This window comes from Okeania sp. SIO2C9, assembly GCF_010672455.1.
Classification (GTDB): domain Bacteria; phylum Cyanobacteriota; class Cyanobacteriia; order Cyanobacteriales; family Microcoleaceae; genus Okeania.
In genome coordinates this window covers 1-57,671 of sequence record NZ_JAAHGO010000038.1, presented here as the reverse complement: position 1 = coordinate 57,671, position 57,671 = coordinate 1, and the positions used below count along the sequence as shown (strand labels likewise).

The window sequence follows — 57,671 nt, the reverse complement described above, 5'->3', positions numbered from 1 at the left end:
TTCCGAAAAGCAATTCGGAAGTGGTTTCTAACAGGAACATAAGCCAAAAGTTGAAACTCTTGATTGGCTAAGATATGGTGTTTTTCTGACTCAGTTAATTGAGAAGATTGAAGCGGTCTAGACTTAAGAATAGTATCTTTTTTAGTTTTGAGGATAATTGGGGCAGCCGGAATATTTGCTTCCTTGGCCTCGAATAACTTTTTCGTAGTTTTCTCGCCTAAATATCCAGCCTCACCACTTTTTTGATCCACTTGAAACCGATGAAGTGCTGCTGTAGTTAATGGGCCAAATATGCCATCTACTGGAGGGTTAAGCATATTTAGGTCCACAAGTATGGCCTGAATCTCGCGAGTCAGGTTTTCATCATCAGCGAGGGTTTTAACATCGTACTTAAGGTCTGTTCTCAGAAAGTCTTGGAGTTCCATGCTAAATTAATGATAACTAGGAAATAGCTAATCAGCAGCATAGTATACTCTGACTCTAGACTCAACTTGGAGATGGGACACTTTTGAGAAGCAGTTGGGTAGTCGGGAGCCAATAGTGGACATTTAATGGTGGCTCTGCGACTGCTAGAGTCACTATCATTCTTGTATCGCTCTCAAACAGAAGAATACATATTAACAGAACAAAGTCAACAATATCAAATCATCCCCAAAGCTCTGATGAGCTTATATAAGTATCCATTTGAGTTGTATTTAAAAGGAGAAGTAGAAACAGGAATCAGCAGTTGGATTAATCGTTCATCTCGAAGATGGGATACAGAAAACTCCTTACTCAGTGATTTATTGGATGGAGTATTAGTCATCCCCCTGCTACTAGAACTCAAGAAGCAAAACTTACTACATGAATCAAAGAAATTATTCAACACATTAAAAGATTCAGTCCAACAAGAATTATCTACACTATTCATCAATTTAGGATGGGCAGAAGAAAAAACAGAAGGGCTATATTTAACAGATATAGGTAGATTTATGAGTGACAGAGCCTTAAACGTAGGAACAACAGCATCTTATGCTCCTATGCTGTCACAGATGAAAGAATTGCTATTTGGAAATCCTCAGAAAGTATTTGAAAGAGACAATACAAAAAACGAAAGACATCTAGATAGAACATTAAATGTAGTAGCAAGTGGCTTTCAACACGAAAAGTTTTTTGCCGACACAGATGAAATAATTATATCTATATTTAACCAACAGCCAATAGAAGAGCAACCAAGCTATATAGTAGATATGGGTTGTGGGGATGGAACTTTACTTAAACGAATATATAAAATCATCAAACAATTTTGTGCTAGGGGAAAAGTCTTAACAGAATATCCTATCATCATGGTAGGAGCAGACTACAATCAAGAAGCATTAGATGTCACAGATAAAAATTTAGCAGAGATTCCCCATCTAGTGATTCCAGGAGATATAGGAGCACCAGAAAAATTATTAGAGCAACTAAAAGCACAAGGAATAGAGCCAGAAAAAGTATTACATATTCGTTCATTTCTAGACCATGACCGACCATTTATAGCTCCCCAAGACAGAGAAAAAGCAGAAGCACGGTCTCACTTAGATTATCAAGTAGTAGATGTAGATACTGAAGGCAAACTAATACCCCCTCACATAGCAGTACAAAGTTTAGTAGAACATCTAGAAAGATGGTCATCAATAGTAACTAGACATGGATTATTGCTTTTAGAAGTACACAGTTTAACACCAGGAATAGTTAAAAAATATTTAGATGAAAGTGAATCTCTACATTTTGATGCTTATCATGCTTTCTCAATGCAACATTTAGTAGAAGCAGATGTGTTCTTAATGGCAGCAGCAGAGGTAGGTTTATTTCCTAAGACCCAATTTTTCCGAAAATATCCTAGAGTATTTCCATTTACCCGGATCACGTTAAATAATTTTGAAAAGAGAAGCTACACAATTAGGCATCCACAACTAGAAGATATTTCAGCCTTAATGAATCTCGAGAAGCAATGCTGGGAGCCACATTTGCAATGTTCAAAGAGTTTAATAGAGCAACGAATTAAAGACTCACCCAAAAACCACTTAGTATTAGAAGTAGATAAAGAAGTAGTAGGGGTAATTTACACACAAAGGATAGAAAATATAGAAAGCCTCAAATCATCAAAATTTAAGAATTTAGGCTCTCTGAGGACACCAGATGGAGAAGTGCTGCAATTTTTGAATCTGAATATCCATCCTCAGATACAAGGAAGAGGATGGGCAGACGAGTTCCGAAAATTCACACTGCAATGGGCAGCCTTAAAGGGAGGTATAGAGGGGGTAGCGGGAGTAACTCGTTGCAAAGAATATCACAATCATTCTCAGATGTCAATGAGAGAATATATAGAAAAATGCAATGATACAGGAGAAGTATTAGACCCCATACTGAGGTTCCATGTAGAAGGAGGTGCATCAATAGTAGGTATTGTACCCAACTATAGGCCAGAGGATTTAGATAATCAAGGGAGTGGTGTACTGATTAAATATGAACTAAGCGAGCAATTAGAAGAGAAGAAAACAGAAGTAGAGTTCCCTATTCAAAAGGTGGAAGCAGAAAAAGTGAAGGATGTTTTAGTATTGATAGAGAACTCAATTAAAAAACTGCTTGGTAAAAAACGGAGTTCAGCTTTTTCATACAACCGACCAATCAGAGAGATGGGTTTAGACTCTTTAGATTTACTAGAACTCAGAAGCTTACTAGAAAAGGGTTTAGGCATAAAATTGGATTCAACAATATTCTTCGACTATAGCACAGCAGTAGCTCTAGGGGGATATTTTAATCAGCAATTGAATTTCCCTTCAACACCAGCTCAACAATTAGTAGTCAAAACAGATGAAAGCTCCCAGAAACTCAAGATTAATAGCCAAACTATTCCACAGGTAGAGCAGGCAGCTAATAGCAGCCAGGTGCTGCCTGAGTCAGGAGTAGCAATTATTGGTATGGCTTGCAGATTTCCTGGAGGAGTCAATAACCCGGAAGATTTTTGGCAGTTATTATCTGAGGGCAGAGACGCGATCGCACAAGTACCAAAAACTAGGTGGGATGTAGACAATTATTGTGTAGAGCTTAACGGAGCAGAGCTAAATGGAAGTCGGTTTGGTGGTTTTTTAGACCAGGTAGAGTATTTTGATGCCCCATTGTTTCATATGTCTCCACGAGAAGCGAGCGGTACAGATCCTCAGCATCGTATCTTACTGGAAGAAAGTTGGCAAGCGTTGGAAAGAGCAGGAATAGCTCCAGATTCATTAGTAGGTACACAGACAGGAGTGTTTGTAGGTATGATTTCTCATGACTATGAACTACTCATGGTCAAACAAAATCAACCGAATAAGTTGGGAGCTTATTTTAGCACAGGTAACTCATCATCAGTAGCAGCAGGTCGTCTAGCTTATTTTTTAGGAGTACAAGGGCCGACTCTGTGTGTGGACACTGCTTGTTCAAGTTCCTTAGTAGCACTACATCTAGCAACTCAAAGTTTGTTGAAGGGGGAATGTAATCTGGCTTTAGCTGCAGGAGTAAATCTGATGCTATCTCCAGAATTGAGTCTGACTTATTCCCAGGCAGGTATGCTTTCTCCCGATGGACGTTGCAAAACTTTTGACGCAGCAGCAAATGGTTATGTCCGGAGTGAGGGATGTGGGGTAGTGGTACTAAAGCCTCTGAGTTTAGCGATAGAAGATGGAGATAAAATTCTAGCGATTGTGAGGGGCAGTGCTATCAACCAGGATGGATCAAGTAATGGGTTGACCGCTCCTAATAGGCAAGCTCAGTCGGATTTGCTGAGAAAGGCTTTAGATGAAGCTGGAGTATCACCTGATGATGTGCAATATATAGAAGCACATGGCACTGGAACAGCTTTAGGAGACCCAGTGGAGTTGAAAGCCTTAGAAGCAGTGTATGGAGAAGGGCGAGAGTTAAATAATCCATTGATAGTGAGTTCAGTCAAGACAAATATTGGGCATACCGAAGCTGCTGCAGGTATGGCTGGATTAATGAAAGTAATTTTGTCAATGCAACATCAAAGGATTCCCCGTCACTTACATTTTCAGCAACTGAATCCAGAAATTAGACTGGATAAGATGCCCTTAGTGATTCCGACTGAGAACAGAGAATGGAGAATAGAGGAGGCTGTTAAGCCTCGGTTAGCAGGAGTGAGTTCATTTGGATTTAGTGGTACAAATGCTCATGTGATTGTGCAAGAAGCTCCAGTTGAAGTGAAAAACAATGAGACTCTGTATCGACCACAGGCACAAGGGAAAGCTGGGCTAGAAAGTCAAAATTCAAAAGTAGAACGGCCGATTCACATTCTTACCCTTTCAGCCAACTCAGAATCAGCTTTGCTAAAACTGAGGAGAAAGTATGCTAATTTCCTAGAGGAGAACTCTGGTTTGGCTTTGTCAGATGTGAGCTTTAGTGCCAATATAGGTAGAGCGCAGCTAAAGCATCGTTTGGCTGTGGTGGGAGAGTCTGTGGTAAAAATCGCAGAACAGTTACATGATTTTGAGTCTGGAATAGAGGGAATTGGTGGTCAAACCAAAGAAGAGGCGGTGAAAGTAGCCTTTCTGTTTACGGGGCAGGGTTCTCAATATCTAGGAATGGGGCGTCAGCTTTATGAGACACAACCCTTATTTCGCCAGGAGTTGGAAAGATGTGATACTTTGTTGAGAGGAAAATTAGAGCGATCGCTACTAGACGTGATTTTTGGAGATAGTGAGTCGTTATTGGCTGAGACTGCTTATACTCAACCTGCTCTGTTTGCCATAGAATATGCTTTGGCTAAGTTATGGGAATCCTGGGGAATAAAGCCAGATGTAGTCATGGGTCATAGTGTGGGTGAATATGTAGCAGCAACAGTAGCAGGAGTGTTTAGTCTAGAAGAGGGTCTAAAATTAATAGCGATGCGGGGACGGTTAATGCAGCAGTTACCTCCTGGTGGAGAGATGGTGTCAGTAATGGCCTCAGAATCTCAGGTGACAGAAGTCATAGGGGACTACAGTTCACAAGTGACAATAGCAGCTATAAATGGACCGGAAAGTATAGTAATTTCTGGTGAGAGTGAAGCCATAGTAACTATTTGCGGTAAGTTAGAGACCATAGGAGTAAAGACTAAGCGTTTAAAGGTTTCCCATGCTTTTCATTCCCCATTGATGGAACCGATATTAACAGAATTTGAAGTAGTAGCCAAAGAAGTAACCTATAATCAACCTAAAATACCACTTGTATCAAATTTAACTGGTCAAAAAGTGGGTGTGGAAATCACTAAAGCTGAATATTGGGTAAGTCATGTCCGACAACCAGTTAGGTTTGCCGATAGTATGAAAATTCTGTATGAGCAAGGATATGAAATGTTCTTGGAAATCGGACCAAAACCAATATTATTGGGCATGGGAAGGCAATGTTTGCCTGGGGATGTGGGTTTATGGTTGCCTTCTTTGCGTCCGCCAAAAGAAGATTTGCAGCAGATGTTTGAGAGTTTGGGGCAGTTATATGTGAAAGGGATCAAGATAGATTGGTTAGGGTTTCACAAAGATTATCCTGATCAGAAAGTAGTGTTGCCAACTTATCCATTCCAGAGGCAACGGTATTGGTTGGATATTCAAAATAATGGACTAAAACAAGTAGAAACTAAATCAATCAAAAACGATTATGCTCCAACAATTGATTCTTGGAGTGAAGAGAAAAGAACAAATTTAGAGCAAAACACCTTACTAATTCAGGAAAAAAATGAATTTATGCAAATGAAAATACCAACAGAAACATACAAACGCCGAGAGAAAATTGTAGCAGAAATTTGTCAAATTATAGCCAAGGAGTTAGGTTTTGAAGAATCATCACAAATAGATATTCATAATCAACTGTTGGAGTTGGGAGCTGATTCCCTGACTTTAATGGCAGCAGGAAGGAAGATAGAAAAAAACTATGGAATAAATATTACTATTCGCCAATTTTTTGAAGAATTAACAACGGTAGCTAATTTAGCCGAGTATATAGATAAAAATTTACCGCCAGAGTCCGATGAAAAAGAGACTGCTGAGAAGCGATCACCCATACCGCAATCAGTAAAAATTCCTTTGATACAACCACTTCCATCTCAGGAAAACTTAGCACCTGTAAAATCTGAAATGCCAAGAGCAACAACTGCTATTGAAAGAATTATGGAGCAGCAACTCCAGGTTATGTCTAAGCAGTTAGAAGTTTTGCAAGGCAACCAATATGTATTGAACAGTGAACAACAGGTATTAGATGATTATATTAACAAAAATCCACAACAAAAAGTCAATCAGATATTTAATAGAGAAAATTTTACTCCTACAGTAGAAGCAAAATCAAAATCTGTCCAATCATCTGGTAAACTTACACAAGAAAGTTCAACTGTTAGTTTTGATAAATTACCACCAAGGGATTATTTACGAACCCCAGTAGAAATTGAGCAGCAACTCAATTCAATTTTGCCAGAATTAATAGTTCAGGCAGATTTAGATAGTTACGGGGAAATACCAACTGAGTTAGAAAATTTAAGTGTAGATTATATAGTGCAGGCACTACAAGAAATTGGCTGGTCTTACCAACCAGGAGAAAGCTTTTCTACAGAATCAGCAGCCCAAAACTTAGGTGTAGTTAGTGACCAGCAGCGATTGTTCAAGCGTCTGTTAGAGATACTAGCAGAAGTAGGAATCTTGCGGTCAACCCCAAAGCAGTGGCAAATGGTGCAAACTCTAGAGGGAGCTAACCCAGAAGAGAAAAGTCAGAAGTTGTTGAGTCAATATCCCAATGCTCAAGCTGAACTTACCCTGCTTCATCGCTGCGCTTCTCAACTGAGCAGGGTACTGCAAGGGAAATTAAATCCAATACAACTGCTTTTTCCAGAAGGAGACTTAACTACCGCAACCAAACTCTATCAAGAATCTCCTCCTGCTCAGGTGATGAATAATATTATTCAAAAAGCGATCGCTACAGGTATAGAGCAGTTACCAGCAAATCATGGAGTAAGATTTTTGGAGATAGGCGCAGGTACTGGAGGAACTACAAGTTATATTTTGCCTCATCTCAATCCTAGCCAAACCGAATATGTATTTACGGATATAGGAGGATTTTTCAATGTCAGAGCTAAAGAAAAATTCAGAGATTATTCTTATGTGCTTTATCAAACTTTAGATATTGAGAAGAACCCAGCTAATCAAGGATTTGAGTCTCACAGTTACGATGTGATTATTGCTGCTAATGTGCTTCATGCTACTACTTCTATGAGTGAGACTTTATCCCATGTGCGACAACTATTAGCACCAGGGGGAATGTTAGTTTTGTGGGAAAAGACAACTCCTCAGAGATGGTTGGATTTAATCTTTGGGCTATTAGAAGGATGGCAAAAATTCAGCGATTTAGACTTACGCCCTAATTATCCCTTACTAAGTAAATCCAAGTGGGAGCAATTCCTAAGTAAAAATGGTTTTGCTGAAGTTGTCATTATTCCTGAGATTGAGGGAACATCAACAGCTTTATCTAAAGAAGCAGTGATTATTGCTCAAGCAGACTCGAAAAATAAGACAAAAGAAAGAATATATCCGACAACTTCTCCCAGCAAAGTATCTTTGAGCGAACAGCAAAAGAGTTACTTAGAGAAATTTATTTCTACTTATACTAGGAAAACTCAAAAATCTAAGCAAAGAGCCTTAGATTGTCGCTCAGTTATGGCCGATAAAAGATCGGCAGTAGGGTTTCGTATTGAACTCAAAGAGATGAAATATCCTATTATTGGAGAGTCTTCTAAAGGGTCTAGGATGTGGGATATTGATGGTAATGAATACATAGATATTTGCATGGGGTTTGGCGTACATCTGTTTGGTCATCAACCACAGTTTATTATTGAAGCTCTACAAAATCAGTTAAAGCAAGGAATTCAAATTGATCCACAAGCTAAACTGGCAGGGGAAGTAGCACAATTAATTCACGAACTAACAGGTATGGAACGAGTTGCATTCTGTAATTCTGGCACAGAATCAGTGATGACTGCATTGCGTTTAGCAAGACTAGCTACCGGTCGTGACAAAATTGTGATTTTTGATGATTCTTATCACGGTCAATTTGATGGTGTTTTAGCTATGGCAGCAGCCAATGAGGAGATAAAATCTAGCCCTGTGCTGCCAGGGATACTGCAACGTATGGTTGATGACGTTATAGTTCTTACTTACGGTACAGCTAAATCTCTAGAAATTATTAAAACTTATGCCCATGAATTAGCTGCTGTTATAGTTGAACCCGTGCAAACTCGCCGAATAGATTTACAGCCAAAAGAATTTTTGCAACAACTGAGACAATTTACTAAAAAAGCTAATATTCCCCTAATTTTTGATGAAGTAGTGACTGGTTTTCGTGTTCATCAGAAGGGTTCCCAAGGTTGGTTTGGCATTGATGCAGACATTGTTACCTACGGTAAGTGTGTGGGTGGTGGAACACCAATTGGAATAATTGCTGGTAAAGCAGTTTATATGAATGGCATTGATGGTGGTTATTGGAACTATGGAGATGACTCTTATCCTCAAAAACTACAGACATTTTTCGCTGGCACTTTTAACAAAAATCCCTTGAGTATGTCTGCGGCGCGAGCAGTTATGCAACATTTAAAGACTCAAGGATTAGCATTACAAGAAAATCTAAATCAACGTACTTCAAAGTTAATAACATCACTAAATGCTTATTTTGAACAAGAAGATGTACCAATTAAAATGGTGAATTTTGGCTCTGTATTTAGGTTTGTTCCATCTGGTAATTATAGCTATAAATCTCAACCAATAGGATTGGATCTACTGTTCTATAAACTAATTGAAAAGGGTGTTTATATGTGGGAAGGAAGAAATGGACCAGCTTGTTTTATTTCCACAGCTCATACAGATGAAGATATTGATTATATTATTTATGCTGTAAAAGAAAGCATATCAGAAATGCGTGATGGTGGTTTTTTCCAAAAAAAGAATCAGCAAATTTCCCAAATTAATGTCAAACAAACTGAGCGAGTGAGAGGTGCATTATGAAGAATTTAGTTGAGTTTTTACAAGATATTCATCATCAAGGTTGGCAACTTTGGAGTGAAAATGGACAACTATTCTATGATGCTCCCAAAGACAAGTTAACAGACTCAATATTAGCGACATTAAAGCAACATAAAACAGAGATTTTACAGTTGCTCCCCCAAATTGAATTTCAGGAAACTCCAAGGTTGCAGCCAGTAATTGTTCCTCTGACTGAAGCTCAAAAACAATTTTGGTTTTTAGACCAGGTTGATGAGAATAGTAAACAAGCTTATATTGACCAAGTGTGTCTACAGTTGGAGGGAATATTTAATATCAATGCAATGGAGCAAGCAATCAAAAAGATTGTAGAACGTCATGAAGCTCTAAGGACAAGAATATCTTCTGAGGGAGATTTTCAGGAAGTTTTACCGGAGGTAAAAATCGAGGTTCCCTTGATTAATTTCTCAGACTTGTCAGTTAGCGATCGCGAGGCTCAAGTTACAGAATGGCTGGAGGGAGAAATTCAAAAACCATTTAATCTTGAGGAAGCTCCTCTATGGCGAGTTTATATTCTGAAATTAGAAGAGAAACTGCATCGGCTAGTTTTAAGAATTCATCATATTATTAATGATGGTTTGTCCATAGAAATAATTCTCCAGGAAATAGCAGCTTTTTACTCAGCCCAATGTGAAGAGAAAGTCTGCCAATTAGAAAAACCGATGCAATTTAGAGAATATATAGAGTGGCAAAATCAAATTAGCCAGACAGAGGAAATGGCTGGTAGCGAACTATACTGGTTAAATAAATTTTCTGGTTCAATTCCAGTTCTGGATTTGCCTAGGGATCGCCAACGTCCACCAATAATGACTTATAGGGGTAGTAGACAAACTCTCAAGTTAGATGGTAAGTTGCTTGAACAAATAAAAAAAGTTAGTAAGCAGAAAGGTTGTACCCTGTTTATGTCCCTTCTGGCAATCTATAAAATTTTCTTAAGTAAACTTACAGGCGATATAGATATAGTAGTAGGTACTCCAGCAAGAGGGCGTGGTTTGGCAGGAAGTGAAAATATGATAGGTTACTGCAATAATGTGTTGCCCATTAGGAGTAATATTGATGAGTCTCTGACTTTTTCAGAATTTTTAATCAAAATCAGGGGAATTTTACTAGAGGATTATCAAAATCAAGACTATCCATTTCCGCAATTATTGAGTAAACTTAATCTTGAGAGAGACCTAAGTAGACCGATTTTAGTATCAACATTATTTAACCTAGACCGCATGAGAAGTAGGCCAAATCTATATGGATTGAAAACTAAGTTGATACCAATTCCTAAAAAGTTTGTTCCCTACGATATGGTTCTGGATATTACAGAAACAGAAGATGAATTGTTGTTCAATTTAGATTATAATCAGGCTTTATTTGAAGATGCGACGATTAAGCGTTGGTTAGGTCATGTCCAAACATTGTTAGAAGAGATTGCAACTAATCCAGAACAAAGAGTAGCTCAATTACCATTGTTAACGGTAGCAGCACAACAGCAGCTATTAGAAATAAGTCAAAACTCAGACAATAACAATTGTATTTCTCCATTGTGGTCAGATAACTTACCTTTTTATGTCCTGGATGGTAAAAAACAACTAACTCCGGTTGGTGTAGATGGAGAAATATATATAGCTGCATCGGAGGGACTTGTAAATTCTTGTGATATCTACGAACATCCCCAACTAGGTCTAATAAGAACAACCCAACAGTGGGGTAGGAGATTACCAAATGGTTTCCTGGAATGGAAGGGTAATATTCATAAGTTAGTAAGAGTAAAAGGGAAGCGAATTAATCTTGAAGAAATTGAAATTGCTTTACGATCGCATCCAGAAGTAAAAGACTGCCATGTATTAGTAAGAGAGGAACAGCTAGTAGCTTATCTAGAAGTATCAAAAGCTTTATCCACAGAATCAATTCTGGCTCAACTAAAATTACAGTTACCAAGGAATATGCAGCCGGATGATTATGTACAGGTATCAGCATTACCCCTAACAGCATCAGGGCAAATAGACGAAAAAACTTTAGCAAGTTTGGAAGTAATAGATTCCCAGTTAAGAGACAAATGGGAAGAAAAAGTAACCTCTCATCCACAAATAGAAAAAGCAGCAGTAGTGGTATTGCCGAAGCCAAGCCAAGTAATACCACCACTTCATATATTAGATTTACTTCCTGAAGAAAAAATAAAAGTAAACTCCTCAGCTACAATAAACAAAGTTTCATCTGAAGTAAAAGTAACATCTCAACCAGAACACCAAGGAACAGATATATCTGCTTTCATTGATGGAGGTCAATTAACAATTCCAGAAGATGCAGTTTTAACCTTAACTGAAGCTCTAATTCAAACAGCAACTCAATATCAACACAAAGAAATAGTCTATATCCTCTCCGATAAACAACAAGTATCTCAAACTTATAGTAGTTTGTTGACAGAAGCAAAATGTATATTGAACGGTTTGCATAACCAAGGTTTAAAAGCAGGAGACAGAATCATACTGCAAATTGAATGCCTGCGAAACTATTTTTCTGCACTCTGGGGATGTATTCTAGGTGGAATTCAACCAGTCACCGTAGCTGTAGCCAAAACTTATCAACAACAAAATGCTGTAGTCAAAAAATTATACAATACCTGGGAACTACTAGAACATCCAGCAATATTAGCCAGTGAATCTCTTCTGGAACAACTGCAAAATCTGCCAGAAATACTACCAATGTCAGGAGTACAGGTTTTGTCGGTACAAAAGATGAGAAATTATCCAGCTACCCAAGAAATTTACCATAGTCAGCCTGATGATGTGGCTTTCTTACAATTAACTTCAGGTAGCACAGGAGTACCAAAATGCATTCAAGAAACTCATCAAGGAATTATCACTCATATTCATGCAGCTCAACAATTTAATGGATATCAAGCAGAAGATATTTCTCTGAATTGGTTGCCAGTAGATCATGTAGTTCCCATTCTTACCAGTCACTTCAAAAATACTTATCTAGGGTGTCAGCAAATAGAAGTGGCAACAGATGTGGTGTTAGCAAATCCGACTATTTGGTTAGATTTAATAGAAAAATATCGAGTTTCCCATACCTGGACGCCAAATTTTGGATTCAAGTTAGTAAGTGATACGATCTCAAAAGTACCTCATTTAAGTTGGGATTTGTCTTCAGTGAAATTCTTTATGAATGCAGGAGAACAAGTAACTCCCAAAGTAGTTCGAGAATTTTTAAAATCAGTGGCTTCATTTGGAGTACCTTCTCAAGCAATGCAGCCAGCTTTTGGCATGGCAGAAGTCTGTACCTGTATGACTTACCAAAATCAGTTTGATTGTGAATCAGGCATCCATCCCATCCGAAAATCATCCATTGGGGGAAAGTTGGTTAAAGGGGAAGCAACTGATACAGATGTAATAGAATTCATAGATTTAGGGAGTCCTGTACCAGGAGTTCAAATTCGTATTACTGATGAGAACAATAAACTATTACCAGAAGGTGTGATTGGTCGATTCCAAATCAAAGGAAAAGTAGTAACTCCAGGTTACCTAAATAATCCTCAAGCAAATTTGGAAGCTTTTGTCGGAGATGGCTGGTTTAATAGTGGAGATTTGGGTTTTATCCTGGATGGAAAACTGGTATTAACAGGTCGAGAAAAAGAGTTAATTATTATCAATGGAGTTAACTATTATTGCTACGAAATTGAGGATATAGTTAATAATGTAGAGGGAGTAGAACCAACTTTTGCAGGAGCAATAAGTTTTTATCAACAAGAAACTGGTACAGAAGGATTATCGATTTTCTTCACGCCAAAACAGCCGAAACTAGAAGATAATATAGAATTAATCAAAACAATTCGGGGAGAAATATCATCTCAAATAGGAATTGCTCCTGTTCATATAATACCGATATCTACAGCGGAATTTCCCAAGACAACAAGTGGTAAAATTCAACGTGGAAGACTGAAAAAGATGCTCTTGGATAAGGAATACCAAGAAACGATCAAAAAAATTGATATTTTACTAGAGAATAATAAGACAATACCAAACTGGTTTTACTGCCAAAATTGGCGACAGAAAGAAGCTAGTATTTTTCCTATTCAGACTCAAATAGGTATAACTTTAATCTTTACTGATAACTTAGGATTAGGAAGTTTTTTGTCGGAAAAATTAGAACAGTGTAATCAAAAAACGGTTTTAGTTTCTTTGGGTTCAGAATATGTTCAATTTAGCGATCGCAACTATACTATTGCTCCAGAAAACTTCAAAAATTATCAACAATTATTTGAGTCTATAGCAGTTACAAAAATACCTATTAGTAGGATATTACATATAAGTAATTATCAAGAGTACACCGGAGAAATTAACAGTATAGAAAGTCTAGAAAAATCCTATAACCAAGGAATTTATAGTTTATTATATTTAATTCAAGAACTAGAAAAAATTCAAGGCAGCGAACATCAGGTACAGTTAGTATATGTTAGCAGTCATAGTCATTCAGTCTTACCAACAGATAAAATAGCTTATGAAAAATCCACAGTCTTAGGCTTACTGAAAAGTATACCCCAGGAAATACCATGGTTAAGGTGTCGTCACATTGATTTACCTGTAGCAGCGGTGAAGATAAATGGTAGTTACTTATGGCAAGAATTGCTTGATGTTTCTCCAGCAGCAGAAGTAGCATACCGAGAAGGAAAACGCTTTGTGTCTGGTATAGAACCAGTGAATTTGGCAGCAAAACTCCGAAAACAATTACCTTTTAAGCAAGGTGGTATTTATCTGCTGAGTGGAGGTTTAGGAGGAATAGGTAGAGAAGTTGCCAAATATCTGTTAGAGCATTACCAAGCAAAAGTAATCTTAGTGGGTAGAACCCCCCTACCAGATAAAAATATTCTGGCAGCAACAGCAACAGGGGATAGGATTTCAGAAAAAATTCAGGCATATCAAAAATTACAGCAGTTAGGGACACTCACTTATCAAGCTGTAGATATCTGTAATTTATCTCAGTTGCAACAGATAGTAACTGAAGCGCTATCAAAATGGGGAGGCAAGTTAGATGGAGTAATTCATTTAGCTGGAGTTTTAGAGGAGCAACTGCTATTGGCAGAAACCCAAGCAACTGTAGCAAAAGTATTGCGACCGAAAGTATTGGGTAGTTGGGTATTGCATCAATTGCTCAAAGAGAATGACGATGCTTTATTCATCCATTTTGCTTCAGTGAATGGTTTCTTTGGGGGAGCAAGTGTGGGTGCTTATGCCGCAGCTCATAGTTTTCAAACATCTTTCTGTGATTATCAAAGAACTCATAGTAATCTACAAAGCTATTGCTTGGCATGGAGTATGTGGGATGAGACGGGTATGAGTCAAGGTTATCAAATGAAAGAACTCAGTCGTGCCAAGGGTTACTATGGAATTTCACCATTACAAGGGATGTATTCTTTGTTAGCTGCTTTAGGTCATGGTGAGAATCATCTTATGGTAGGTTTGGATGGTAGTAAACCTCTGATTAAAAACTATTGTGGGGAATGTGAAAATTTACAACAGTTGACGGGATATTTGACAACAGTTAATAAAACTGATGAATGGGCTAAAATTTTGCTACCAGAGTGGCAGGTGCGTGATCGCTTTGGTCAATTGACTCATTGCCAGTGGGTGCAACTGGAACAAATGCCAGAAACTGAGACTGGAGAAATAGATCGAGGCAGGTTGCTAGGTAGTGGCAGTTCTAGTGATCGCCAACAGACTCAACCCAGAAATCAAACGGAGCGTCAGCTTGTGGCTATTTTTCAGGAAGTTTTGAGCATCTCTAGTGTGGGTATTCACGATAACTTCTTTGAGTTGAGGGGTGACTCTATGAAGATGACTCAAGTAGTTTTCCAAGTGCGAGAAACTTTGAATGTGAAGTTACCTTTAGGCAAATTGTTTGAAAATCCAACTGTTGCTGAGTTAAGCACTGAAATAGAGGCTAACCGCAATAGTCCATTGTCTTTAGCTAAACAACTACAAACTGTTTCTAACGATCAAGAAAAATGGGAGGAAATTGAGCTTTGAAAACACTAGAGAATTTTTTATCAGAACTGGTTAATCAAGATGTTAAGCTCTGGGTTGAGGATGGGAGATTACGTTGTAAGGCTCCAGAGGGAGTTTTGACATCAGAACTACGTACTCAACTAACCGAGCGTAAGCAAGAAATTATCACTTTTTTACAACAAGCTAATTTAGATGATGATGAACTTCCACTCAAACCTATAGAGCGAAGCGGTAATTTTCCCACATTATCATTTGCCCAGCAACGATTGTGGATTTTAGAACAATTTGGCATAGTCAGCAACGCCTACAATATGCCATTAACGTTGCATCTAAGAGGTGAACTACAGCTAGAAGCTCTAAAGCGGAGTCTTAACCAGCTAATAGTTCGTCACGAAACTCTCAGAACTACATTTAAGGAAATTAATGATGCTCCCGTACAAGTAATCCATTCTTCTTATGAACTAGAACTGCCAATAGTAGACTTGAGTGGGTTGACATCATCTCCACAGAACACTAAACTCCTACAGTTACTTCAACAGGAAAATCAGCAGCAGTTTAATATAGAACAAGACCCGCCAATACGAGCAAAGATTTTCAAGCTTGGTAAAAACGAACATATCCTGGTAGTAATATTACATCATATTGCTGCAGATGGTTGGTCGATGAAAGTATTTGCAGAAGAACTTGCAGCTTGTTATCAAGCTCTAGTCACAGACCAACAATTAGCATTGCAAGAACTACCAGTGCAATATGCTGACTTCGCTATTTGGCAACGAAACTGGTTGCAAGGGTCAGCTATGCAAACACAACTAGACTATTGGAAGCAAAAACTCAGAGATATCCCTCAACTGCAACTACCAACAGATTATCCCCGACCTGCGAGACAAACATTTCGGGGTGAGGAGCAAATATTCAACTTATCAGCAAAACTGACAGCAAAATTAAACGAACTTAGTCAGCAGCAAGGCGTGACTCCATTTATAACTTTGTTGGCAGCTTTTCAAGTGTTACTATATCGTTATAGTGGTCAGGAAAAGATAGTAGTTGGTTCGCCGATCGCCAACCGTACCCGCCAAGAAATTCAGGGGTTGATTGGTTTTTTTGTTAATTCTCTAGTGATGTACACAAACCTTGAGGGAGAACCTAGTTTCCTAGAAGTATTGAATAGAGTTCGGCAGACAGCAATAGAAGCTTATAGTCACCAAGATATACCCTTTGAGAAATTGGTAGAGGAATTGCAACCAGAGCGTTCTTTGCAGCATAATCCTCTATTTCAAGTGATGTTTGGGTTTCAGCAAGCTGAGGCATTGGTATCAAGCTTTAGCCTGCCAAACTTAGAAATGAGTTTATATCCAATGGCTGGAGTTGAGAAGACAGTACGGATGGATTTGGAGTTACATCTGTGGCAGGAAGAAGAACAATTAAAGGTATGGTGTACATATAACCGAGACTTATTTAAGGCAGATACAATTAAAGGTATGCTGTCACACTATCAAACATTATTGGAGGAAATAGTTAAGGAACCAGAACAACCCATTAGCTTACTGTTATTACTCACCGTCAAAGAACAACAACAGTTACTAGTAGAATGGAACAATACAAAAACAGACTATCCTCGCGACAAATGTATCCATGAATTATTAACAGCTCAGGTAGAAAAAACACCTTCAGCAGTAGCAGTAGAATTTGAAGGAAAACAGCTAACATACTCTCAATTAGATAGCAAAGCCAACCAACTAGCTCACCACTTGCAACAGTTGGGAGTAAAACCAGACGTGCTAGTAGGCATTTGTATCCAGCGTTCACTAGAGATGGTAATCAGTTTATTAGCGATACTCAAAGCAGGAGGAGCTTATGTGCCATTAGACCCCAGCTATCCAGCAGAACGTTTAGCTTATATGCTAGGGGATGCCAAAGTATCCATTTTGCTAACTCAAGAATCATTAGTGAAATCTTTACCAGAACATCCATGTAAAATCATCTGTGTCGATAGTGATTGGAATCAAAACACAGATTGTGGCACAAGAGAATTGAGCAATGAAGTCAAACCTTCAAACCTAGGCTACGTAATATATACCTCTGGTTCCACAGGAAAACCAAAAGGAGTAGCCATGGGTCAACAAGCTTTAGTGAACCTGATACAGTGGCAACAGCAGACAGCCATGGTCGGTCCAACAGAGAAAACCCTACAATTTGCACCGATAAGTTTTGATGTATCCTTCCAAGAAATTTTCTCCACTTGGTGTTCAGGTGGGACTCTAGTATTAGTATCTTCAGAAATCAGGCGCGACCCAGTAGCTTTAATAGAATTTCTCAGGGACAATAGGGTAGACAGGTTATTTGTACCATTCGTGGCTTTACAGCAGTTAGCCACAGTAGGAGTTCAAAGCCAAAATTTACCACAACTCAAAGAAATAATCACAGCAGGAGAACAATTGCAGTTAACTCCAGACATAATAGAGTTGATGGTGCGACTGCCCAAGTGTAGATTACAAAATCAATATGGACCGTCAGAAAGCCATGTAGTGTCTGCCTACACAGTACCAGAAGATATAGCTAGTTGTGCCAAACTACCACCGATAGGTAGGCCAATAGCTAACGCAGAACTGTATATCCTGAGTAGAGAGCTACAACCAGTGCCGATAGGGGTAAGTGGAGAACTATACATAGGAGGACGTGCTCTTGCCAATGGCTATCTAAACCGGGAGGAATTGACAGGGGAAAAATTTATACCTCATCCGTGGAAGAAAGAAGGGGAAGAGAGACTGTATAAAACAGGAGATTTAGGACGTTATCAAGCAGATGGAAACATAGAATTTTTAGGTCGCATAGACCAGCAAGTAAAAGTGCGAGGATACCGGATAGAAACAGGAGAAATAGAAGCAGTTATCAATTTATACCCAGGGGTGAAAGAAGTTGTAGTCGTGGCCAGGGAGGACAACCCTGGTGACAAACGTTTAGTTGCCTATTTTGTTAGTAAGGAAAAGTCGTTTGATACTAGCAAGCTACGCCAATTTTTACAAGATAAATTCCCAGAGTATATGGTGCCATCTGCTTTTGTGATATTAGATGCTATACCCCTAAATTCTAATGGTAAGGTAGACCGCAATGCTTTACCTAAACCCGAGCGGACATTGCTTCAAGCGGAAGAATTTGTTGCTCCCCGTACCCCTATAGAAAATACTTTAGCTTTAATTTGGCAAGATATTCTTAACATTAAACAGGTGAGCATCCAGGATAATTTCTTTGATCTTGGAGGTCATTCCATTTTAGCTGTTCGTTTAATGGCTAACATTGAAAAGTATTTTGGCAAAAATTTACCCCTAGTCACCCTATTCAAAGCTCCGACAATCGAACAACTTGCAAATATTCTCGACCGCTCAGTAGATTCTGATACCTGGTCTACTGTTGTACCTATTCAACCTCTTGGGTCTAAGCCTCCTTTATTTTTAGTGCCTGGAGGTGGAGGCAACGTCATTTACTATTCTCACTTAGCTCGATATTTTAGTTCAGACCAACCGTTCTATGGTTTGCAATCCATTGGACTTGATGGAGAATCAGAACCTTACACACGAGTTGAGGACATCGCTGCTCACAATATTAGAGAAATACAATTAATTCAGCCTCAAGGTCCCTATTTTTTGGGAGGGCATTCTTTCGGTGGTAAGGTTGCTTTTGAAATGGCTCAACAGTTAAAAAAAACAGGGTCAAGAAGTAGCTCTATTAGCAATTATAGATACTCTTGCACCATTGGATGACAAGAGTCAAGCAAATCTTTTTGAAGACAGTAACAACGCTCTATGGCTAACTATGATTTCTATTTTACTAGGTTTGTTCCTGAAGAAGAATCTAGTCGGGGAAGACGCAGAAGCATACTATAAAGCACTGGAACCACTGACTCCAGATGAACAGTTTAACTACGTTTACGATCGCCTGCAAAAAATGCATATTTTCCCTCCTGGATATGGAATTAAGCAACTCCGTGGTTATATTCGTGTTATGAAGGCACATTTTACCTGTTTTTATTTTCCAGAGGAAATTTATCCCGTTCAAGTTACTCTGTTTTGCTCTAAAAATAGAATCAATAGAGAAAATCACAAATTTTATTCAGACTCAACGAAACTTGCTACTTTGGTATCTAAATGTCTAACTGGTAATGATATTTTGGAACCATCTTTTTACCCTCAAAGTATGAGTGAGCTAGATTTAGGATGGAGTTCATTTTCTACTAAACCCGTCGATATTTATGAGATTCCAGGAGATCATGTATCAATGATCACTGAGCCGAACGTTGGGGTTTTAGCCGAAAAACTAATAGCCTGCATCGAAAAAAATACAGGTGTTGCTTAACCTGTTTTAGTTTGAGGCGATCGCCTGGTTGCCATTTTAGAGTATTGCATACTTCTGGGGGAATGACTATTTGATCTTCTTCTCCAAGTTTGGTTGTTGTCATTAGGTTGGTTTGGGTATGTTTGAGTAAGGATTAGATTTGATCATACCTGAGGCTTTAGTGTCAAAGACCGCTCGTTCGTAGTAACGACTTTAGTCGTATAGAACCCATTTGGTATCTTCATAAATATCAGGTTTTTTTAGCTAGGAGACAGGAGACAGGAGACAGGAGACAGGAGGGAAGATGTGGGTTCGTGATCATACAAAAAATTCAATACTTCTTCATATGATTTTTCCTCAAAATTGATGCGCGAAAAGACTTGACTACCATAATTATATAGATCTCAAATGGGTTCTATAGATGTAGTGGCGAGTTCCGAAAGTTAGGTTAGTAAAGGATGGGTTATTGGTGGAGTGATCGCCTTCTGGGAAGAACAAAGCGATCGCTTTCAACAATTAGCTAATATTTTTAGCCTACATAGTTCATTAATGGATAATTGATAATGGATAATTGATAATTACCTCTCCCTTTTAGGGAGAGGATTGATATCATGTCCGGTAGCATCGTTTGTGTATAAAATCAAGGTGACAATTGTAGAAAAGCTTCTGCCTCCTGCCTCCAGCATAGCTGCCTTCCTTCCACCAAAGTCTAATTATTCAACCGGACATGATATGACAAATAAGGAAAAAATTTATTCTCTTGGTCGATTGGATATGGCGCAGGTTTCGGAGCCATCCCTTGACCGCTTTTTTCCTCTTGAAAGGGGAGGCGGAATTAGCCGAATTGTTTAATTATTTAATTATTTAATTATTAATTATTCGGTAAAAAAAGAAAGTCAATAGATGCTCCCTCAGCTTTTTTTACGCGTATTTTTTGACAATCAAATATTTGAAGCTATAATTGAGTTAGGTTTTAAAATTGACGTAGGTTTGCCAGAAATTAGACCTGTGAACCTACTTTTCCTCTTTTTGCTTACGTTTGAGGGAAGTAGCACCTAAAGCGCCAATTAAACTTAAGCCAAAAATTAAACCTGGTTCTGGAACAGAAGTAAGCTCAACATTATCAATTAAAAGACCAGAATCAACAATAGTATCTACTGCATCTACAACCCCAAATCCTAAAGTATAAGTTCCACTCTCAGAAAAAGTATGAGAAAAACTTTGATATCCTGTTTCTTCAAAAAAGGAGAATAGATTAAACATAAAAGAGGAGTTAGTATCAGCTAATACATCTAAATTTGAAAGAGATATAAAAGAAGAGTCGTTGAAGAAGAAATCAGGTGTAAATTCATCTGTCAAAAAATTAAAATCGAATGTTAGAATATCTCCAGCCTTGGCAAAAAAAGTTTGCTTGATAGCAGAACCTTCAGTAGCATCAATATTTAATGATAAGTCCAGAGTTCCTGGAGTTAACCCTAAGAAACTTTCAATCGCAAAATCAGAGACAGCACCAAAACCATTTGTCATTAACGCATTAAAATTACCATCTGAAGGTGTTGTACCAAAACTAATATCCTCTATCCTGGTGTCTCCAATTGTACTCCAGCCAGTGAAACCTTCTTCAAAACTACCATTGACAATTGCTTGCTCAAAGGAAGTGTCTGTAAAGGAAGTTTCTGTAAATGTTTCATTTAAATTTCCTTCTAATACCCTTGTAACTGTAGTAGCACCGCTTATTTCCAATATGTAATCTCCAAACCCTGGAAAAAAGCCATCAAACTGAGTCGGGCCAAAAGCATCAGCTTCAAGGAAAAAATCTCCTATGCTGACAACATAATTGCCTAGATTAAGGAATTGTGTCAAAAAAGAATTTAAACCTGGCCTACCATCATCATTGAATGTAATTTGATCGCTTAAATCAAGTGAACCATCATCACTGTAGAGACGAATATATGTATCAAGACTTCCACTGGTGGCAGTTGCAGCAATAGAAACATTTCCTGCTTGTTCAACATCAAAATACCATTGATCGATAGTGCTACGTTGAAGAGTACTATCAGACTCAATTGAACCTGAAAAAGTAGCAGCACTAGCACTATAAACAGCAGTTAAAGTAGCGATTGTTACACTAGCAGCAGCGATGGAAAGTTTTTTTAACATGATGAAATCTCCTGAGAAAATTTATTACCTGATATTGTTTCACCCCCTCTCCGAGAATTTATGCAAATTTAAATAGAAAAAATAAAAATTGTCCAAAAAATTATGATTTTTATTGAGCCAGATAACTTATGTAACTATTAGACAATAGATAAATCAAACATCAATCTCCCGAAACTCAGCGATCGCTTGACTGTGACTGTATCTAAACTCAACATAACTATTGGACAATAGATAAATCAAACATCAATCTCCCGAAACTCAGCGATCGCTTGAGTAAGGGACTAGCAAAAAAATAGCTTACCAGATCGTCTTTTGTGCAATAAAGCCATTATTAATTATTAATTGTTGAAACCTACTTAGGTCGAAACGCTACTACTCCATAAGCATCAACAGACAAATATTTTGATGCCGCCTGTTGAATATCTGACGAGTCAAGTGCCTGAATATTCTGAGGATAATTGAGCGCAGATGCTAAGTCTCCCACTATTGAGTGATAGTAACCATATAAATTAGCTCGATCACTTGGTGTCTCGTTGGCAAAAACAAACCTATTGGCAACCAATGTCCGAATGCGTTGAATTTCTGTTTCTGTCACCGACTCTTGTTGGATAGTATGTATGTGGTGAGCGATCGCTGCTTCTACTTCAGCTAAATTTTCTTCTGGCAACCTAGCAGATATATAGAAAACGCCTTGATGACGATGACTCATATTACTCACTCCAATAGAATAAACTAAACCTCGCTCTTCCCGTAAGTCACGCACCAGGCGAGATGTTTTCCCCCGACTCAAAATAGTTGCCAACACATCCAAGGTATAAGTTTCATGTAATTGAGTTAACCCAGGTACTCGCCAAAGCATCATTAACCTTGCTTGCTGAAGAGCTTCATCAACTACTTCATGGCGAACTATTTTTGTAAAAGGTGCTTCTGGGGTTAAATTATTTGTAGGTGGTAGTGGAGGTATTTCTGGAATATTTTGGCTGTTTTCAGCTTCGGTAAATGAGTTGGCAACGATATCAATTAATTCTTCTACTGGTAAATTTCCGACTACAGTGGCAGTCATGGAAGTAGGTTGATACCAGGTTTGATGAAAGTCGCGCATTTGTTGGGGTTGCAGTTGAGAAACAACTTCAGCAGGACCTAATACCGGACGACGATAGGGTAATTTTTCAAAGGCGGTTTCAATCGCTTTTCGGTAACAACGACGGTTAAGGTTATCATTTGAGCGCCGAATTTCTTCTAGTACAACAGACCGCTCTCTTTCAAAAGGGTCATCAGCAATACTGGCATTGAGGAGTACTTCCCACTGCAAAGGTGCTAATTTTACGAAGTCTTTAGGAGCAGTGGTAATGTAAAAGTGGGTGTAGTCTTGGCTAGTAGCGGCGTTCATTACGGCACCTTGTTGTTCCACTAAGCGTTCAAATTCACCACCAGGGAGTTTGGGAGTACCTTTGAAAATTATATGCTCGAGAAAATGGGCCATGCCATTGATTGGTTCAGATTCAATGGCAGAGCCAACGTTTAGCCAAATATTAAGATTAACTGCTTCAACTGGTAGGTGTTCGGCAATGATAGTAAGTCCATTTGGTAGTTGGTGGATAGTAGGGGCGTTGAGAGATTCGAGGGTTGGTTGGACTAGGGTTGAGGTCATTCTTGATTTTTTCTGTGGTTTGCCTTTCTCAATATATTTCAATATATTAGACATCTCTAGAAAAGAGGGAACAGGGAACAGGGAACAGGGAGAAATAATTCAGCTATTGGTAGTAGACTGACACAGCTAAAACTGTGCACTCTTATTTTTATTTCTAGGTGTCTTTTTCTCCCCACCCTTCCCACGCTTCCCACCCTCCCCACACTCCCCATCTAATGCACCATTTAAGGTGTGTCGGTCCAGTAGGGTGTGTTAGCGGTAGCGTAACGCACAAAGCACTATATCTATACCCGTATTTCTCACAAACTGATTTAAGAACCCGATTAACAAATTGAAACTTGTGGTTTTTCCCAACAAGAGAAATTTTGAAAGTTCTGAGGCTATAATTGCAGAAAAATCCTCAAAAACTTGATAAATTCTCTGATTGAATTGAGTTGATTCACAAAACTTTGCACCCTCAAATAGACGGTAGTGGTGCATTGTAATTTTTTCGGTAACGGTATAGCAAGCATTTCAGCCACCATTCACCATTACTATACAGGACTACCAAATAGACTATATTTATTATTAGTCATTTCCAGAATTATTTAGTGATCAAGCAAGGACAAAAACCTTAACTTGTATCTTGAATCCCTTGAATCCTAGAGTAAGCTATGGCCAAAATATCTTGAGAGGGACAAGAACTAGCAATAGCGATTAAAATTCCTCTGACAGACCCCAGTAATCCTGGCTCCTAACTTCAGGAAATTAAGACGAATTGTTCCTACTGTAGCCTTGGCAAAAGAAGTTTTACTTATAGCAGTTTTCATGTTTCATAGAGTACAGAGATTTTGGTTTAAGAAGTTGTCTGAAAAGTCTCATTTGCTACATCACGCGCCCCCGCGCATCCCCCACCCATTGGGGGACTTTTACCCGCTAATGGATTCTTGTTCCCCCCAGAATTGGGGGCTAGGGGGGCAAAATTCAGTATTAAACAACTTTTCAGATATCCTCTAAAGGCAAAAGGCAGAGGGCAGAAGTTTTGTAGTCAACATGAGTGAAAACCGCTATAAACAATGATGGGGAAAAGCTGGCATCAAAACATCACAAAAAGATCAGAATTTGTCGTGGTCATTAACATCTTCATACCCTAAGATAAGTCCATAAATTCTTTGAGCGACTCATTGATTAACTGAATAATCTACATCAGATAAATTTCTATAGTCTGGAAAACATTTAGCCAACCTCTCAGTAATTTTTAGCTTTTTGTCTAACTCAGCCATGAACACAATTCCAGGATATGAGTTCATTAATTGATAATGGATAATTGATAATTACCTCGGGTTTTAACCGCTACGGAATTGAATATCAGGAGATATTATTTCTTTTCTTGGTCCATGGTCGGACAGCTCCGAGACCTCGCCATCCCACCCAACGGGGAAGCTGCGAAGATTGACCGCTGTCTTGGTCGATTGGATATGGCGAGGGGACCTCGCCATCCCTCGACCGCTTTTTACCCTTAAAAGGGGAGGCTTTAAACCAGAATTATTTAATTATTAATTATTCGGTAAACATAATAATAATTAACATTAAATTTGCTCAAATTAACAAAAAAGTTATTCTACCTATGTTAATTACTTAATAACTGAAGTGTTACCTAAGTATAGCATTACTTTTGGGAATTGGTATAAGAGGGAAGGGAAGAAGAAAGAGGGAGGAGGGAAAAATATTGCTTTTAGCAGAGGGAAGAAGGAAGAATTCATTAATTGATAATTGATAATGGATAATTGATAATTACCTCGGGTTTTAAGCGAGAGGATTGAATATAAGGAAATATTATTTCTTCTCTTGGTCGATTGGATATGGCGAGGAGACCTCGCCATCCCTCGACCGCTTTTTTCCCCTATCCAAGGGGAGGCTTCAAGGCGCGAATTATTTAATTACTAATTATTAATAATTAATAATTCGGTAAGAGGGAAGAGGGAAAAATATAGCGCTGCGCACAGGCAACAGCTCCGGAAGGCAACAGCGGTCAGACCCCGCGACAACGCCAGCTCGCTTGCGGAATGCTGACCAAGAGAGGCAATAGGGGGAAGAAAAAGCTGATAATATAAGACTTTTAGCTATTGGACATCTCCTGCCATTTGTAAATATGCCAGCGCACATTGCTATGTTGCTTTGTCTGGGTTTTCAGCTTTTGCTCTGTCCGTCCCCTTTCCTTCGACTGCTATAAATAGACATCTCCAGAAAATAAACTTACCCTTGATCTACTATAAACTAGATTTGTAAAAGTCACTCACAAAATCATTTTCAGTGTTTTTTTTTATCAAAAAATATTCCTTTTTCCCTGTTTATTAATGATTTGATAAAAAGTCTATATCTTTTTCACCATATGTCTAATATAGTAGAGAATATGACAGTGCTATATTACAACCAAATATTAGGAAATATTGATTTCCCTATCTCTCTGACCGACTTATTAATTTTCCTGGCAAATTGAATATGCTCTTCATCTTTTTCTACGGGAATAATATTAGTTTTCTGCCCTAATTTAAACTTATCAATTACTAAATTAGCTGCTTCTAATCCTGTTACATAAGCTTTTTCCTGAGACCATGAACCGTGACGGTTAACAATCCAATCTCCACTCATAAATACATTGTCAAAACTTGTTTTAGCAGGGAGTAAATATTGATAACTTCCAGGGAAAAAGTGAGTGACTGCTTCTCTAACTCTAACGACACTTTGGTCAATAATTTCTGCTTCTATAAATTCTGGAATACAAGTTGCTAAATATGTCTGTACCATTTTAATAATTTCCCCATCGCTCAAAGGTAAAAACTGATTAGCATGATAAAAATCTACTTCTACAACTGTTCCTGGTTCATGGCGAAATTCGTCATGTAAAGCATTCAAATCAAAAAACGTCCAACCTGTAGTTGTATCAAATCCAAAACAAGCATTAGAAGCACGAGGAATCGGAATTTTTCGGTCAAACCATAACCTAGTTCCTAATACATCAACTCCACTTAAATTATTAATATTCCTAAATTCTTGACGACTTTGTAGAGCTTCACTACCTGCCATAATCTTTTTCATTCCACTAATACCAACAGCAAAAATTACTGCATCTGCTTCAAATATTTGGTCTTCACAAACAACTTTTGTTGCTTTGCCATTATCATCAACAATTAAGTCAGTAACTCGCTGTTTTGTCATAACTTTGCCACCCAGATTTTCGATATTTTCTACCCAAGGTTTAAATATCATTTCTCCTACAGTTCCCCGACACCAAACTACATCAAAATCTGGTTGGTGAGCTAGGATAAAATAATATAACATTCCCAATGCCGCAGCAGCCGAACATTGTTCTCCCGGAGCAAATAAACCAACTAATAACATGGCATTAAAAGCATCATCATATAATCTTTTAGTCACGCCATATTGTTTGAATAATTCTCTCGCTGTTACTGAGTCATATCTTCGCCAAGCTTCATCCGAATTGTCAAAATCTATCACAGAATAAAGCAGTGGGAGAGCAGAAAGGCGATCGCTCAAAGGCAACCTTTTAAATTGAGTATAAATAAAAGTACCAAGAGGCGTTGGTAAAGGTGGTAAATCTTGAAAAATAGGTGATTCTACTTCTAACCCAGCAGGAGAATATTGAGCTGAACGAGTCCAGGGAGTGAAAGGAGCGAGGTTTAATTTCTTGACAAGAGAAAATATGTTATGGTATGGATACCAAAAACCATGTATGCCCACTTCTACGGAACGGCCTCCGGGAGTTTTCCAACCAGCGACTAAACCACCGGGATAAGGGCTAGCTTCTAGTAATGTAACGTCATAGCCATTTTCGGCTAGGTGGTGAGTGGCTCCTAAACCAGCCCAACCAGCACCAACTACTACTATCTTTGGAGTTTGAGTTCTTATTGTCATACTACTTTTTTTTAAGTCAAAAATTCAGTAATTTTTGTGGATTTTCTCAAGCCAATTTTCAGGCTAGTTTCCCAATTTTCTTCTAATTTGCTTAATTTTCTAGTAGTTGTCAAGGCTGTGCATAAATAATATTTTGAAGGATAAAGGATATGAGAAGAGATTTCAATGATTGATAATTGATAATGAATAATTGATAATTACCTCTCTCTAAAATGAAGAGGATTGATGCGGTAGGGAAATTTTTTTCTTGTTTTTCCTTTAAAGTAGAGGCTTTCAAGCTTAATTATTCGGTAAAAGCATTAGTTATAAGTATCTTAAGATTTAATCTCTAAAATAAAAAGTTTTCCTATGTCATTAAAATATTCAATTTTTTTAAGTCAAAAAATTAATTATACGTAAGCATTCAGCCGTCAGCCATCAGCTAGCCTCCTCCGGAGGAACTACGAACTTCAGCTATTGCTTTTAGTTTAGGATCAAAGCAATATTTAATTGTCTTATACCAATTCTCCATCAAGTTGCGCTTAATAAAAGATAAAAGCTATTAGTAAAATTAAGGTTTTGGTAAGAATTATTAAGCGCATTGTTACAGAGAAATGGCATTACTACAAAAGTTGCCTTCCTTGTCCTTAAAGTCTATATTAATTTGAACACTGTCCTATATAAGAGAATCTTATTGCTGATAGCTGACAGCTAATAGCTGAATGCTTACAATTGTACTAATTACTAATTTACTTAAAAAATGCCACAAACAGTTGTTCAACAATTAATAATTAATAATGAATAATTAATAATTACCTCTTCTTTTCAAGGAGAAGATTGACTAATAATAAAAATTTTTCTTCTCTTGGTCGATTGGATATGGTGAGGAGACCTCGCCATCCCACCCTACGGGAAGCTGCGCTAACGACCGCTTATTATCCCCTTCAAAGGGGAGGCTTTAAACCACAATTTTTCGGTAACTGATGAAGTCAAATAATAAGCTGAAATTACTGTATAATGAAAGTTTTAAGTTCCATTAATACCACTCTGATTTGAGATTTTTGACTTTAGTGAAACGCTATAACTTCCCTCTGGAAAACCTTCTATTTAATTAATAATTTCTAACTTCAAATATGCGAACTCTATCAGAGAATGTTGAAAGAGGACTCCCGCTATAATTGGAGACTTAGCGGTGAGATGAATTTCAACCAGCTAATTAACTGAGCGATCGTGAAACAAATTTTGTGTGATAATTAAATAGTATTTAGTTAGAAGTTGAATAACAAAGTTGATTACTTTAACTTACCAGTACAAGCTGAAACCAACTCAGCATCAAAAGGCAGAAATTAATCACATTTTTGATGTCTGTAAAAGTGTATATAACTATGCTTTAAGAGGAGGAAAAGACTGGTTCAATTCGAGAAAATCATCAATTAGTAGTTGTTCAATTATTTCTGAGTATATTATTCCTGCTGATGCCCCTTATCCTAATTACAATCATCAAGCAAAAAACTTAACAATAGCTAAGAAAACTAATCCTAGATTAAAATCAGTAAATGCTCAGGTTTTACAACAAACTTTAAAACAATTAGACAGGGCATTTTCTGAGATGAAAAGTTTAGGAAAAGACTTTCCTAGATTCAAGAAGAGGATGAGGAGTTTTGTCTTTCTTGCCATGCTGAAAAATTGTCTGGGTTGCGGTAGATTTAAGTTACCTAAATTGGGGTGGATTAAATTAAAGCAAAGCAGGCTATACCCAGAATAAATGGTGGCTAAAAAAGCCATGATAGTCAAAAAAGCTAGTGGTTATTATCTGATGATTACCTTTACTTCATCAAAATCAGTCCCAGATAATCCAGTAGGTGAAAGGTCATTAGGCATTGATGCAGGAATAGAATCTTTTGTAGCTACTTCCACTGGAAAGTTAATCAAATCTCCTAAGTTTTTATTGAGTTCACTGCGCTAGGGGCGAATAGATATTTGCCCCTACAATTGCTGCAAAAAAGAAGACTTAAGAAGAAAATAAGAGGCTCAAATAACTGGTTATATCATGTCCGGATAAGAGCGTGATAAAAAAACTTTCTCCTTCTTCATTCTTTCTACCCTCCTGTCTCCTGTCTCCTGTCTCCTGACTCCTCCAATGAGGAGTTTTGTCTTTCCTGCCATGCTGAAAAATTGTCTGGGTTGCGGTAGATTCAAGTTACCTCAATTGGGGTGGATTAAATTAAAGCAAAGCAGGCTATACCCAGAAGAAATGGTGGCTAAACAAGCCAGGATAGTCAAAAAAACTAGTGGTTATTATCTGATGATTACCTTTACTTCATCAGAATCAGTCCCAGATAATCCAGTAGGTAAAAGGTCATTAGGCATTGATGCAGGAATAGAATTTTTTGTAGCTACTTCCACTGGAAAGTTAATCAAATTTCCTAAGTTTTTATTGAGTTCACTGCGGTAGGGGCGAATACACATTTGCCCCTACAATTGCTGCAAAAAAGAAGACTTAAGAAGAAAATAAGAGGCTCAAATAACTGGTTATATCATGTCCGGATAAGAGCGTGATAAAAAAACTTTCTCCTTCTTCATTCTTTCTACCCTCCTGTCTCCTGTCTCCTGTCTCCTGACTCCTCCGTCGTTTATTTATAACTGTTCAACCGGACATGATATTAAAACTCCAGAATAAAATAGCTATACTACATGAAAAAATAGCTAATACTAGACGCGATTGGCATTTCAAACTCGCTCATCAACTTTGCGATTTTACAGACAATATTTTTGTTGAAGATATGAATTTTAAATCTTGGTCTTAAGGTATTGTTAGAAAACAATCCTTGGATTCTGGAATTGGTCAGTTTATCAACGAAATATTGCCTTATGTTTGCTGGAAACGAGTTAATTAATTGATAATTGATAATGGATAATTGATAATTAGGGCTTGCTGATTAAATCTCAAAGCATTTAGAGATAAAGGTTTGAAGAATTTTAGGTACTGAAAAAGTAGCAGCTTTTCGGTTGATGGAGCTCAAAAAGTGAAGATTTTGGAGTCATTATGACAGAAAAAGTAAGGGTGGATTATGAATGACCAGTTCTTCAGCTAACTCCCCGTTCATCCTAACTCTTCACTACTCCCTACTCCCTACTCCCTACTCCCTACCATAGCAAAAAGACTTTATTCAGCAGACCCTAATTACCTCTGGTTAAAACCGTCCTTGATTGAATATAAGGAAATATTATTTCTTTTCTTGGTCCATTGGATATGGTTAGGACCCACATTCCGCACTTCAATTTGTAACATGAAAATTAGTATAAAATCTGTAGCTTGCTTAAGTATTTATACTATATAAATCATCTTCATTTACCTTGATCGGGAGTCAAATTATCAGTTAAATATTAAGCATAAATACTTACTGAATTATTGATTTTGATTGACCACTATAATTTTCTTCTTATTTCTTATTTCTTATTTCTTATTTCTTATTTCTTACTTTTGAATGCATGACTTTTGACTTATATTTTTATGCTACGTTTTGTCGTGCGGAATGTAGGTTAGGAAACCCATCCATCCCTAGACCGCTTTTTTCCCCTTAAAATGGGAGGCTTCAAGGCGCGAATTATTTAATTATTAATTATTAATTATTAATTATTAATTATTAATTATTTGGTAATTATTACAGAAGAATCTTAAACTTCAAAAGCAAGTTTTATAGATAATGATTTTCTTCCAGTGTACAAAAAAGGTCAGAAAAATTATGTCACTTTTTCAGGAAAAATAGTAAAAAGAGGAATGCAATTGCACCGCCAGCAAATGGTTAATCAATACTGATTTTAATGCTTCCTTGAACCAATGCGAAAAAAGCAGTTCTCTTTTGTCTTTGACCATGAGAAACGATGGTGTTGTAGTGCCTCCTCCGGAGGAGCTGCGCTAACACGAGCGTCAGGGTAACACCTGGAAAATAAGGATATGTCTTATGTAACTATAGTATTTTCAAATGAGATGTAAATCTAGATAGAGCTTTTTTCTAATCAAAAAATCCTGTCTTGAGTATCCATTAATTATTGTGCAAAGCTACTATTTAATGCTGTTTTTTCTTCTTTACTGTTCCCAGTTCCGGTGTTCCCTGTTCCCTTTTGAGTAAGACTCTGTTTCCGCATTTCAAATGAAAAGGCTATATATTTTTATGAACTATTAGTTAGAAATATCTTAAAAATTAATCTCTAGAATAAAAAGTTGTAAGCATTTCCTGCGGAATGCTGCGCAAACAGCTGTCAGCTATTAGCTATCAGCTATTAATTTTGGGGAAGATAAAAGTAACCTTTAAAATTGAGAAAGAATAAAAAGTTGCTAGCATGGGTCTCCTTTCTAAACCTGAGAAGTAATTATATCATGTCCGGTTGAACAGTTATAAATAAATAACGACGGAGGAGTCAGGAGTCAGGAGTCAGGAGTCAGGAGAGAAGAAAGAATCAGGAAGAAGGAAGAAGAAGAACTGGAGTTGAAGAAGAAAGCTTTTTTTATCACTAATTATCCGGACATGATATTATTCATTACTCATTGCTGATAGCTGACTGCTAATAGCTGAATGCTTAACAAAAGTTTTCCTATGTCGTTAAGATATTCAATTTTTTTTTTACTCAAAAATTAATTGTACTAATCTTCCTCTTGAAAACCTTCTATCTGATGATTTCTAACCTCAAGCCTGGGAACCCTATTTTGATATATATAGTTAAAATTAAAAGATAGAGTCTATGATTTACTTGTTAACAAAAAGCAGAATAGACAATATCACAAAACCTGTATAAAGTCAAGAAAATAAACATTAGTGTCATACTCAACCCAGAACAGTCGAGAGCTGGATCTGAAGACCTTATTTCCATTTGAACTAGACAACTTCCAGAAAGAGGCGATCGTCGCCGTAAACGCTGGAAAATCCGTAGTTGTTTGTACCCCTACTGGTTCAGGCAAAACCCTAATTGGAGAATACGCTATCTACCGTGCCCTAAGTCGCGGGCGACGAGTATTCTACACCACACCCCTCAAAGCTCTGTCAAACCAAAAATTGCGGGACTTCCGCGACAAATTTGGAGCAGATAAAGTAGGATTAGTCACCGGAGATACCTCTGTTAATAGGGAAGCATCAGTCCTAGTAATGACTACAGAAGTATTCCGCAATATGCTCTATGGTACTCCCATAGGAGAAATAGGCACATCTCTAGAAAAAGTAGAAGCCGTAGTCCTGGACGAATGCCACTACATGAACGATCGCCAACGAGGCACAGTATGGGAAGAATTAATAATTTATTGTCCACCAGAAATTCAATTATTAGCTCTCTCCGCTACAGTAGCCAACAGCGACCAGCTTACAGATTGGATTAATAAAGTACATGGACCAACTGAACTTATTTACTCTGATTTTCGGCCAGTACCTCTCCAATTTAATTTTTCTAATAGTAAAGGTCTATTTCCTCTACTGAGCAACAACCAAAAAAGAGTAAATCCACTGCTCAAGCCTAAAAATCGACATATAGGTAGAGATAGAAGAGAAAAACAATTAGAACCAATATTGCCGGCAGTTTTATCTCAACTCAAAGAGCGGGATATGTTACCAGCTATCTACTTCATATTTAGCCGTCGAGGTTGCGATCGCGCAGTGGCAGAAATAGCACAAGTCAGCAATCTTACTTTGCTGGACGAAACAGAAACAATTCAACTGCAAAACTTAATTCAAAAATTCCTCAATAGTAACCCAGACCTAACTCACTCTAAAAGACTCGAACCTCTAAGCAGAGGTATAGCATCCCACCATGCGGGAATGTTACCAGTGTGGAAAGGATTAGTCGAGGAATTATTTCAGCTAGGTTTAATCAAAGTAGTATTTGCTACTGAAACCTTAGCTGCTGGAATTAATATGCCAGCTCGTACTACTGTAATATCTAGCCTCTCTAAACGCACGGATGAAGGTCACAGACTGCTAAAACCATCAGAATTTCTGCAAATGGCAGGTAGAGCTGGACGACGGGGGATGGATGTTCAAGGTTACGTTTTAACTGTCCAAACTAGGTTTGAGGGTGCGAAGGAGGCGTCTTATTTAGCAACTTCAGAAGCTGACCCTCTGGTTAGTCAGTTTACTCCTAGTTATGGTATGGTGCTGAATTTGCTACAAACTCATACTTTGGAGGAGGCAAAGGAGTTAGTCGAACGTAGTTTTGGTCAATATTTATCTACTCTTTCTTTGGAAGCAGAACGCATAGAGATTGAGCAAAAAGAGGTAGAGTTAACTTCTTTGCAAAATAAATTGGGGATTTATGAAGAGAATGATTTGGTAAATTTAGAGCAGTTGCTGAGAGATTATGAAAAGATACGAGAAAGAGTAAAGGAAGAGAAACGACTGCTGAAAATTTTGCAAAGGCAAGCGGAGCAAAATCGCATTAAGGAGATGTCTTTGTCTTTATCTTTTGCTTTATCGGGAACTATTATGAGTTTAAAAGGAAAGCACGTTCCTACTGCGAAGAGGGCTGATGCTAAACCTATTGCTGCTGCTTTGGTAGCTAAAATTCCTGGTTCTGGTCAGTCTTCTTATTATGTTTGTTTGGGTCAGGATAATCGATGGTATGTGGTGGCAGCTATGGATGTTGTGGGTTTACACCCAGATGTACCTCGCTTAGTGACGGTAGAACAGATGGAGTTGCCTGCTGAGATAGATTTTAGGTTGGGGCAATGTCGTAAAGGAGATGAAATTTATCTGAGTTTATCTGAACAAATTCCAGAGGTACCTCCACCAATAGATGCTCCAGAAGTTTTGGTGCAAATGCAGAAAGTGGCAACGGTGGAAGTAAATATTCAGGAACATCCGCTCAAGGAATGGGGAAGTCCTCGTATTTTGTTGAAGGGTTGGCGACGTATGGGTATATTGCAGATGGAAATAGGCGATCGCCAAACTGAGTTGGAGGATAAGTTGGCTCGTCATTGGCAGGAGTTTCTTAATCTGATTGAAATTTTACAATATTTTGGTTGTTTGCATGAGGTGGTGCCTACGGAAATTGGTCAAGCTTGTGCGGCGATCCGAGGTGATAATGAGTTGTGGCTTGGTTTGGCGTTGATGTCTGGTGTTCTTGATGAACTTGACCCTCATCATTTGGCTGCTGCTTGTGCTGCTCTGGTGACTGAGATTAGCAGACCTGATAGTTGGTCGCGTTATGATTTGTCTTTGGAGGTGGACGATGCTTTGGGTGGTTTGCGTAGTTTACGACATCAGTTATTTCAGGTGCAGCGTCGGTATCGGGTAAGTTTACCTGTTTGGCTAGAGAGGGATTTGATTAGTTTGGTCGAACAGTGGGCACTGGAGGTGGAATGGCAGGTGTTGGTGGACAATACGAGTCTGGATGAGGGTGATGTTGTCCGGATTTTACGTCGGACTCTGGATTTTCTTTCTCAGATTCCTCATGTGCCTCATTTGTCTGATGTTTTGCGACGGAATGCTTATCGGGCGATGCAGTTGATAGACCGTTTTCCTGTTAATGAGGAGGTTAAGTAGGGTTTGATGTTTCTGGGGGAGTAGGGGAGTACGGGAGTAGGGGAGATTGAAGTATAGTCAGGACTTACGCAAATTTACTTTTAAAGCACCATTTACCCCTCAAATGGTATTGGCTAACGCCAAGCTCCGAATTGCCCCCTCGCCATAAGTAGAGTCTCTGCGTAAGTCCTGATAGTTATAAACATATAACATTAGTATATAACCGGATTCTATATTAAAACTTCCTAGATTCTAAGAGGGAAGAGGGAAGAGGGAAAAATCTTGCGTTGTCTGAGTTTTCAGCTTTTGATATGTTTGCGCCTTTTTCTTCGACCGCTATTACTATTTTTGTGTATTGGTTGAATAAAAAGTCATGCGTAGGGGCGAAATACCCCCAATGATTACATACTACCATGATTTTTTTGAGGATGCAAGGGGAAATTCTTTGGGCTTTTTTTGGAGCTTCACAGAATGCAGATTCTATATTTTGATGAGCGATCGCGGAGCGTTTAGCGGAGCTATGCGTCAGCAAAACGTAGTTTTATCGCGACGAGGGAAGGGAGTTTTATCTCTTTATTTGCCTATGCTAGAACATTTGGTGGTGGTGCATTTTCAGAGGAAATACCTTGCCGTTTTTTGAAGCTCCACAGAATGCAGATTAATCATCCGTGTATCCGTGACCAAATCCTTGTCTGGCTGATGGGGTGAAAATTTTGCCTGTTGTTACTTCTTTTGGGAGTGCTTCACAAAGTGAGATTTTTTTTCTGATGTTTTGATGGTGCGAGTATCTCTTCTATATATATTCAGTGGCGATATGCTGTTCTTGTGTTGAATAAAAAGTCATGCGTAGGGGCGAAAGACTCCCAATGATTAAATCCTATCATAATTTTTTTGGGAATGCAAGAGGAATATCCTTGCCGATTTTTTGAGCCTCACAAAATGATGATTTTTCTTTGTTTGTGAATATTGAATATAGCGTTGGCGCAGCAAGTGCGTTAGCTACATCGCTTCTACATGAGTAATATATTGATGTGTTGGTGGAGTGAAAATTTCTTTTTTTAGAGTTTCACAGGATGAGATTTTTCTGATGTTTTGATAGTGTGAGTATCTCTTCTATATATGTTCAGTGGCGATATGCTGTTTTTGCGTTGAATAAAAAGTCATGCGTAGGGGCGAACGACTCCCAATGATAAAATTGTATCATCATTTTTTTGGGGATGCAAGGGGAAGTTCCTTGCCGATTTTTTGAGCTTCACAAAATGATGATTTTTGTTTGTTTGTGAATATTGAATATAGCGATCGCTTCTACATGAGTAATATATTGATGTGTTGGTGGAGTGAAAATTTTTCCACTTCTTTTTTTTTAAAGCTTCACAAAATGAGGTTTTTCTGGTGTTTTGATGGTGCAAATATCTCTTCTATATATATTCAGTGGCGAAATATTGTTTTTGAGTTGAATAAAAAGTCATGCGTAGGGGCGAACGACTCCTAATGATAAAATTGTATCATCATTTTTTTGGGGATGCAAGGGGAAGTTCCTTGCCGATTTTTTGAGCTTCACAAAATGATGATTTTTGTTTGTGAATATATAGCACTAGGTAAATAGGTTAGGGTAATTATCAACACTCAAACTCACTCAGGGATTACTTCTAACTTCGCGCCTTCTAACTTTTGACTTTTGACTTTTGAATTTTGACTTGAGGGTAGCGTTGGCAGAGCCTAGCGTTAGCTACATCGCTTCTACATGAGTAAATATATTGATGGGGTGAAAATTTTTCGGTGGTCTAATGGTCGTGCATTGTGATTATTTTTGTGACAAAAACAGTGGGAGCATCTTGCTCCCGTACCAGATATTTCTTGCTCCCGTACCAGATATTCCTTTTTCCTGTGGCTACTTCTTTTCTTAGTAGTGCTTCACAAAGTGAGATTTTTTTTCTGGTGTTTTGATGGTGTTAGTATCTCTTCTATATATATTCAGTGGCGAAATGCTGTTTTTGCGTTGAATAAAAAGTCATGCGTAGGGGCGAGTAACCCCCAATAATTACATACTACTATGATTTTTTTAGGAATGCAAGGGGAAATTCCTTCCCGCCCGACTTAATTTTTAGAGCTTCACAGAATGCAGATTAATCATCCCTACATCTGTAGCAAAATCCTTGTCTGGCAACAACTTCTCTTGCTCTGAAGAAAAATTTCCCTGTTTCGCGGGAGGGAAAAGAGAAAAGAAAAAGAGGGAAAAGGGGAAAAGAGGAAAAGAATAAAGGGGAAGAATTCTAGGAACGAAAGGCAGAAACCACCGGAGAAGACGAGACGATCCGAAAACCCCTATTGTTGAAGAGGATGTCGGCACCGTAATAGCCGCGCCTGGCACTCCGGCAATTCCTAGAATTGTTGTACCAGCTACCGCCACGGAGAATTCTGTAATTACTATCACCTCCAGTTTCCCAAGCACTACCATCTGTAGGTGCACCTTCATAGTTATCATGCCAAACATCCTGACACCATTCCCAGACATTGCCGTGCATATCGTACAAACCAAAACTATTGGGTGGAAAAATTCCCACATCTGTTGTTTCTTGACGATATTTTCCTTTCGTTGCATCACCATAGGGATAATTACCATCATAGTTAACTAACTCAGACGTTATAGTTTCGCCAAAATAAAACGGTGTGGAAGTTCTAGCTCTACAAGCATATTCCCACTGACTCTCACTGGGTAAACTATATTTTTTACCTGTTATTTCTGAGAGTTTCTGACAAAATTCTGTCGCATCGTTCCAACTTACATTTTCTACAGGACGGTTTTCACCCTTAAACCTAGAAGGATTATTTCCCATAACTGCTTCCCACTGTGCTTGAGTGACTGGATACTTTCCCATAAAAAATTCTGGTACATCTACATAATGTTGCGGACTTTCACTATTATCTCTTTCTGCTTCTGTCTCTGGAGACCCCATGAGAAATCTACCTCCAGGAATTTTTACCATTTCTAGGGAGACTCCATTGAAGTTTTCTGCCATTACTTGTGCTTGATCTGGGAGGCGACTTATTATTTCTCCTCTGCGGTTAACTTTTACCGTGGTAAATCTCTGAATGGGAATTTCAGATCGTGTTGGAGGGGGAGGTGCTGGAGTTGGTTGGGGAGGAGAAATATTTTCTGGTGTTGTTTCTGGTATTGGTTGGGGAGTAGAAATTATTTTTGGAGATAGTTTATTCCCAAAATTTCTACTTAATATTGCTGCTACAAACCAACTTCCTGTTAAACCTCCTAATATTAGTATTTGTCTTCTGGTTTGATCAGGTTGGGTTTGAATTTTTGTTATAGATGAAATGATTGGTACTGGTTTTGGTGTGAGTATGGGTTTTGTTTTTGGTATAGATGGAATTGTGGGTGCTGGTGTTGGTTGTGGTGGAGTTTGAATATTTAATGCTTCTAATACTTCAGTAGCATTTTTATAACGTTCTCGAAAATACTCCTGCACCATCTTATCTAAGATATTTGCCAAATGGTTACTTACTTGTGCCTCATTTCGCCAGATAACATTTCCTGTATTTGGATCTGTAGGTAAATTGTGGGGGTCTTTTCCTGTGAATGCTTTTATTCCTAGCATTCCTACTGCATATATATCGCTACTCAGTTTTGGTTTACCGACCCCCTGCTCACTTGGCATATATCCTGGTGTTCCAACTGCCACAGTTAAAGTAGTTCCTGGTTGGTTTGCTGTGGTTAATACGTTTATTTCTTTTACTGCTCCAAAGTCGATTAATACTATTTTTTTGTCTGACTTACGACGCATCAAGTTTTCTGGTTTGATGTCTCGATGAATAATATTATTTTGATGAGCTACTGCTAATGCTTCTAATATTCCTTTGAGTAGGGTAATGGTGTAAGACTCGCTTAATTTTTTTCCTGGTGTTAGTTCTTTGCTTATATCTTGCCCTTCTATATATTCTTGTACTAGGTAAAATTCTGTTCTTTCTTGGAAATGGGCAAATAGTTTTGGTATTTGGTCTGAGTCTTTGCCTAGTTTATATAAGGTTTCTGCTTCTCTCTCAAATAATCTTTGGGCAATAGCTAAAACTTGTGATTCTGAACTTTTAGGTGATAGGTGTTTGACTACGCATTTGGGTTTGCCTGGTAAGTCTAAATCTTGAGCTAAATAGGTATCTCCAAATCCTCCACTTCCTAGAGTGTCTATTATTTTGTAGTGATTTCTCAGGATTTTTCCAGACTGCATTTTCAGTTATCAGCTTTTTTAGTTATCAGTTATCAGCTTTTTTAGTTATTAGTTACCAGTTATTAGATTTCTTCTTATTCAGTTATCAGTTATCAGCTATTCTTCAACAATTAGCATTAAAGAATTAAACTCATTCATTACTAATTACTCTAGTGGGTAAGTATGGTTTTTTGGCCTAATTTTTTTGAGTATATATGAGCGCACCTTTCCCATTATGCTTATAATACCATGTCAAGTTTTTTTGTCAATCCCCCTTTTTTCAATTATCAGTTATCAGTTATCAGTATTCAGTTAGTAGTAGGAGCTGAGAAATAAGATAAATATTTCATGGGTTAAAACCCTACTACAAGCAAAGGAGATTTCAGCAACGCCCAAAAATTAAATCAATTATCGTACACAAATCATCAATTATTTTCCCCTACTCTGTACGGACGTTGTATGCAATGTCCCTACTACTCCCTCTTTTGTGGAGATATCTAACTAATCAGAATAATTAAAATACTTTTTTTGATGAGCGATCACCTGTCGTCAAGATTTTGTACTAAAAATTGTTTTTCCCAATCTGATTTTGTATTAGTTCCTGCTCTACTTTCATATTCTCTAGAATCATCAATTCTGTTATCTGTTATTAGAAGTTATTAGAATGTTTAGCAGAGAAATATGACTTTTCTGGGCTAATTTATTTGAGTATATATGAGCGCACCTTTTCCATTATATTTATAGTATCATGTCAAGTTTTTTTGTCAACCCTGTTTTTCAGTTATCAGTTGTTGTACCAAGAGTTAAAAAAGAATGTTTAGAATAATCAGGATAATTAGAATACTTTCTTTGGTGAGCGATCGCCTGTCATCTATATTTTTGTACTAGAAATTGTTTTTCCCAACCTAAATTTGGTATTTGTTCCTACTCTACTTCCCTATTCCCTAGAATCATCAATTCTGTTATCAGTTATTAGACTGCCTAGTAGAGGAATATGGCTTTTTTGGCCTAATTTATTTGAGTATATATGAGCGCACCTTTTCCATTATATTTATAGTATCATGTCAAGTTTTTTTGTCAACCCTCTTTTTCTGTTATTAGCTATCAGTTGTTATTCCAAGGGTCATTTCAGTTATCAGTTATCAGTACCTCTACCTGTTTGCGCAGCATGACAAACGGAAAGTCAGAGCCTTGAAATCAAAAATATTGCGCCTTAAAATGCGGGGTTTTAGACCCATATTATTTTGATAAATTTTGTACCTTCTCCAACCAAAAAAAGGTGATATATCTATAAATATAAAATTAAAAGCTTTTATCTAAAATTAAAAGCAATAGCTGATTGCTGATTGCTGACGGCTGTTTGCGCAGCATTCCGGAGGAAATGCTTACATTAGCAATAATCTTTAATTTTTATTTTACAAACTAGCTAAAACTTATATTCGTTAAGCTGTTCAGATTTTTCTGATTTTTTTTTGTACCGATAGATACTAAAAATAGTCATAGTAATTATCTATTAATTATCAGCAGTAGTTTTAATTCTATAGGAGTTTACTTTGCCTAATACTGTATATTTAAACACTGGGAAAGTTTTAAGTTTTTTCTGAGTTCAGCTTTTCTTTAATCACAAGATATTTTCTGGATCATTCAAATCAAACTACTAAATTACCGAATAATTAATAATGAATAATTAATAATTAAGAGTTGATAGTTAATAATTATTGATTCAACAATTCAGGTTTAAAGCCTCCCCTTTTAAGGGGATAAAATAAAAAAAACCTTTTAATCAATCCTCTTATTTTAATAATTTTAAGAAGAGGTAATTGTTAATTGCTGAACGACAAAAAATTTTCATTTATTGCAATAGTTTAGTAATTTATATCAAAATACTTAAGGAAAATCCTGGAAAATTAAATATAATTTTCTCCTGAAAGTTAGTTGTATTTATTGATAAATAATAAATAAACACTACTTAATTTTCATCTGTAGATTGATTAAATAAATTATGAGACAATTTTGAAAATCTAGTAAGTACTTATATTATTTATATTATGTGTATAAAAATATTTTTATTTGACATAAAAGCTTGAATATGTTAAAAGAAATAATTGGTCATTGTCACCATATTTTGAGGGAATGAGAACAGATTAAACTGGCCTCAATTCTGCTAAATAAATTAATTTTTAAGATGAAATCAAGATGCCTAATATTTCTAAATACAAAATTTATGAAGTTAACTAAAGTAGAGAATTGCAATTAATTTATAGATAAATATGAGTGTATCAACCATTTGATGCCAATAAAACTTATCCGAACGAAATAACTTGTGAAATAAAATAACTATTAATTCAAGCAATTATTAATAAATTTTATTTGAATATTTATTTAACTAAATTAAGAAGAGTAATGAGTAAAAAAAAGCCTATATATAAACAACTTTTACCACAACTAACAAGTGCCTTACTAAGTTTAATTGTACTGTTACCAACTCCAAGTAGAGCTAATACTTTATTAGGAATAATTCGAGATGATGGAAATACAGATGAATGGAATAATATCATTACACGAATACGCAATCTAGGTATTAGTTATGAACCTATTGATTTAAGACAAATTAATACAGTAGCTGACCTATCTGGGGTGAAAGTTATCTTTTTACCAAACATTGAAACCTTAACTGAAACTCAAGTAGACATTATAGAAGGGTGGGTAAAACAGGGAGGGAAATTAATAGCTAGTGGCCAGGTAGGGAGAAAATCTAAACCAGGAGTAAGGCAAGAATTGCGATCGCTCCTTGGGTCTTATTGGGCTTTTCCCTTGAGTCAACCTGCAACACCGGAAGCAAGATATCGTTGTTTAGATATTGCCTGCAAAAAGTCTACAAGTTGGGCACCCATGGGAAATAACCAAGATACTGTTGAGGGGGGAGTATTAATTCCGGCAGGGTTAAGCAGCACAACTGCAGCTACTTGGAAAGGAAGTTCGGGTTCTTCAGCGGTAGTTATTACTCCTCAAGCAACTTACTTCGGTTGGAACTGGGGTAGTAGTACATCTGCAACGTTAGATAGTGCTTGGTTGCAAGCTGTGTTAAATCGCTATCAGAGTCAGCCACAATTTACAGCTAGAAATAATAATCCATTACCCACAGCGAATAGTAGTCCGACTGCACCCATCACTCCTAGCACTAACCCTGTTAAAATTAGACCCCGTATTTCCTCTGCACCAACAACGACTGAAAATAGGAATCAAGTAAGAGTTCAACCTAGAACTGCACCTGTAAATACAAATCAACCTTCTACTACAACTCAAAACCCCACTGAAAATAGGAATCAAGTAAGAGTTCAACCTAGAACTGCACCTGTAAATACAAATCAACCTTCTACTACAACTCAAAATTCGACTACCGCTCAAGATAATATTTGGCTAAGAAGTCAGCAACAGAAGACAACCACCGAACAAAAATCACCACAACCAAATCAACCACCAGGAACATTAGGTAGTCAAAATAATAATTTAACCTCACAGACAAATACAGTTCCCAAGAGTAATAATGTTTGGAACAGATTTCGAGAACAGATAAACCGACAAAACCAGCAAGCTGAAAATATTAGTACCAAGGAAAACGTTGTTAATTCACTGACAAACTCTAGTTCAGAAACCACAAAAAATAATAGAGGTAGTATTTGGAACAGAGCTAGACAGCAAACTGAACAACAAAATCAGCAAAGTGAAAATATCAGTACCAAGGAAACCGATAACCCTACTCCAGAAACCGCAAATAATAGAGACAATATTTGGAATAGATCCAGACAACAAACAACGACACCATCCTCTCGCCGTAACCCACTAGCTGCCATACTCCGACCTTTACCCCCACCAGAGATACAAGTACCAAACTCCCAAACAGATCCTTCATCAGAATCAGCACCTGCAGGTTTGGAAGTCAGACAGGGAAATTATCCAATTAGCAGAGCAGAAGCTAATGCAATGTTGCAAGAGTTAAATAATCTCTTGGGTAGATTTGAAAGTGCTTTAGTTGCAGCAAAATCAGCAAATGTGGAAGTGAATTTGTCAGCAGACAAAGGTAGTTTGGTAGCTACCAATAGTGATAACAGTACATTTGTTGCTCAAAGAAATCGAGAAATAAGTGATGCTCAACAAATAGTCGAACGAGCACGGTTGGTAATTCAAAGATTCCCCCAACAGGTAGCATCCAAACAATATGCTACTGCTAGAAATCAATGGCTGCAAACAAGGCAAATGTTGTGGCAGAATTATCCCACTGATGGGGAAAGAGCAGGAGCTGAAATTAGAGCTGTGTGGTTAGATAGGGGTACTATTGTGAGAGCGCGGTCGGAACGTGGTTTAGCAATGGTATTTGACCGACTTGCTGCCGCTGGTATTAATACTGTTTTCTTTGAAACTCTGAATGCTGGTTACACAATTTATCCCAGTAATGTTGCTCCCAGACAGAATCCTTTGACAATTTCTTGGGACCCACTTGAGTCTGCTGTTAAGTTGGCTCGCGAGCGGAATATGGAGATACACGCTTGGATCTGGACGTTTGCGACCGGGAATAAGGCTCATAATCGCGCTCTTGGTCAGCCAGATAGTTATTTAGGTCCGGTGATTTCGGCTCACCCTGATTGGGTGATGACTGATAAAAGGGGTCGGAAAAGACACCCTTCTGATGGCAAGGTTTATATAGACCCTGCTAATCCTTATGTTCGGCAATATCTGCTGAGGATAATAGATGAAATTGCTAGTCGCTATCAGGTTGATGGGATTCAACTTGACTATATTCGCTATCCTTTTCAAAATCCTGGTCGGAATTTTTCTTATGGTTACAGCACGACATCTCGTCAACAGTTTCAGCGGTTGCATGGTGTAGACCCGATGAAGATTTCTTCACGTGATCGCCAAAATATGTGGAAGTGGACTGAGTTTAAGATTAATCAAGTTAATAGCTTTGTTGCGGAGACTTCAAGATTTCTCAAACAGAAGTATCCAAGGATGATTTTGTCGGCGGCGGTGTTTCCTTTTCCACGTCATGAGCGTTTTGATAAAATTCAGCAAGATTGGGATACTTGGGTTCTCAGGGGTGATATTGATTTGTTGACTCCGATGACTTATGCTTTGGATACGAATCGTTTCCAGCAAATTACGCAACCGCTGACAAGTACGCGAGTATTAGGTAGTACTTTGATAACGCCTGCAGTTAAGCTTTTGAATCTTCCTGAAATTGTTGCGGTTGACCAAATTCAAGCGTCGAGGGATTTGCCTACAGGGGGTTACATTATTTTTGCTGCGGAAAGAATTACTGGGGGGTTACATGGATTTTTGACTCGTACTCAGGGAGGACCGGAAACTGGGAAGAATAATAGAGCTTCATTGAGTGCTTTTGCGAACCCTTCTCATGTTGTGGAGGGTATTATTCCCTATCGACAACCGTTTGCTGCAGCAGCAGATCGTTTTCAAGCTTTGAAAAAGGAATGGAGTTTTTTGTTGGCAAATGAGCAACTTTCTATGAGGAAGTCTGAGCTTGAGAGTTGGCGGAATAAAGCTGAGGAGTTGGCAGCAGATTTGAATCAATTGGCTGAAAATCCGGATAATAGTAATTTGAATAAAGCTAGAAATAGTTTGAGAAGATTTCAGTTACAGTTTAGAGGTTCTATGAGTGTTCATGGGAGGGAAAATGCTTATCAAGTTCAGACTTGGCAAAATCGTTTAGCTGCTTTGGAAATGTTGTTAAATTATGGGGAGCGGGTGCGGTTGAAAAGTGGGAGGTTTTAATAAGCATTTCCTACGGAATGCTGCGCAAACAGTCGTCAGCTATTAGCTATCAGCGGCTTTGTTGCATTAAAGTATATAGCTGTGGCACTTGCTCCGCATATGTACTTCATAATGTGCGGAAATTGCTGTAACTATTGGACAACAGATGAATAGAACATCAATATTTAACATAAAAAGGCTGAAACTTTTACCTGTAAAGGCTTTGAGTTTTAATCAGCAGAGCAATAACTATTGGACAATAGTAAATAGAACATCAATAATTGCTTTCATAGAGCGATTGCTTTGTGTGCAGAGCAATAACTATTGGACAATAGTAAATAGAACATCAATAATTGCTTTCATAGAGCGATTGCTTTGTGTGCAGAGCAATAACTATTGGACAATAGTAAATAGAACATCAATAATTGCTTTCATAGAGCGATTGCTTTGTGTGCAGAGCAATAACTATTGGACAATAGATCAATAGAACATCAATAATGACGAAACAGAGCGATATAGCTGCGGAATAGATTTTAAGAACGCTGCTTTCGTGCAACAAGGCCGCTATCAGCTATTAATTAATGTTGGGAAAGGTAAAAGCAACCTTTGAAATTGAGTTTCAATAAAAAGTTACTGTCAAAGTCTCCGGACTCAACCTGAGAAGTAATTATTTATTATTAATTGCTGTTTGCGTAGCATTCCGTAGGAATAGCTGACTGCTAATAGCTGTTTGCGCAGCAGTCCGCAGGAAATGCTTACGTTGATAGTGATATTTGTTGGTCTACTCTTTTAATTATTACCGTGGTGTTAGCTCAGTTGCAACTGAGGGTACAGGTAGAGTTTATGCGTAAATTTAATAACAATTAATTATTCAGTTGATTTTTTTGTTCAGGAGTTAAGTAAAGGTCAATTAGTTGCTTGAGTTGCTTGAAATTTTGATTGCTACTCCCTAGTTTCTCTCGAAAACGCAACCAGTAAGGTTGTACAGAATTATTATTTAGCTCTAAAGATTTCTCAAATAATTTGCGAAAATTTGCTAGGCAGTCCCATGAACCGCAGATTTGATTATTCTCAAAAAATGCTGTTAAAATCAACTTCCATTGAGCCTCATTTAGTTCTTCAGCAATCATTATTATCAGTTCTGAACGTTTATTAGCATCAGCAAAACTAGAAGATTTTGTAAAATGAGTAACTATTGCTGAAGTATTATTTTTTAAAATAGGTAAAAGTAATTTTTCAGGAATTACTTGCCTATTATGTACTGCATATTTTAGTAAATCACTAAAGGGCATTTCTTTGATTTTATTGCCAATACAATTATCAAATATTGCAATAATTCCAGGTACTAAGTCTTCTAATAAATTGTATTTTAATTTAGCTGAAAGTAATTCATCAAAATCAACTATTTTTGGCACAAAATTTTGAAAAATTAATACCAAGTTTTCTCTATCAATCTCACACCAATATCTTGAATATCTAAGGAAATAATCCCAATCAATCTCGGATATTCTCTCATTAATATAACTATTAAACAGTTCAATAATTTCAGGTTTTGACTTTCCTGATGATTTATATTTTGACTTGGCTAAGAGTAATTTTTTTAAATCAACTTTTTCTGGCAGATTATTTTGAAAACTCAGGATTAATTTTTCTTCCTCAACCTCACACCAATATGTTGATGATTTAAGTAGAAGGTCAAAATTAACCTCTAGGATTTTCTCATTAATACAATTATCAAACAGTTCAATAATTTCAGGTTTTGATTTTCCTGATGAATTATATTTTGACTTGGCTGAAAGTAATTCTTGAAAATCAGCATTGATAATTTTATCTTCTAATATATCCTCAATAAAATCTTGCCAAAATTCATAATCATAATTTGAGATAATATCAGCTAAATCATTCAAAAATGAAAATTTAGCTTTTTCCTTGATACAAGATAAAATAGTCTCATCAGATACTAATGGAGTCTTTATTCTTATTAAAAGTAGTTCATTTAAACTTGCTTCCGGAGCTGATTTTATCAGACTAGGTAAAATTATTTTTGTTTGGAACAAATTATCTCCACAAATATCATGTAATGACAAGATATCTTTTACAGGAATTTTATCAAACTTCTTAATTACATAGTCTCTTAAAAAATCTATATGAGCTGCTTTAATTAGAATTTTGAGATTTGGTGAAAGTCTATCTACACCACTTAAAAAAGAATTCTTTCCCTCATACACTTCCAGCTTTTTAACGAAATTTTGAGCTTTTAATTGGCATGGTTCGCTTAAACTTTCCCAAACTGTAATTTTTCCCAAGTAAATGATTACTTTATCCCAGTTATCATCATCTACTTTATTAATAATAATTCCAGACAACTTCTCATTTAATATTTTTCCTGTTTCTTGAACATACATTTTTGACACAGCAGTTAAAGCCGAAAATTGTCGTTCTCTTTCTAATTCTGGTAAATTGTCTATTAGCAAACTTGTAGTTAAACCAATAACAATATCTTGAATTAAATTAAATCTTGCACGAGCTAATGGACTTGCTTGAAAATACTTAATAGCTTCTTCCGAGTCAACAGGAAAATATTCAGATTTAATACCTTGAAAAATCCTTTCTTTAGCAGCACGACCTTGAACAGGTGGACGTTGTAAAAGATGAGTTATCGCACTTCGTAAATGATAGCGAGCTAATTCTGCTGTAGCTTCAAAAGGTTCTTCTAAAGATGTCATTGAAGGATGAGCACACCGACTTCTATCCTGAAATAACCTTTCAATATCTAACTTTTCTACAGGTGAAATTAATTCAAATTCTTCATGTGCTTTTTTAGGAATATCTGACTCAAATTGCCAAAGGTCTTTGAAATTTTCTGCTGAACGTAATTTCTCAAATTCTTGCAATAATAAGGGAGCTTTTTTATCTCCAAAAAGTTCTAGTTCCCTCAACTTATGGAGAAAATCAAATACCACTGCATTCCAGGTAGATACTATACATGAACGAAATGCTCCAGCTCGATAACAAGCTACAGATTCTTGGATAAACTTTTGAGATGATTTATCTCTACAAAGTAGAATTAATTCGTCTAAGTCAATAAATGTTTGCTGCATAGAAAAATATAGATAATTTTGATTATTTTATAGAAATATTAGGTGCTAAAAAGCTGAGGATTTATAAAATAGTATTCTTCTGTGGCTGAATTTTAACAGGAATTAGGCACAGACACTAATGAGGGCGAATGCCATTCGCCCCTACATATGGCGTTTTTCAGGTGAATTTGCGTAATCCTTTTTTTTGCCATTTGGTTTTCCATTTTTCCTTATGTTTACTTTCTTCAGTTGTTAACAGGAATATCACGGAGTTGTGAGTTCAAAAAAACGAAAAAATTGAGTGCTTTCCCTGTAGTAAATTCAAAAGTTTTCAGGCATAATTAAAATCAACTTAAGTCACCAATTGTAAATGCTCTCATAGATATCTCTAGAAAAGGATCTCAAACCCTTATTCTGCTTTTCCCAAAGTGGTAGAGCGATCGCTCAAACCCTTGAAGTCTTAACATATCTATTCTATTCAATAACATGAAAAAACTACTATCCTGCTTACTGTTAAGTGTAGCAGCTATATCTACACCGATCGCCTCTGCTGAAGCTGGGACTTTCTATGTGTCAACGAACCGTAGCCAAGTTGGCGTAATCGATGACTTAACTGGATTTTATACTCAGCTTGCATCAACTCCAAGATTCACTGATATTGCTCTCGATCCTCTGGACGAACTCTGGGGTATTACCTTCAGCAGACTATATTCAGTAAATTTAGATGCAGGAACATATAACTACGTTGGTAATTTAGGAGCAAGTCTTAATGCTCTAGGTTTTACTGATGATGGCACTTTGTACGGCTCAGGTGGTTCGGGTTTCTACTCTATTGACACCAGTTCTGGAGCAGCATCACTTATATCTTCTATCTCAGGTTTTTCAAGTAGTGGGGATATTGTATTCGATGCGGCTCGCAATCTGTTTTGGGCAACCTCTAGTGGCGATTCGCTCTGGAGTATTACACAAGATGGTACAGCCACAAAAGTTGGTAATATTGGTTATGGCGCAGTTTATGGTCTTGCTTTTGGTGATGATGGAACGCTATTTGGTTATACTGCAAATGGAAATCAACTTGCACTCAATCTAGAAACGGGTGCTGGAACTTTCATTCGAGAAATCTCAGGCTTGAATCCGGGGGAAAATATTTGGGGAGCTGCCTCTGAACCAGATGCAACAGATCCGAAAAAACCAGTGTCAACTCCAGAGTCTTCTATTCTAGCAGGTCTTGCCGTAATCGCACTAATTTTTGGTTGCAAGGCAAGCTATAAGTTGTTAGGCAGAAACTTGAAAAATTAGTGTTATACAAGTTTAATAAATCTTTGCTACAAATATTTAGGTTACTGCTTAGGAGTCAGGAGACAGGAGTCGCATGGGAATAGGTTTGATACCATTTTTTATGTAGTAATTTATTTTTTTTGTCCAATATATATTTTCTACAAATTAAGGAAAGTCAGAGGTTTTAAATATTGAACTTTATTTTTTTTTATCCCCTTGAAAGGGCGATACCTTATTTTTTAGTCATTACAAATAACTTATGCTCAATTAAATCTATTTTTTTATAGTAGCATATAACAAGAATTAGCAGGTATTTAATAGCCATAAAATTCTCTGTGGTGGTGCATTTTTATTAGTCACATATTATAATTATTTTTGTTACCAAATACGGTAGTGGGAGCATCTTGCTCCCTTCCCTTCGAGGATGCCCGTACTAGACATTTTTCATCTGCATATACCATTATTATGCGGAACTACCGATAATTTAATATGCTGAATTACCCAAAAATTATGATTCTACGAAATCTTTTAAGGCTAAAATTGTTTGAGATAAAGATTCTTTCATTTGAGCAGCTAACATAAATGAAAAAATATACTTGAAAATTCCCGAAAACAAAATTCTGTGTGTAACTAAAGTTTTGCTTTCAAATGGTTGAAGAATATGTTCATACCTGATAGTACATAAAGGTAATTTTGATTCAGTAATAAATGACTTATTCCTAATTACTTTTACTAACCTAATTTGAACGCGAGTCCCAGATTGGATTTGTAAATCAATCCATGAATTATCAGAAAAATCTCCATGAAGATATGCATATTTAGTATCTGGGTCCCAATTCGACCATTGGTTTACCTCTGAATAAATTTTAAAGATATTTTCTGGGTTGGCATTAATTTCTATTTTGGACTCAAATTGCATTATTGGTTTACCTCATTGTATAGTTGGGAGTAGGAGAGTGGGGGAGTAGGGGAGTAGGGGAGTAGGGGAGTAGGGGAGTAGGGGAGTGGGGGATATTAAATATTGAAGTAATTATAGAATTATCAACATATACTATATAACCGGATTGCAGAATTAGTAGGCGTCACAAATGCTCCTTTCGTTGCATATCTTTGAGTAATAATCCCAGAAAAAGGAGCGCGAACCTGAGTATCTTCCAACATAATTTCCTGGTCGCGACTTTCCATCCGGGCAATAACTTGGCCTGCTTGGACGCGATCGCCCTGTTCGACATACAATTCTGCCAAACGGCCTTGATTTTTGGGAGAAAGGTTGACTCGTTGTATGGGTTGGACTTCCCCGCTAGCTGTAATTCTCACAACTATATTTTGAGCTTGCACGGGTATAGTCAAAGTTTCAATAATTTCTTGTTTTCCCTGAGACTGGTTACGGACTAAATAGATGCCTGTAGATAGAGCTAAAAGTCCCGCTGCCACCAGAGCGATCGCCCATTTTTTGCCATTCTTGGGGCGTTCAACAGGTAATTGTTTATTGCGGTCGCTTTGCTCTTGGGGGGTAGTTAAGGTATGAGTTGTACTGTCTTGAAAGCTAGTTTTCATTATCTTTTTCCTTCTCAAATGTTGGTAATTATGATTTCTATTATTATTGACTAATTTTTACTTATCTGTTGTGCAAGAGTTTAATAATTTGGTATTTAATCTTAACCTTTACAGTTAAAAATAATGAGTTGCTGATTTACTGTTAAGCCTATAACTTAACTTACAACAGCTCTAGTATAAGATTCGGAAATTAAGTAGGTCGGTGTTGAAAATTATCGTTATAAAAAGGCAGGAAGAATAGAACACAAGGGAAGAGAGTTTTGGGAGATTTACTTTTCGTTACATACTATCGATTATCGACAACTTTTAAAAACATTCTTGTCGATTTTCACTCCATTTATGCTGAATACATTGCTGTGACTAAGTTTTAGTGGTATTTTGATTTTGTCAAAAAGTTGTCGATCTTCACTGTCGATTTTCGACAATGTTTTGATTTGCCTGTTCTATAATTACATTGGTTATGAATAATAGCAGTAACCTCATTTTTTCACAGAGCTGTGTTTCTATATTTTGTTGGGTTGCGCTCCCGCTTAACCCAACCTACTACTAATGGAGAAAATTATGAGTAATCAAAAACATCAATTAATAAATCAAGCCATTCTAGCTATTGCCACTACTTTTGGTCTTTTTACTGCCACTGCTGCTAATGCTGCATCCCTCAATGTTCTCTGGTATGGTCAGACCGATGCTTACAACGCAGAAATCTCAGAATTAGCTGCTCTAGCACCAACATTTGACCCTGAAGGCGACGGCAGTTTAGATTGGAATCTCACTTTCTGGAATCCTCTAGACCCTACACCCGACTTTTCTGATTATGATGTTTTGGCGATCGGAACTGGTGGGGGAGCCTGGGGATTTGATTTTGACCCTACTGGGATTTTGAATAATAAAGACGCAATATCTACAGCTAGAGGCAATCGCACTTTCTTAAGCGGTCAAGATGCAGACGCACACTATAGTGGCCAAATCGGTCCTCGTCCTGACGGTCCCCTTGGTTTTTTAGTGAATGCTGTTAACTGGGCAGGTAGTGGAGAAGGCATGGGTATTATGGCTTTGACTGATGGTTGGTATCCTACAGCAGATTCTCGGAATAGGCGGTGGTGGTTAAATGATCGCTCTTTTTTGAAGGATGAGTTAGAAGGTTATGTTTCATATTTCTTGGAAGAAAATGTAGTTATTCCCACAGAGACCTCGGACTTTCCAGTAAATGAAGGCTTAACAACCGCAGGTTTGAGTAACTGGCATCAATCTTCCCACGCAGCTTTTAACAAGGACATCCCTGGTTATTTATCAATCAACGATGCTGGTTCTCATCCTGGTTATGCCGTCACTATTGTCACTGCCTCCGAAGCTGACGGTGGCACTTTGGGAGAGCAACCAGAGTCAGTTCCCGAACCGGGTTCAATTTTTGGTCTATTTCTATTGGGTGGTTTCGGTGTTCGTTCTCTTTTATTGCGTATGTCGCAATAATACAATGTAATATACTTGTAGCTTAAAATCGGTTATGGGAGCGATCGCCTTGACAAAACCAAACTGTAGGTTGGGTTGAGGAAATGTCTCTAGTTGAACTAATTAACCCCAACTATCTGAAATACAGAAAATTGGGGCTGTTTTTTGAACATATTTTATGAGACATTTTCAGGCGATCGCAACCATCGCCAAAATTAAGCTATGGCAGACTCTTGAGTCCGGGCAAAAATCATTCTACCCGCAGAAGTTTGTAACGAACTGGTGACAATAACTCTAACCTCATCTCCAACATATTCACTACCTGATTCCACAACTACCATTGTGCCATCATCCAGATATCCAATACCCTGAGATGGCTCCTTCCCTGCTTTACGAATTTTAATTTCAATAGTATCACCAGGTAGATAACTTGGTCGTACTGCCTGAGTCAAGTCATTAATATTCAGTACCATAACTTTTTGTAGACTAGCAACTTTAGACAAATTGTAGTCATTAGTTAACAAAGTACCATTAATTTCTAGAGCAAAATGAATCAATTTAGCATCTACTGTAGAAATGTCTTCATAGTCTGCAAAATGAATTTGAATCTGAGAAGGGTAAACTGCTTTAAGCCTATTCAAGATGTCTAACCCCCTTCTACCTCTAACTCTTTTTTGATCGTTAGAAGCATCAGCTATAAGTTGTAGTTCCTGTAAAACGAACTGTGGAACAAGAATTTGCCCTTCAAGAAAACCTGTTTCCAATAAATTTTCTATCCTGCCATCAATGATACAGCTAGTATCCAAAACTTTAGTAGTAGCAGGCTTAAGAGTACCTTCTGCTACTAATACTGTATCCAGACTATTAGGATTAATCAGCCGTAAAAAACCACGACCATGAGTATCCGCAACGTTAACCCCTGTAAAGCCTAACATGACACTGCCTAAAACTGCTACAAGAGGCTTAATAAAGCTAAATTCCCCCGGAATAGGAAGCAAAAAGAGTGGCGCTAGCATTAAGTTTGCCACTAATAGTCCAATCACTAACCCTATTGCTCTAGTTAATAATAAATCAACTGGCATCTGGGCGACTTTTGCTTCCACTCGCCGATATGTAGTCTGAAATACTAATCCCAATACAAAGCCAATTAAAGAAGTGAAGGCAGCTAATACTGAACGTAAACCTTCAATATTGGTAACTTCTAATAATACATTCGGAGGTAGTAGTTCTATGCTATAGAACCCTATCCCTGTTCCAGCGAGTACAAATGAAATGATAATAATTGCGTCAAGCATTTTTTTAGTTTGTTTTATAGATATAGAATTTTTCCCATGAGTTACTCAGCAATAGTGAGTAATAACCATAATTTTTGGGCTGCTCAATGTTGCTTCTATTATATCTTCAAGTAAATGTTCCATTCTTTAGAGTTTTCTTGTTCTCAGCTTCCTCAACTCATAAAAATTTTGAAGCTATTCATAATGAACTTTGCTCTTCACAGTTCCTACTAAAGTATAAAATCTATCTTGCAGTAAGGATGATGTGATTATTTTTACTTTTGTTTTAATGACAACATTTTGAATATTACGTCTTTGAAGTAGTCATACGGTTATATCTTAAAGTTACTTTTTTTACTTTTTACTTAAATAATATTTCTATCGCTCGGCATTAGTTTTTGATAATTTACTGTACTACTACTCTTAATTAAATTCATAATTGTTTAAGATAGTTTTATATAAGAATATATTTTGTAATGAAAAGGCCAATCGGAAATTACTATATCCCTAGTTCGGCTTATGTCCATATACCTTTTTGCCGACGGCGGTGCTATTACTGTGATTTTCCGATTTCTGTAGTGGGAGATAGTAAAAGAGGTGATAATTTTTCTCCTATTCAAGAATATGTGGAGGTAATTTGTGAGGAAATAAACATTACAAAATCTTTCGATCAACCCCTAGAAACTATTTTCTTTGGCGGTGGTACACCCTCCCTTTTGTCAGTGAGTCAATTGAACCGGATTCTAGATGCCCTAGAACAAAAATTTATAATTGTGGCCAATGCTGAAATTTCTATAGAAATGGACCCAGGAACTTTTGACTTAGAACAGGTACGAGGATATAAATCTCTAGGGATAAATCGAGTTAGTTTAGGGGTACAAGCATTTCAAGATGAGTTATTAAAGGTTTGTGGGAGAACGCACAATGTCTCAGATATTTACAAAGCAGTAGACATATTACATCAAGCAGGAATTGTTAATTTCAGCATAGATTTAATTTCGGGACTGCCACATCAAACTCTAGAACAATGGCAAACTTCTTTAGAAGCTGGAATTGCTATTTCTCCAACTCATATCTCTAGTTACGACCTCGTAGTAGAACCTGTTACAGCTTTTGGACGTTATTATCAACCTGGTAATCATCCTTTACCCACAGATGAAACAGCTGCTCAAATGTATCGAATGGCACAGCAGTTAATATCAATTTCAGGATATGAACATTATGAGATATCTAATTACGCCAAGCCAGATTATCAGTGTGGTCATAATCGAGTCTACTGGGAAAATCGTCCTTATTATGGCTTTGGTATGGGTGCAGCAAGTTATATAGCAGGGGAAAGATTTACCCGACCACCTACACGCAAAAAATATTATCAATGGGTGCAATCTATCGATAGGCAATACAAGCTATCGCTTCAAGATCGTAGTTTAAAATATCAGGGTATTGATACATCCAATAATTATTTAGAAACTAATCAGGAGTGTTTGTTAGAAACACTAATGTTAGGATTCCGCTTGGCAGATGGAATAAATTTATCAACGTTATCTCAGCATTTTGGTCAACAAACTGCAGAGCAAATATTAATCTATTTGCAACCCTATCAAAAGTTAGGGTGGGTAGAATTGATTAATCCAAAAGGTATAGTAACCTTATTCTCAAATAACCAAAAACTTCCATTAGAAGGATATTTGAGATTAACCGATCCTGAAGGTTTTTTGTTCTCCAATACAGTTTTATCGACGTTATTTAGTAAACTGAGTAATTCTATCAGTATGGAATATAAAATATAAGTATTTATACTGGGGAAATACTAGGTTTATAGTGGAGGACTTAAGCCTAATTAATTTTCTTCAACAAAAGTAATTAAAAGTATGTTTAAGCGATCCCTATTAGTTTATAATAATTGTATTGGCATTCAAAGATATTAAGGTTCAGTAAGGTTGCTAATCGGCAGCAAAAACTTAGAGGGAATTAAAGATTGTGACTATAGCACTAGATAGACTACCAAAAAAACAAGTTCAAAACATTCTCTGTTTCTATGTGAATACTACTCACAAGATACAGATTGCTAGAATTAGTAATCCTAAAAATAAATATTGGGAACGCACTGTTTTCCCTGGAGAACGTTTATTATTTGAAGGAATTCCAGAAGCAGAATTAGAAATTCATCAAACCCTAGAAAATGGTGAAATTATATGTGAACGTTTGTTATGCAAGGACTTGAAAGTTGATGAGTAGGTAATAGTTGAAAAGTACTCAAAATTAGTTTGATCAGGTAAGTAGGAATAGTTAGTGATTGATATTTTTTTTAGATTGATCACTAACTATTGTTATGGATCGACTAAGAGACTGTTTGTAAAGTTTTGTAAGGGAAAGCGATCGCCATAACGCAAAAGATGTTAAACTAAGCCAGTTTGTTACCAAACCGACTCGTCTTCAGAACCGTGCGTGAGACTTTCACCTCACACGGCTCCTCTCTTAAACGTCCTTTTTCATAGGTACATCCCTCCCTCAGTATCAACATATCGTTAACCCATAAATAACCTTCAGGTAAGTCCTGTAACTTCGGTTGTGTGTATGTCTTTTTATCTAAGGCAGTTTTAGTATCGTTGCAATGTCGGTGCAACAATTGTTTGTTTTTATATGTGTTGTCACCACCCTTAGACCTTAGTATTATGTGCTCAACTTCCAGTAGGTCAGTTGGTCTAAAGGTTAGTCCACAAGATGCGCATTTATTCTTTTGCCGTTTTAACAGCGTTGTGACTTCTTTCCTTACGCCTGGATGTTTTCCGATTCTGCTACTCCAATAAGTCCAGTCACCATCATAGGGTGATTTATTACCTTTAACTTTGATGTGTCTGATAATGGGAACATCTGAGTGTTGGTTTAGTATATATTCGCCTTCGATGAGAACCCATTTTCTGGTTTCTTTTACGTTGGGGAAGTACTTTTTCTTTACCCATTTGGCTGACTTATTTGGATGCCTTCTACTTGTCCAACGCCATAGCCTTTTCCATAGGAGGTTATCTAATCTATTGAACGTCTCCTTACTGACTACGCCGGAGAAGTAGTTAGCCCATCCCCTGATTATCGGGTTTAGTTTAGCTATTAAAGCTTTTACTGGAACACTTTTGTAATAATCACATATGTCTGCCAGTTTCTGATAATGAGTTTTAATACTCTTGGAGGATGGTTTAATCAGTGTTTTAAATCCTCGTTTAGTTGACTTAACTTTATATTGCCTAATGTTGAATCCTAAGAAGTCAAATCCAGGTTGATTCCCTTCATATTCTTCCAATGTGTGGGCAATTTTGGTCAATTCTAGTTTGAGTTCTAATCCTACCTGGTTTAACCATTCCTGTATTACGGTTTTTGCCTGCAGGACTACTTTGATGTCTTCGTGTAGGATTACAAAGTCGAGACTCATAGCGCATTAGAGATAGGGTGGCTCGTTTATCTCGTTTTGCCATTATTTCCCCATTTGGATATCTCAGAGGGAGTTTTTCGGCAAATTTAGCTAGCCTTTCTTCCATTCCGTGCAGGGCGATGTTTGCGCTTTTGGGGACTTATTATATAGAATCCGGTTATATAATATATGCTTATAATTCTATCCACACTTCAATATTTAATATAAAATCAGGTTATACAGTTATCGCACTTTCTACTTCCATTCAATGCAGACATAAAATGCCGGAATATCCACAGATAATTCCAACTCTCATCCTTTCTTCCTGCTGACTCCTGAGGACTGAGGACTGACTCCTGTGATCATACAATAACTAAGAAGACTTACAGATAGCTAATTTAGTTCGACGTTGTAAAGCTAAATTAGGCGACAATGGTCAATTCTTACCCAATTGTCAATCAGCTAAGTCAGGACTCAATAAGTCTTTGCAAGATGCAGCCACTATCAATTTCTTGATGTTTTAGAATATGTAGCTGGGAAATTGGGAAAGCGAGTGATCAAAGTAGACCCCAAAGGCACGTCTCAACATTGTTGGGAATGCTTGAGTAAAGTCTCTAAAAGCTTATCTGAGCGCTGGCATTCATGCCCTAAGTGTGGGCAAGAGTTGGACAGAGACTATAACTCAGCCACCCCTCTAGCTCCTCTCCCGGGAGGAGATGGGGGTGGGTAGGATTATTATCAATACAGGGGGAGGACATCACCTCACACGAAACAGCAGTCAGGGCTTCCGGGGCTGAAGAATCCCGCGTTGTCGCGAATATAGCAACATCGGGAGTATGTCAATGGGTGAATATTATTATTGCGCCACTGTTCATCACTTAACTTGAAAAGTGCTGTATAGAACCCCCGATCGTATCTCTAAAAATTAGGCGATCGCTAATCTCTTGAGCATTAGTCGAATCAAACAAAGATTAATTTTTGCGGTAGCATTTTCCAGAGTTCTTTTCCTACCCAATGCTCCGCAAACAAAATTTT

24 protein-coding genes and 2 pseudogenes (1 of these 26 running past the window's edge) are annotated in these 57,671 nt (G+C 37.4%); 14 read left to right on the top strand and 12 right to left on the bottom strand.

Annotated features, from left to right (window positions below):
* Positions 1-425, bottom strand: the 5' portion of a protein-coding gene (locus F6K23_RS24835) for a C39 family peptidase (protein ID WP_293160771.1). Its footprint begins 604 nt before the window's first position; the window shows 425 of its 1,029 coding nt (coding positions 1-425); the start codon lies at positions 423-425; its stop codon lies beyond the left edge, outside the window.
* 126 nt (positions 426-551) lie between these two features.
* On the opposite strand from F6K23_RS24835, the gene F6K23_RS24830 reads away from it, so the two are divergent.
* The 4 genes from F6K23_RS24830 to F6K23_RS24815 are packed head-to-tail and all read left to right on the top strand — an operon-like array spanning position 552 to position 19,414.
* Positions 552-9,032, top strand: coding sequence for a type I polyketide synthase (locus tag F6K23_RS24830; protein ID WP_293160769.1), 8,481 nt, complete (start codon positions 552-554; stop codon positions 9,030-9,032).
* Entirely contained in the window at positions 9,029-15,085 is a 6,057-nt protein-coding gene (locus tag F6K23_RS24825) for an SDR family NAD(P)-dependent oxidoreductase (protein ID WP_293160767.1), read from the top strand. The genes F6K23_RS24830 and F6K23_RS24825 overlap by 4 nt, the downstream gene beginning before the upstream one ends.
* Positions 15,082-18,822, top strand: a complete 3,741-nt coding sequence (locus F6K23_RS24820; protein ID WP_293160765.1) for an amino acid adenylation domain-containing protein — start codon at positions 15,082-15,084, stop codon at positions 18,820-18,822. The genes F6K23_RS24825 and F6K23_RS24820 overlap by 4 nt, the downstream gene beginning before the upstream one ends.
* Positions 18,815-19,414, top strand: a complete 600-nt coding sequence (locus F6K23_RS24815) for a hypothetical protein (protein ID WP_293160763.1) — start codon at positions 18,815-18,817, stop codon at positions 19,412-19,414. The genes F6K23_RS24820 and F6K23_RS24815 overlap by 8 nt, the downstream gene beginning before the upstream one ends.
* Positions 19,415-20,407: 993 nt before the next feature.
* On the opposite strand, the gene F6K23_RS24810 is transcribed toward F6K23_RS24815, so the two are convergent.
* The 5 genes and pseudogenes from F6K23_RS24810 to F6K23_RS24790 form a co-directional block, all read right to left on the bottom strand.
* Positions 20,408-21,553: a PEP-CTERM sorting domain-containing protein gene (locus F6K23_RS24810; protein ID WP_293160761.1), complete on the bottom strand. Its 1,146-nt coding sequence runs from the start codon at positions 21,551-21,553 to the stop codon at positions 20,408-20,410.
* Between the two features lie 352 nt (positions 21,554-21,905).
* Complete coding sequence (locus F6K23_RS24805; RefSeq protein WP_293160759.1) at positions 21,906-23,204, bottom strand: pitrilysin family protein; 1,299 nt, start codon at positions 23,202-23,204, stop codon at positions 21,906-21,908.
* Positions 23,205-23,817: 613 nt separating this feature from the next.
* Positions 23,818-23,998 (bottom strand): annotated as a pseudogene (locus F6K23_RS24800) (transposase); the annotation flags it as partial.
* A 306-nt stretch (positions 23,999-24,304) separates the two neighbouring features.
* Positions 24,305-24,493, bottom strand: a pseudogene (locus F6K23_RS24795) (transposase); the annotation flags it as partial.
* 1,117 nt (positions 24,494-25,610) lie between these two features.
* A complete protein-coding gene (locus F6K23_RS24790) occupies positions 25,611-27,119 on the bottom strand; it encodes an FAD-dependent oxidoreductase (protein ID WP_293160757.1) in 1,509 nt (502 codons plus the stop codon).
* A 1,267-nt stretch (positions 27,120-28,386) separates the two neighbouring features.
* Here F6K23_RS24790 and F6K23_RS24785 point away from each other — a divergent pair.
* From F6K23_RS24785 to F6K23_RS24765, 4 genes are all read left to right on the top strand, one after another.
* Entirely contained in the window at positions 28,387-28,863 is a 477-nt protein-coding gene (locus F6K23_RS24785; RefSeq protein ID WP_293160755.1) for a transposase, read from the top strand.
* Positions 28,864-29,064 carry a hypothetical protein gene (locus F6K23_RS24780; protein WP_293160753.1) on the top strand — a complete coding sequence of 67 codons (201 nt, stop codon included), beginning with the start codon at positions 28,864-28,866 and terminating at the stop codon, positions 29,062-29,064.
* 174 nt (positions 29,065-29,238) lie between these two features.
* The gene (locus F6K23_RS24775; RefSeq protein WP_293160751.1) at positions 29,239-29,553 is read left to right on the top strand and encodes a hypothetical protein; all 315 of its coding nucleotides are present in this window, start codon (positions 29,239-29,241) and stop codon (positions 29,551-29,553) included.
* A 2,362-nt stretch (positions 29,554-31,915) separates the two neighbouring features.
* Positions 31,916-34,627, top strand: coding sequence for an RNA helicase (locus tag F6K23_RS24765; RefSeq protein WP_293160749.1), 2,712 nt, complete (start codon positions 31,916-31,918; stop codon positions 34,625-34,627).
* Between the two features lie 2,252 nt (positions 34,628-36,879).
* Here F6K23_RS24765 and F6K23_RS24760 read toward each other — a convergent pair.
* On the bottom strand, positions 36,880-38,844 hold the full coding sequence (locus F6K23_RS24760) for a bifunctional serine/threonine-protein kinase/formylglycine-generating enzyme family protein (protein ID WP_293160747.1): 1,965 nt from the start codon (positions 38,842-38,844) through the stop codon (positions 36,880-36,882).
* Between the two features lie 2,382 nt (positions 38,845-41,226).
* Here F6K23_RS24760 and F6K23_RS24755 point away from each other — a divergent pair.
* Positions 41,227-44,613 (top strand): family 10 glycosylhydrolase, encoded by a 3,387-nt coding sequence (locus F6K23_RS24755; protein WP_293160745.1) that lies wholly within the window; start codon positions 41,227-41,229, stop codon positions 44,611-44,613.
* 842 nt (positions 44,614-45,455) lie between these two features.
* Here the strand turns inward: F6K23_RS24755 and F6K23_RS24750 are convergent.
* Positions 45,456-47,693 (bottom strand): hypothetical protein, encoded by a 2,238-nt coding sequence (locus F6K23_RS24750; RefSeq protein WP_293160743.1) that lies wholly within the window; start codon positions 47,691-47,693, stop codon positions 45,456-45,458.
* A gap of 465 nt (positions 47,694-48,158) precedes the next feature.
* Here F6K23_RS24750 and F6K23_RS24745 point away from each other — a divergent pair, with 465 nt between their 5' ends.
* Positions 48,159-48,971, top strand: a complete 813-nt coding sequence (locus F6K23_RS24745; protein ID WP_293160741.1) for a hypothetical protein — start codon at positions 48,159-48,161, stop codon at positions 48,969-48,971.
* A gap of 487 nt (positions 48,972-49,458) precedes the next feature.
* Here the strand turns inward: F6K23_RS24745 and F6K23_RS24740 are convergent, their stop codons facing one another.
* Positions 49,459-49,869 (bottom strand): hypothetical protein, encoded by a 411-nt coding sequence (locus F6K23_RS24740; RefSeq protein WP_293160739.1) that lies wholly within the window; start codon positions 49,867-49,869, stop codon positions 49,459-49,461.
* Between the two features lie 122 nt (positions 49,870-49,991).
* Positions 49,992-50,507, bottom strand: coding sequence for a biotin/lipoyl-binding protein (locus F6K23_RS24735; RefSeq protein WP_293160737.1), 516 nt, complete (start codon positions 50,505-50,507; stop codon positions 49,992-49,994).
* A gap of 561 nt (positions 50,508-51,068) precedes the next feature.
* Here F6K23_RS24735 and F6K23_RS24730 point away from each other — a divergent pair.
* Positions 51,069-51,977: a PEP-CTERM sorting domain-containing protein gene (locus F6K23_RS24730; RefSeq protein WP_293160735.1), complete on the top strand. Its 909-nt coding sequence runs from the start codon at positions 51,069-51,071 to the stop codon at positions 51,975-51,977.
* Between the two features lie 194 nt (positions 51,978-52,171).
* On the opposite strand, the gene F6K23_RS24725 is transcribed toward F6K23_RS24730, so the two are convergent.
* Positions 52,172-53,251 (bottom strand): PIN/TRAM domain-containing protein, encoded by a 1,080-nt coding sequence (locus F6K23_RS24725; protein WP_293160733.1) that lies wholly within the window; start codon positions 53,249-53,251, stop codon positions 52,172-52,174.
* 455 nt (positions 53,252-53,706) lie between these two features.
* On the opposite strand from F6K23_RS24725, the gene hemW reads away from it, so the two are divergent.
* Entirely contained in the window at positions 53,707-55,020 is a 1,314-nt protein-coding gene (gene hemW / locus F6K23_RS24720) for a radical SAM family heme chaperone HemW (protein ID WP_293160731.1), read from the top strand.
* 190 nt (positions 55,021-55,210) lie between these two features.
* A complete protein-coding gene (locus tag F6K23_RS24715; RefSeq protein ID WP_293160729.1) occupies positions 55,211-55,468 on the top strand; it encodes a DUF1830 domain-containing protein in 258 nt (85 codons plus the stop codon).
* A gap of 166 nt (positions 55,469-55,634) precedes the next feature.
* Here F6K23_RS24715 and F6K23_RS24710 read toward each other — a convergent pair whose 3' ends face one another.
* Positions 55,635-56,657 (bottom strand): group II intron maturase-specific domain-containing protein, encoded by a 1,023-nt coding sequence (locus F6K23_RS24710; RefSeq protein ID WP_293160727.1) that lies wholly within the window; start codon positions 56,655-56,657, stop codon positions 55,635-55,637.
* A gap of 532 nt (positions 56,658-57,189) precedes the next feature.
* Here F6K23_RS24710 and F6K23_RS24705 point away from each other — a divergent pair.
* A complete protein-coding gene (locus F6K23_RS24705; protein WP_293160725.1) occupies positions 57,190-57,366 on the top strand; it encodes a zinc ribbon domain-containing protein in 177 nt (58 codons plus the stop codon).
* The last annotated feature ends 305 nt before the right edge of the window (positions 57,367-57,671 follow it).

Bases quoted from the DNA above. Each gene is read 5' to 3' on its own strand.
- F6K23_RS24790 (WP_293160757.1), bottom strand. From the start codon at position 27,119: ATGACAATAAGAACTCAAACTCCAAAGATAGTAGTAGTTGGTGCTGGT.
- F6K23_RS24805 (WP_293160759.1), bottom strand. From the start codon at position 23,204: ATGACCTCAACCCTAGTCCAACCAACCCTCGAATCTCTCAACGCCCCT.
- F6K23_RS24780 (WP_293160753.1), top strand. From the start codon at position 28,864: ATGGTGGCTAAAAAAGCCATGATAGTCAAAAAAGCTAGTGGTTATTAT.
- F6K23_RS24825 (WP_293160767.1), top strand. From the start codon at position 9,029: ATGAAGAATTTAGTTGAGTTTTTACAAGATATTCATCATCAAGGTTGG.
- hemW (WP_293160731.1), top strand. From the start codon at position 53,707: ATGAAAAGGCCAATCGGAAATTACTATATCCCTAGTTCGGCTTATGTC.
- F6K23_RS24810 (WP_293160761.1), bottom strand. From the start codon at position 21,553: ATGTTAAAAAAACTTTCCATCGCTGCTGCTAGTGTAACAATCGCTACT.
- F6K23_RS24745 (WP_293160741.1), top strand. From the start codon at position 48,159: ATGAAAAAACTACTATCCTGCTTACTGTTAAGTGTAGCAGCTATATCT.
- F6K23_RS24760 (WP_293160747.1), bottom strand. From the start codon at position 38,844: ATGCAGTCTGGAAAAATCCTGAGAAATCACTACAAAATAATAGACACT.
- F6K23_RS24830 (WP_293160769.1), top strand. From the start codon at position 552: ATGGTGGCTCTGCGACTGCTAGAGTCACTATCATTCTTGTATCGCTCT.
- F6K23_RS24740 (WP_293160739.1), bottom strand. From the start codon at position 49,869: ATGCAATTTGAGTCCAAAATAGAAATTAATGCCAACCCAGAAAATATC.
- F6K23_RS24775 (WP_293160751.1), top strand. From the start codon at position 29,239: ATGAGGAGTTTTGTCTTTCCTGCCATGCTGAAAAATTGTCTGGGTTGC.
- F6K23_RS24710 (WP_293160727.1), bottom strand. From the start codon at position 56,657: ATGAGTCTCGACTTTGTAATCCTACACGAAGACATCAAAGTAGTCCTG.
- F6K23_RS24725 (WP_293160733.1), bottom strand. From the start codon at position 53,251: ATGCTTGACGCAATTATTATCATTTCATTTGTACTCGCTGGAACAGGG.
- F6K23_RS24730 (WP_293160735.1), top strand. From the start codon at position 51,069: ATGAGTAATCAAAAACATCAATTAATAAATCAAGCCATTCTAGCTATT.
- F6K23_RS24735 (WP_293160737.1), bottom strand. From the start codon at position 50,507: ATGAAAACTAGCTTTCAAGACAGTACAACTCATACCTTAACTACCCCC.
- F6K23_RS24755 (WP_293160745.1), top strand. From the start codon at position 41,227: ATGAGTAAAAAAAAGCCTATATATAAACAACTTTTACCACAACTAACA.
- F6K23_RS24750 (WP_293160743.1), bottom strand. From the start codon at position 47,693: ATGCAGCAAACATTTATTGACTTAGACGAATTAATTCTACTTTGTAGA.